The organism is Saccharothrix obliqua (genome assembly GCF_019375475.1).
In the GTDB taxonomy this organism is placed as follows: Bacteria; Actinomycetota; Actinomycetes; order Mycobacteriales; family Pseudonocardiaceae; genus Actinosynnema; species Actinosynnema obliqua.
In genome coordinates this window covers 1-57,671 of the sequence record NZ_JAHXGQ010000015.1, presented here as the reverse complement: position 1 = coordinate 57,671, position 57,671 = coordinate 1, and the positions used below count along the sequence as shown (strand labels likewise).

Genomic DNA, 57,671 nt, shown 5'->3' with positions numbered 1-57,671 from the left:
TGCGCGTCGTGCGGCACCCCGTCAACCTCGGGCTCGGCCAGGCGGTGCAGACCGGGCTGCGCTCGGTGCTCGCCGAGGCCGAGGAGGACGACCTGGTCGTGGTCATGGACGCCGACGACACGCACGACCCGGCGTTGATCACCGCGCTCCGCGGCGAGATCGCGGCGGGCGCGGACGTGGTGATCTGCTCGCGCTTCGTGGCGGGCGGCGACGACGCCACCGCGCCCGCGTTCCGCCGGCTGCTGTCGCGGGGCGCGGCGGTGCTGTTCCGCCGGATGCTCAAGCTCGACGGCGTGCGTGACTTCACCAGCGGTTTCCGCGCCTACCGGGTGAGCCTGCTGGACCGCGCCGCGGGTCACTGGGGCGAACGGCTGGTCGAGGAACGCGGCTTCGCCTGCATGGTCGAGCTGCTGCTCAAGCTGCGCCACTGCCACCCGGTGATCACCGAGGTCCCGCTGCACCTGCGCTACGACCGCAAGCGCGGGCCGAGCAAGCTCAAGCTGCGGCGCACCATCGCGCAGTACCTCAAGCTGCTGGTGCGCGACCGCCTCGCGCCCGCGCCGTACCGGCCGCTGTGACGGGGGCCGGTATGCGCGTGGTGGTGCTGGGCGGCGGGATCTGCGGGTTGGCGGCGGCGCACCGGCTGGCCCGCGCCGGCGCGGACGTGGTGCTGGTGGAGGGCAGTGACCAGCTCGGCGGGCTGGGCACGTTCTTCCCGTGGCGGGAGCGGTGGGTGGAGCGGTTCTACCACTGCGTGATGCCCACCGACGACGACCTGCTGGCGTTGCTGGGCGAACTGGGGATGCGGGAGTCCGTGCGGTGGCGGCGCACCCGCATGGGCATGGTCGTGGACGGGCGGCACCACCCGTTCAACAGCGCGCTGGACCTGCTGCGGTTCACCCCGCTGCGCCCGCACGAACGGGTGCGCTTCGGTGCGGCCTCGGTGCTGCTGCGCCGGCTCGGCCGCGGCCTGGACCTGGACCACACGCGCACCGAGGACTGGCTGCGCCGCGTCTACGGCGACCGGGTGTGGGAGCTGCTGCTCGCGCCCGTGTTCGGGGCGAAGTTCGGCGCGGCGTTCGGGGACGTGCCCGCGCTGTACCTGTGGCAGCGCCTGGGCCGCGAGAGCAACGTCTCCGTGCGCGGCTACCCCGAGGGCGGCTACCGGACCGTGGTCGACGCGCTCCGGGCGTCGATCGAGGGCGCGGGCGGCGAGGTGCGGGTGTCCACGCCGGTGACCGGCGTCGGCGACGGCTCCGTCGCGCTGGCGGGCGGCGAGGTGCTGTCGGCGGACCACGTGCTGTCCACGCTGCCGCTGCCCGTGCTGCGCGGCCTGGCGGACCCGGCGGTGGCCGCCGCGCTGCCCGACGTGCGGCTGCCGTACCAGGGCGTGGTGAACGCGTTGTTCTTCCTGGAACGCCCGCTGTCCGGGCACTACTGGGCGCCGGTCATCCGGTCCGGCACGGAGTTCGACGGCCTGGTCGAGATGTCCGCGCTCACCGGACCGGTCGACGGGCGGCACCTGGTGTACGCGATGCGCTACACGGACCGCGAATCCGCGTTGTACCAGGACGACGAGGACGCGATCGCGACGCGGTGGACCAAGCAGCTCGCCGGTCTCCACCCCGACCTCACGTCGGCGGAGGTGCACGACGTGCGCGTGTTCAAGGCCCCGTTCGTGGAACCGGTGTACCCGTTGGGCTACCTGGCGCGGCGACCGCCGGTGGAGGTCGCCGGCACGCGGCTGCTGCTCGCCACCACCGCGCACGTCTACCCGGCGGTGACGAGCTGGAACTCCAGCGTGGGCCTGGCGAACCGCGTCGTCGACCGGCTCGGCGACGCGGTACCGGGCTCAGCCGACCAGGGCGGGCACGGCCACCAGTCGCTCCAGGGCGGCGGCGATCCGCGCCGAGGGTGAGCCCGTGCCGTACGGCGAGGGGATCGCGGCGAGGCGGGCCCGGTGGCCCGCCACGTCGTCCAGCCAGCGGCACACCTCGACGCCCACCCGCGGTCCCGGTCGCACCAGCGTGCCGAACGTGCCCTCGATCTCGGGCCGCTCGGTGCTGCGCCGCACCACCACGACCGGTCGCTTCAGCACGCTCACCTCCTCCTGGATGCCGCCCGAGTCCGACACGACGACCGCCGCACCGCTGACCAGCGCGAGGAAAGCCGGGTAGCCCTGGGGTTCCAGCACGTGCAGGCGGCGCAGCAGCGCGCCCAGGCCGAAGCGCGCCACGCGGTCGGCCGTGCGCGGGTGCAGCGGCAGCACGACGGGCAGCGGCAGGCCCGCCAGCTCGCCCAGCACGGTCTCCAGGGTCGCCGGGTCGTCCACGTTCTCCGGGCGGTGCACCGTGGCCACGGCGTAGCCGTCGCGGTGCAGGCCGTGCGCCGACAGCACGGCGGATTCCGCCGCCGCGGTCGGCATCGCCGCCACCAACGCCTCCACCACGGTGTTGCCGGTGACCTCCACGCGGTGCTCCGATACCCGTTCGGCCAACAGGTTCGCCCGGTTGAGCGGCGTCGGGGCGCAGCAGAGATCGGCGAGGTGGTCGATCGTCACCCGGTTGTGCTCCTCCGGCATGGCCCGGTCGAAGCTGCGCAACCCGGCCTCCACGTGCACCAGCGGCACCTCGTTCGCGTTGGCCGCCAACGCGCCCGCGAGCGCGGAGGTCGTGTCGCCCTGCACGACGACGGCGGACGTGGGGTGCGCGGCGAGCACGTCGTCCACCGCCCGCACCGCGCGGCCGAGCTGCGTGCCGCGCCGCCCGCCGCCGAGCGCGAACTCGTGGAAGCCGCCCGGTTCCGCGACGTCCCGCCGGATCAGGTCGTACATCGTGCGGTCGTAGTGCTGTCCGGTGTAGACGACGATCGCGCGTGGTCCGAACAGCCGGACCAGCGGGGCGAGCTTGATCAGCTCCGGGCGCGTGCCGCACACCAGCGTGACGGTGTCCACCGTGGGGAATCTCCTCGTCTGCCCGTGGTGACCGGTTCCAGGTCGCGCGACACACTAGGTGTGCGGGTCGGGATTTCCGTTGCACCTCAGTCGATCGAGTGAACGGCTGTGTCGATCACGGTGCGGGGCCGATAGCGTTTTTCCCGTGCACAGGACATTCAAGGCGGCGGCGGCCACCGCCCTGGTCGCGGCGGCGCTCGGCGCGCCGACCGGCGGACCGCCGCTGCTCCCGGACCTCAGACAGGCCCCGGTCGGCTGCGCGGGCGGCACGACCGGGGATCCCGCGCGGTGCACCGACTGGGACGTGTGCCTCGTCGCCGACGCCAACCAGCCCAACGGGTCCTGTTCGGACGGCGGACCGGCCGCGGCGGTGCGGTTCCGGTTCACCACGTCCGTGGACAACGTGGGCGACGGCCCGCTGCTCATCTACGCCAAGCGCGACTCGGGGAACGTGCCGACGATGGCCGCGCGGCAGGCGTTCCAGTCGGCGGGCGACAACGCCGTGCCCGCCTCGTTCGACCAGGCCCAGCGGCCCATCCCGGCGACGGTGTACTACGAACCCGCGCCCGCCCACGTGCACTGGCACCTGCTGGACTTCGAGCGCTTCCAGCTCCGCTCGGCCGACGGCGACGTCCTGGTGCGGGACCGGAAGAACGGCTTCTGCCTGGGTGACCGCTACGTGGCGCGGGACGGTCAGTCCCTGGCCAACCGCCCGACCAACGTGAGCAGCCCCGAGGGCAGGCTGGCGGCGTTCCTGCGGGACAACCGCTGCCGCCACCACGAGCCGGACGCGCTCGACGTGGTGGAGGGCATCTCCGTCGGTTCGGGCGACGACTACCGCTTCCAGGTCGACTACCAGTGGCTCGACATCACCGGCGTGCAGTCGGGTGTGTACGACGTGGTGAACCTGGTGAACGCGGACCGCAGCTTCATCGAGAAGAGCTACGCCAACAACGCCTCCTCGATCGCGATCTCGGTGCGGTGGCCCGGCGGTGGTGGCCGGCCGGCGGTGATCGACCAACCGCCGGAGGTCAAGCTGCTGCGCAGCTGTCCCGGTCAGGAGCGGTGCGCCCGCGGCTGATGTGGGCGGCGCACGGCGGGGGTGCGCGGCGGGGGTGCGCGGCGCGCGGCGGGGGTGCGCGGCGGCGGGGAGGCGGCCCGATGGTGGCGGCGGCGCGGTCCGCCGGGGGGTAGCGGCGGCACTGGGCGGTTCGGCGATGGGGGGCGGCGGTGGGGGCAGCGCGGGTGCGGGGCGGCCCGGTCGCGGCGGCTGAGCGGCGTTGGCAGTGGCGCAGGGGCGGGGAGGCAGGGGCGGCCCGGCGCAGCGGACCTGATGGTGGCGGGCGCGGCGGGAGCAGCGATCCGGCGGCCGAACGGTGGCGGTCTGGTGGTTGGTCGGGGGCCGCGGAGGGCGTGGCATGATCGGGCCGTGAAAGCCCGTCTCCTCGCGCTCCTGCTCGTGCTCACGGCGTGTGGCGGCACTCCGGAGCCGCCCCCGCCGTCGCCGTCGCCGAGCGCTCCGCCGTGCCCCGAGGGCGGCGTGGAGTTCGGGACGGTCGGTGGCGAGGCGGCGATGGGGCTGCGCGTCCTCACGCTGGAGATGCGCAACTGCGGCACCGGCGAGTACCGGGTGAGCGGCTACCCCGACCTCCGCCTGCTGGACGAGGACGGCACGCCGCTGGACGTGGTGGTGGAGCACGGGTCGACGGGCGTGTCCCGCATCGAGTCGTTCGAGCAGCCGCCCACGGAACTGGTCCTGGCGCCGGGCGACCACGCCACCGCGGGCATCGTCTGGCGCAACACCTACCACGACACCACCAACCCGCCGCAGGTCGGCGCGCGGATCGACATCGCGCCGCTGGAGGGCCGCCCCCGCCAGACGTTCACGCCCCGGCTGGGCACCGACGGCGGACCGCCGCAGTCCTCGTCCCCGGCCACCACCATCGACCTCGGCAGCACCGGCCGGATCGGTGTCAGCCCGTGGCAGCCGCCACGGAACTAGTACCGGCCGCGGGGCTCGTAGTCGTCCTCGTCGTCGTACTCCGGCCGTGCGTGTTTCGACGGCCGGTTCGACCACGAGTCGAACAACACCACCAGGCCGGCCAGGACGATCAGGCCGATGCCGACCGGGGCGAGGTTGCCCCAGAACATCAGGCCCGCGAGCAGCAGCATCGGCACCACGGCGAACAGGCAGAACAAGTCGACCCGCCCGAGAAACGGCCGGCGCTGCCCCGAAGATCCGTACTGCCCCGCCATCTGCCCGCCTGTCCTTCGTCCGCCATGTCCGACACGCCCGGTCCACCAACCGGCAACCCGAACAGCATAATTCCCGGCCGACGCCGGCCACGGCGGGTCACGGACAAGCGGCCACCCGGCGCGCGGGTTCCGGCAACCCGGCGACGCGGTCCTCCGGCAGCTCGGCCGAGCGGACCGCGCGGCACACGGCTTCGCGGAGCAACCCCCGGTCACGGGGCACGACGGCGGGCGCGGGCACCACCCGGTAGACCAGGTCGGCCGCCGGCTCACGGGTCACGTCCGAGCCGAACAGGCCACCCCGGGACCACGTGACGAGGCTCGCACCCGGCGTGCGGCCGTAGTCCACGCCGTTGTCCGCGGGCAGGGTGTCGGGCACGTCCACGTCCCCCGACGTGCGCACGAGCACCCGGTCACCACCCGATGTGATCTTGATCTCGGCAGCGGGCTCGGTCAGCGGCAGGGTGTCGACCAGACCGCGCTCCGCCACGTCCCACAGCTCCACGCGGTCGGACAGCGCGAGCGCCAGCAGGCCGTCCCCGTAGGCGGCGGCCGACGCGTCCCGCGTGAGGTCGTGCGGCACGTCGAACCGCGACCCGGGCTCGTCGCGGCCGTCGTCCAGCCGCACCCGGCGCACCCCGCCGTCCGACTCGACCACCAGCACGTGGTCGCCGTCCGGGAACAGGTGCTCGACACCGACGGGCTCGTCGCCCTCCATGCGGACCGGCAGCCGCACCGGCGCGGGCTGCTCGCGCATCGACGTGAGGTCCCAGCGGGTCAGGTGCGGGTCGCCGTCCCGCCACAGCAACGTGAGCAGGCGGTCGTCGCCGTCCAGCGCCATGTGCACTTCGCCGAGGCCGTTGCCCAACGTCAGCTCGCCGAGCTTGCGCAGCGTCGGCGTCTCCAGCACCACGACCACGTTGCGGTGCTCGTCCGCGTTGTCCCGCCGGTCGGACACCAGCAGCCGCCGCCCGCTGTCGGACAGCAGCAGCTCCTTCGGGGAGAAGGCGTCCAGCGGGTGCCGCGGCGCGGGTGCCGCCAGCCCGCCCAGCCGCTGCCCCGTGCGGGTGTCCCACGCCGTGACGCCGCCGTCGGTCGCCTGCACGTACAGCGCCGCGCCGTCCGGGGACAGGACCGCGTTCTCGGCGGCGGCCACGGCGGAGCCCTCGCTGTCGGTCGGCGGCAGCGCCAGGCCGAGCAGCGTGCCGTTCAGCTTCAACACCACGTGCCCCGAACCGTCATCGGCGAACGACCCCGCCCTGACCGTCCACTTCCCACCGCCGAACGCCGCCGGCACGGCGAACCGCCGGTCCGGCGCGCTGCCGTCCACCCGCCACGCCGCGAGCACGTCGGGCCGGTCCGACCCGGTGCGGAACACACCCAGCAGGTGCCGCCCGGAGGTGTCCAGGCCCATCGCCACCGGCTCGCACACCGAACCGTGCACGACCCGCTCCGCCAGCACCCGCCCCGCGGCCAACGCCACCGCCACCTGGCGGGTCTCCGCGCCCTCCGTCACGCAGCCGCCCAGCACCACGTCACCGGTCGAGTTCTCCACCGGGGCGCCGTCGCGCAGCGTGGGCAGGTCGACGCGGCCCCGCGGCGTCAGCTCGAACACCGGGAACAGCCCATCCGCGGACTTCGCGCCCAACGCGAGCACCGAGTCCGCGCCACGCACGACCGCCAGCCGCGAACCGCTCTCGTCCCCGCGGAACGGCTGGTCGGCGGTCAGCTCCACCCGCGTGGCGGGGTCGTCCAGGGACAGCACGGACACCCGGGTCGAGCCGTGCCCGGCGAACGCCAGGAACCGGCCACCCGGGTCGACGTCGAACGCGCCGGGGTTCTCCTGCGACAGCTCACCGGGGTTCGGGGCGAACTGCCGGGCGATCGCGCCGCGCTCCAGGTCGAAGACGGTCACCACGTCCTCGCCGCCCAGTCCCCGCTTGGCGGAGACCACCACCCGGTGGTCGTCCACGAAGCGCACGAGGTTCGCGAGCACCAACCCCTCGCCCAGGTCGAAGGTGCGGTCGGTGTGGTCGAGCCCCAGCGAGTGCACGGTGAAGCGGTTCGTGATGCCGTCGGTGCGCACGACGAGCGTGCCGTTCGCGGACACGTCCCAGCTGTCGACCGGGCTGTCGCCCAGCTCCAGCAGGCGGGTCGCGTGCTGGAAACCCAGGTGGTCGTCGAGCAGCCGGCGGTCCACGGCGGGCGCTTCGGACACCGCCGCCGCACGCAGGTCCACCAGCACCCGCTCCTCCAGCGAACGGGCCTGCTCGTCCCCGTGCTCCAGGGTCTCCGCCGCCGCGGTGCGCAGCTCGCCCGCCTCCCGCTCCCGCCGGTCGTCCACCTGCCTGCGCCACACCACCGCGCTGCCCGCCACCACCACCAGCACCAGCGCGGACGCGCCGACCCGCAGCAACGTCGCGGTGCGCCGGTGCCGACGACCCGCCGCGACGTACTCGGCCTCGCCGGGCAGCACCAGGTCCGGGTGCTCCGCGGTGCGCCGCAGGGCTTCGGCCAGCGCGCTGCCGCGGGGCAGCAACGCCTTCTCCCGGCCGGAGTCACGCCACCGGGCGGCGTGCCGGTGGACGTCGTCCTGCCACGCCCGGAACTCGCGCTCCGCGTCGGCCCACGCACGCAGCCGCGCCCAGCCGTGCACGAGCTGCTCGTGCGCCAGCTCGACCGTCCGCCCGCCGCGCCCGTCACCGCTCACGGTGATCAGGCGCGTGGTGGCGAGCGCGTCGACCACGGCGTTCAGGCCCGGGTCCAGCTCGGCGGAGGACAGCGGGCGGCGGACGTAACCGGCCGCGCCCGCCGGACTGACGAGCTGGCCCAGCAGGCGGCGGGCGGCGTCCTGGTCGGGCAGGCCCTGCCAGACGCTCTCCGCGTAGTCGGCGATCGCGCCCGTGACGCCGCCGACCTCGTCGTACGCGGCGTGGTCGAGCACACCGCCGCGACGGCGCTCCCACAGCACGGTGAGGACGAACTGGAGCAAAGCCAGCGAACCCGCCGGTGTCTCGGCCGCGATCCGCTCCGCCAGGCCCGGCGCGTAGGACGGCATGGCGGGCGCGCGCAGCGGCGCCTCGATGATCTCGCGCAGGCCCGCCGCGTCGGGCGGGCCGAGCAGGGCGATGCGGTCGTTGAGCAGGTCGGCCACGCCGGGCCGGGCGGTCAGCTCGCCGAGCACGTCGCTGCGGACGGTGATCAGGACCACGACCCCGTCGTCGGCCAACGCGCGCAGGTCCCGCAGCACGTCCTCCGGCCGGTCGTCACGCAGTTCGTCGAACTGGTCGACCACCAGCAGCAGCCGCCCGTCCCGGTGCTCCGCGCCCACGGCCTCGGCGACGTCCTCCCGCGACGTCGGCCGCACCACCACCACGCGGTGCCCGTCCGCGCGCAGCACCGGCACGACGCCCGCGAGCGCCAGCGACGACTTGCCGCTGCCGGACGGTCCCGCGAGCACCGCGAACCCGTCCCGCCGCACCGCGGCGACCAGTTCCGCGACCCGCGCCGACCGGCCGTGGAAGACGTCCGCGTCCTCCTCCCGGAACGGCTCCAGGCCGCGGAACGGCGGGCGCACCAGGGCGAGCCGGCGCAGCTCCGGCCACGCGCCGTCGAGGGCCGACGCCGGGATCAGGTAGCCGGTGCGGCGGGCCGCGCGCTGCTCGGCCTGCGCCACGATGCCGACCACGCCGTCCGCCGCGTCGTCCCACACCGGCGCACCGCTGAACCCGGGCGACACGGCGAAGCCGCTGGTGCGCTCGTCGTCGATCTGCACCAGCCCGGACGCCGAGCCGCCACGCAGCACGCCGGTCGCCCACACGCCGGCGTCGTGCCCGTGCGGCACGCCGAACGAGCGGACCTCGTGACCCCACAAGGCATCCGGCGACACCAGCCGCACCGGGGCCGCGCCGTCCGGCACGTCCTCCAGCACCAGGCCGGCCACGTCCTGCTCCGGCTGCCAGGACACCACCGCGGCCCGCACCGGCCGGCCGGCCGCCAGCAGCGGGAAGTCCAGCACGAGCGGCCGGTTCGGCGCGACCGGTCCGAGCGGCACGTCCAGCGCCCGCGCGACCACGTGCGCGCAGGTCACCACTTGTCGCGGTCCGACCAGGCAGCCCATGCCCACGGGTTCGTCACCGCGTAACAGGCGCACCACCGACGTCGTGAGCGGGTCCACCCGCACCTCCCCACCGTGTCGACCTACGTCCCACCCTGGCACGGACCGGGTCGACCGGATCGGGTTTTCGACGACTAGGATGGCCGCGCACGACTGGCGTCGGGTGGGCAACCACCGGGGAGTGCAGCGGAGTCGGCATCGCACGCCTGGGTGCCCCTCGTTCGTCCACCGAGTGAGGAGCACCGCCATGTCGGCACGCGTTCTCGACGGCACCGCCGTCGCCCGTTCCCTGCTGGCGCGGACCGCCGAGCGGGCCGGCGCGTTCACCGCCGCCGCCGGTCGCACGCCCACCCTGGCCACCGTCCTGGTCGGCGACGACCCCGCGTCGCGGACGTACGTGAAGATGAAGCGCAACCGCTGCGCGGCGGTGGGCATCGGCTCGCGGGCCGTGGAGCTGCCCGCCGAGACCACCACCGAGCGGCTGGTCGCGGAGATCACCGCGTTGTCCACCGACCCGGACGTGGACGGCATCCTGTTGCAGCACCCCGTTCCGGCGCACATCGACGAGCGCGCGGCGTTCGAGGCGATCGCGCCCGGCAAGGACGTCGACGGCGTCACCATGCACAGCTTCGCGGCCATGGCGTTCGGCGAGCCCGGTTTCCACTCGTGCACGCCGGGCGGCATCCTGCGCCTGCTGGACGCCTACGACATCCCGCTGGCCGGCCGCCGGGCCGTGGTGGTGGGCCGCAGCCCGATCCTCGGCAAGCCGGTCGGGATGCTGCTGCTGGCCCGCGACGCGACGGTGACCTACTGCCACTCGCGCACCGCGGACCTGGCGGCGGTGGTGCGGGAGGCGGACGTCGTCGTGGCGGCGGTCGGCAAGCCGGAACTCGTGCGCGGCGAGTGGATCAAGCCGGGCGCGGTGGTGGTCGACGCCGGGTACAACCCGGGGAACGTGGGCGACGTCGAGTACGCGGCGGCGGCCGAGCGGGCGGGTTTCATCACCCCCGTGCCGGGCGGCGTGGGTCCGATGACCGTCGCGCTGCTGCTGGCGCAGACGGTGTCGGCCGCCGAGGCGACCCGCTGAGGACGGAACCCGCGGGGATCCCGTCCTCGGCGGCGGGTCAGGGCGCGGGCGCGCCCCGCTCCAGGGTCAGCACCGAGCCCTCGAAGCGGGCCCTGGTGCGGCGGTCGTGGGTCACCACCACGAGGGCTCCCGGGTAGTCGACCAACGCCGCCTCCAGGTCCTCCACCAGGGCCGGGGACAGGTGGTTGGTCGGCTCGTCCAGCAGCAGCAGGTCGACCGGCTCGGTGACCAGCCGCGCCAGCTCGGTGCGCCGCCGCTGGCCGTAGGACAGCTCGCCCAGCCGCAGACCCAGGTCGCGTGGCGCGAACAGGCCCAGCGACAGCAGCTCGTCCACGTGGTCGTCCGGGTGGCCCCGGCCCTGCGCGAACGCCTCCAGCACGGTCAGCTCGGGCCGCCACGGCGACTCCTCCTGCCGGAGGTGGCCGACCCGCGCCGGGACCGCCACGCGGCCCTCGTCCGGTGGCAGCTCACCGGCCAGGACGCGGACCAGGGTGGTCTTGCCCGCGCCGTTGGGGCCGGTGACCAGCAGCCGCCCGCCGGGGCGGATGACCAGTTCCGGCACGCGCAGGCGGTCGCCCACGCGCACGTCCCGCAGTTCCGCCGCCCAGTCGTGGTCGGCGGAGGTGATGCGGGCCGTGAAGCGGAGCGGGTCGGGTGGCGGCGCCACCGGGTGCGCGGTCAGCCGCGCGACCCGCTCCTTGGCGTTGCGGATGCGGCCCATGGCGCCGTGGCCCCGGCCGCGGGCCCGGAACGGCCCGGCCGCGAACACCGCGAGCGGCAGCTTGCGGGGTATCGCGTCGAGCCGCGCCACGTTGGACTCGGCGAGCCGGCGGTGCCGCGCCAGGTCGGCACGCCACTCCTCGTGCTCCCGCAGCCTGCGGGCGCGTTCGGCGGCCTTGGCGGCCAGGTAGCCGTCGTAGCCGTCGCCGTACCTGGTGACGCGGCCCTCGTCCACCTCCAGGACGGTCGAGGTGACGCGCTCCAGGAACACGCGGTCGTGGGTGATCGCCACGACCGTGCCCCGGTGCCGCACCAGGTGCTGCTCCAGCCACGCCACGGCCTGGTCGTCCAGGTCGTTGGTGGGCTCGTCGAGCAGCAGCAGCTCCGGTTCGGCGGCCAGGGTCGCCGCCAGCGCGAGCCGGGACAGCTCGCCGCCGGACAGCGTGCCCAGCGGGCGGGCGCGGTCCAGGCCGGGCAGGCCGAGGCCGTGCAGGGCGATGTCCACCCTGGTGTCGGCCTCGTAGCCGCCACGCGCCTCGAACCGTTCGACCAGGTCGGCGTAGCGGGCGAGGTCGGTCAGCTCCAGTTCCTCGGCGCGGATGCGGGCCTCCAGTTCCCGCAGGTCGGCCAGCGCGAGGTCGACGGCGTCGGCCACGGTCGCGTGCGGCGGCAGGGCCGTCGTTTGCGGCAGGTAGCCGGTGCCGCCGGGCGCGACCACCGTGATCTCGCCGTGGTCCGGGGCGAGCCGACCGGCGATCAACGCGAGCAGGGTGGACTTGCCCGAGCCGTTGTCGCCGATGACACCGACCTTCTCCCCCGGTTTGACGGTGAGCGTGACGCGGTCGAGGACCACGTGGTCGTCATAGCGCTTGGTGACGTCGTGCAAAGACAGTTGCGCGGTGCGCAAGGCAGGCTCCTGTTCCCGGCCGACAACGGGCCGAGTGGATCGGAAGAGGGGGTGCGGTGAGTGCGCGCCGCGGAGCAGTGCTCAACGCGAACGCGCGTCCGATCACAGGAAGATCAAAGTACCCATACCGCCGACCAGCTTAGGTCGACGGGGCGGTGATCCACAATGTGGTTTCACCCACCTGGGTTACTACTCCAGGTGGAGTAACGAGCACTCCCTCGGGCCGTTGCAACAGCGAGTAGCGCTGCTGTCAACAAACGTGACTAGGGTCACCACTGATGGGCCAACGCTTGCCCCTGTCAGTCACCAGCGGTTACGTTCCCGGCCGCAGATAACGGTTCGATCACCGAGCGAACACGGGTCCGTTTTCCCCCGGACGGCCCCGGACCCGGATCCCCCGCCGGGTCGCGCGGTGGTCGGGCTCCCCGACGCAGGAGGCCCCTCCCTTGGCTCGCCACAGGAAGCCCCGCGGGCAGCAACCGACCGTCTACACGGTCAGCGCGCAGGCCCCGGGATACGTGGGCGCGCACCGCGCCGAACCGGACCGGGCACTGCCCAGGAGGATCTCCGCGGTCGCCGTCGCCGTCGGCGTCGTGACCGGCGCGGGCGGTGCCGCCCACGCGATGACCTCCGGGACGTTCAGCCCCGTCGCGGGCGGCGCGGAACTCGGCGGTCTGCCCGACCCGAACGTCCGGACCGGCAAGGTCGACACCGTGCACGCGATCGACCTCGGCTCGGAGACCGCGCGCATGATCCGCCAGGAGCAGCTGACCGCGCTGCACGCGTTCACCCAGGCCAGCGGCGTCGCGCAGGACGGCTACACGGCTCGCAAGGCGGCCGAGGAGAAGGCCGCCAAGGAGGCCGAGGAGGCCCGCAAGCCGCCGAAGCAGCGGCAGGTCGAGGGCTGGATCCGCGAGGCCATCGCCGTCCTGGCGGCCAACGGCACGCCGATCGACGAGAGCAGCGTCGACGAGATCTGGACGATCATCGACAAGGAGTCCAACGGCAACCCGAACGCCGTGAACAACTGGGACTCCAACGCCGCGCGCGGCACCCCGTCCAAGGGTCTGATGCAGGTCATCGACCCGACCTTCCAGGCGTACCGGCTGGCGGGCCACAGCGACATCTTCAACCCGGTCGACAACATCATCGCGGGCGTCCGCTACACCTACGCCCGGTACGGCGGCTTCGGCAACCACCCGGGCCTGGTGTCCATCAACAACGGCAACGGCTACCGGGGCTACTGAGCCCCGGCACCGGCCCGGTCAGGCGACGGCGGAGCCGACCGGGCCGGCAGTCAGGTGGCGTGCGCAGTTCGGGCAGATCGGCCACTCGCCCCAGAGGTGGTGGCCGCGCTCCGGCGCGGGCAGGCACAGCGCCCGGCACACCGCGCGGTACCGGTCGCCCAGGTGTGCGGAGTGGTGCGCGGGTTCTCCGGCCGGTACCAGGTGACGCTCCTCGGCGAACACGCCGGGCAGCAGACGAGCTGTGGACACGAGTCCTCCCGGTTGGTCCTCGGGGAGGCCGCGGGGGCGCGCGGGACAGGTGTCCCGCGCGATCGCGAACGTTGTGAGAGGCGGCCCTCCCCCCTGGCCCCCCTGGCTGTCGGGCCGCCTCTGGGACCAAGTCTGCTCGACGGACCCTGTGAAACGCTTGAACGAACCTGCAATCCGCAGGTCACGGGGCGTTCGGGGGGTTGGGCGGCGGTGCGGCCCGGTCGTGGCCGCGGGAGGAGCACCTGGCTGGACATTGTGCACGGCCCCGCCGGCGATGTCGCCGCATCGCGCGAGGAATTCCGGGAACCGCCCCGAGCCGCACGCGGATCCACCCGTTCGCCGACCACCGCCGGCGGCGCTCGTCCCACCCGGGCTGCTCCGCTCCGCGACCGGTCCGCCGCGCGGCCGGCCGAGCCGGGCACCACCGCGCCCCGGGCCGGTCCGCGAGCCCAGCAGCCTGTGCGCAGCCCGCTCCCCTCCCCGGTCCGCGAGCCCAGCCGCCCGTGCGCAGCCCGCTCCCCTCCCCGGTGCGCGATTCCCGTCGAGCGGTCGGAATGCGGCTCCCGCGAGCGATCCGCTCGTCAGGCGGTCGAGCGCGTCACGCGCCCGGCTCGTTCGTCGAACCGCCGAGGGCGGTCCGGGCCTGGGCCTCCCGCACGCGGTCCCCGGTGTCGCGGGCGATGTCCAGCGCCTCCGCGTAGTGGGTCGCGGCCTCCGCCCGGTCGCCCAGTGCGGCGTGGGCCCGGCCCAGCGCGAGCAGGGCCGCGGTCTCGCCCGCGCGGTGCCCGTCGTGCCGCGCCTCGGTCAGCGCGCGGGTCAGGTGGTCGAGCGCGGCGGGGTGGTCGCCGAGGGTCAGGTGCACCTCCCCGATGCCGACCAGGGCACGCAGCTCGCCCGCCCGGTCGCCGTTGCGCCGGGCCAGGGCGCACGCGCGGCGGTAGTCGTCCAGCGCGTCCTCGGCCCGGCCGAGCCGGTGCGCCACGTGCGCGAGTTCGCACCGGGCACCCGCCTCGCCGACCCGGTCGCCCGTCGAGCGCGCCAGGTCCAACGCCCGACCCAGGAGTTCCAGCGCCCGCGCGTCCTCGCCCGCCCGCCGGTGCGCCGCGCCGAGGTTGGTCAACGCCGCCACCTCACCCGCCCGGTCACCCAGCTCGCGGGCGATGGCCAGCGCCTCCCCGTTCGCCGCCGCCGCGGCGGCGGTCCGCCCGGCGAGGCCGTGCAGCAGGCCCAGCTCGCGCAAGGCCGCCGCGACCCGTGCGCGCTCGCCGAGGTCGGTAAAGATCTCCCGGGCCCGCTCGTACCCGCGCAGCGCCTGGTCGTGGTGCCCGAGGCGCAGGTGGTCCGCGCCCAGGCGCTGCCACGTCGCGCCCTCCTCGGCCCGGTCGCCGGCCGCGGACAGGGCCCACGTGTCGACGGTCAACGCGTCCGCCACGTGGTTGCGCAGGTGCAGGTAGTGGTGCAGGACCGGGGCGACGTCCCGCGGCTGGGTGCTGAGCAGCACGTTGACGCGCTCGGCGTCCAACCACGCCAGGGCACGGGCGTGGGCGGCCGGGTCCGCTTCGTGCGGGGCGAGCCCGCGCACGGCCGCGCGGGCGGCGGTCAGGTAGTGGTGGGCGAGCCTGCGCGCGGCGCGGAACCGGTCGGCCTCCGCCTCGTTGCGGTGCGCGGCGTCGCGGGCGAACTCGCGCACCAGGTCGTGGAACCGGTAGCGGCCCGCGCGGGGCTGGCCGACCAGGTGCACGTCCACCAGGTTCTCCAGCAGGCGTTCGGCGGTGGCCGGGTCGCGGTCGGCCAGCGCGGCGGCGGCCGGCGCGTCGAAATCGGGACCGGGGTGCAGGCCGAGCAACCGGAACAGCCGCCGCTGCTCGACGGTGAGGTTCTCGTAGGACAGGGCGAACGCGGCGGCCACCCCGTCCAGCCGGTCGCGGCGCAGCCGGTCGGTCAGGTGGGCGACCGTCCACGCCGGACGCGTGCCGAGGCGGGCGGCGGCGAGGCGGATCGCGAGCGGCAGCCGGCCGCACAGCTCGACCGCCTCGGCGACCGGGCCGGGTTCGTCGGCGGCCCGCCCGTCGGCCACGATCCGGCCGAACAGCTCGACCGCGTGCTCCTCGGGCAGCACGTCCACCGACAGCGTCCGCGCCGCCGCCAGCTCCACCAGCCGCCGCCTGCTGGTGACCAGCGTGAGGCTGCGGCCGGAACCGGGCAGCAGGGGTCGGACCTGCTCGGCGTCGGCGGCGTCGTCCAGCACGACCAGCGCCGTCCGCTCGGCGAGTTCGGCACGCCACAGCCCGGCCCGCGCGTCCGGGTCCGCCGGTATCCGCTCGGCGGGCACGCCCAGCGCGCGCAGCAGCACGTCCAGGGCTGCGGCCGGGTCGACCGGCGCGTGACCGGCGGCGTGCCCGCGCAGGTCCACGTAGAGCTGGGCGTCGGGGTAACGCCCGGCGAGCCGGTGGGCGGCGTGCACGGCCAACGCGGACTTGCCGACACCGGGCGGCCCGTCGACCACCCACACGGCGGCCTCACCGCGACCACGCCACGCCGACCGGGCGGGTGCGGGCACGACGCGTGCCCACGCCTCGCGCGCCGGTACGACGCTCGACGCCGCCCGGTCCGCCGCGGGCGCGTGGCCGACCAGCCCGACCGCCGCCGCGACCGCCACGGCCGGTTCGCGTGCCTGCTCGGCGGTGCGCGGCGCCGGGGCGTCGCCGAGCAGCAGCGCCAGCTCCGGTTCCCGGCCGGTGAAGTCCGCCACGTCCCGGGGCAGCGTGTTGCGCGACCTCGGCCGGGCCGGTCGGGCGGCCAGGTCGGCGTCACCACGCAGGATGCGCTCGTACAGGGCCTGGATCTCGTCGCCCGGGTCGACGCCCAGTTCGTCGGCCAGCCGGCGGCGGGTGGCGTGGTAGACGTCCAGCGCCGCGGCCCGGCTGCCCGAGCGGTGCAGGGCGAGCATGAGCAGCGCGGCCACGCGCTCGTGCAGCGGGTGGGCGGCGGCCAGGCGGGTGAGCTGCGCCAGCGACTCCGCGCCGCGACCCTGGTCCAGGCCGGTCCGGGCGTGCAGCACCTGCGCGCTGAGGTGGCGCTCGCGCAGCCGCCGCCGCTCGGCTTCGAGCAGGGGCCCGCCCAGGCCGCTGAACGGCTCGCCGCGCCACAGCGCCAGCGCGGCCTCGACGTGCTCGGCGCTGCCCGGCACGTCGTGGTCGCGGTAGCGGGCGTGCGCCTCGTCCAGGTGCCGGTCGAACACCACCACGTCCAGGCCGGCCGGGTCGCCCTGGAGCAGGTAACCGCCGTCGGTGAGCACCAGCGGCTCCGGGTGCTGCGGCACCCGCAGGACCCGGCGCAACCGGCTGACGTAGGTCTGCACGGCGTTGCGCGCGTCCCGGGGTCCGCGCTCGCCCCACACGCCGTCCACGATGCGGCTCAGCGGGACCGGCCGGTTCAGCTCCAGCAGCAGGACGCCCAGCACGGCCTGCTGCTTCGCCCAGCCGAGTTCGATCCGGCGGTCGTCCCGCCACGCCGTGAGCGGACCCAGGGCGGCGTAGCGGATACCTGACAACAAGCGGAGCCTCCCCGCAGCCGAGCCGCCCGGTCCAGGCCGAACAGCGTAGTCGTCCTTGCTGCGGCAGGTCCAGCACAACTCGGCCCTGACCAGGTACTAAGGCGTCGTGACAGTGCGGCTTGGGCCGTCCGGCGCACACTTGGCGTTGTTCGTCGGCGCGCCGCGCGCGGTCCGACCGGAGGTCGGCCGACGCCCGAGGGGGGAGCCCTCGGCCGGTGCCCGGTCGACGACCGCCGTCGCCTCGGCGGTCGTGCCGACCGCGCCGCTCGCCGCGGACCCGGAGGCGGTCGCCGTGGCTGTGCCGGCGCTGGCCACGGCCGACCCTCCGGTCATCTTCCTAAGCGCGCCAGACGGTTCCCCGCCGCTCGTACTCCAGCACGGTCTCCACGCGCTGGGTGAACTTCGCGCCGAGGAACCGCTCCAACACCCACAACGAGGCGTCCAACCCGGATGTGATGCCGCCCGCCGTGACGAGCGTGCCGTCGTCCACCACGCGGGCGTCGACCACGTCCGCGCCCTGCGCCTTCAGGTCGGCCTTGGCGCCGTGGTGGGTGGTGGCCGGCCGTCCCCGCGTCAGGCCCGCCGCCGACAACACCATCACGCCGGTGCAGATGCCGACCGGCAACGCGCGTGAATCGGCCAGGCGGCGCAGGAAGGCGCGGTCCGCGATCAACCGGTGCACGCCCGGCCCGGCCCGGTCGGTGTAACCGCCGCCCGGCACCACCAGCACGTCCGCCGCGCGTGGCGACCAGCCCTCCGCGACCTCGACGCGCGTGCCGTACGCACAGGTCACCGTGCCGGGGCCGGTGGCGTTGACCAGGGTGGTGCGCACCGCGCCGCCCATCTTCCCGGCCAGGCCGAACACGTCCACGGGAGCCGCGAAGTCCTGCTCCTCCACCCCGTCGAACAGCAGGACGTGCACCCGCAGCGGACGGTCCGCGGTCGGCGCGGCCTCCGCGTGACCCGCGGCGAGCAACGCCCCCGCACCGCCGGCCGACAACGCCGAGGCACGCAGGAAAGTGCGTCGTTCCATCGGTTCCTCCCAGTTCCGCGCCCCGCGGACAACGGGCCGCCGCCGATCCAGTCGGCCCACGCGGGACCGCGGTTCCCGACCACGAACGGGCGAGTTGCCGGACTGCCGGGAACCAGCCGAGTGCCGAGGCCGACCACTGGACGCGGTGCTCACGCCGGGCCGGTCCCACCTCACGAGGCCCACCGGCCCGGCGTCCCACCCGCTCCGCGCTCACGTGTCCCGCACCGGACTCCGCCGCTCCGGCAGCGCACCGCCCGGCCCGGCGAGCGGTATCCCCGCGGGGCCGGCGGCACGGCTCGGTCAGGCTCGGAACAGGTAGCCGCGGCCCGGGTGGGTGAGCAGGTGGCGTGGGCGGGAGGGGTCGGGTTCGAGTTTCCGGCGCAGCTGCACCAGGTACACGCGCGGGTAGTGGGTGGCCGACTCGTGGCCCGCGCCCCACACGCGGGTCAGCAGTTCGCGTGCGCCCACCGGCTCGCCGCCCGCCCGGATCAGCACCTCCAGCAGGCTCCACTCGGTGGGCGTGAGGTGGACGTCCGCACCGTCGCGCCGCACCCGCTTCGCGAGCAGGTCCACCGTGAACGACGCGGTCCGCACCGGCGGCTCGCCGTTCGGCCCGCGCCGGGTGCGCCGCACCGCCGCCCGCAGCCGCGCCAGGAACTCGTCCATCCCGAACGGCTTGGTCACGTAGTCGTCGGCGCCCGCGTCCAGCGCCGCCACCTTGTCCACCGACCCGGTCCGCCCCGACAACACCACGATCGGCGTCGTCGCGCGGGCCCGCAGGCCGGCGATCACCGCCACCCCGTCCATGTCCGGCAGCCCCAGGTCGAGCACGATCACGTCCGGCTCCCCGGCGACCCGCAACGCCGTCGCCCCGTCCCCCGCCGTGAGGACGTCATAGCCGTGCGCGGACAGGTTGATCCGTAACGCCCGCACGATCTGCGGGTCGTCATCCACGACCAACACGGTGGTCACGCGACCGCCACCTCCGCCACGGGCAGCGACACGACGATCGTCAGCCCACCACCGGGGGTGTCCTCGGCAGCGATCGCGCCACCCATCGCGTCCACGAACCCCTTCGCCACGCTCAACCCCAGGCCGACCCCCGGTGTCGCGTCACGATCACCCAGCCGCTGGAACGGCGCGAACACCGCTTCCGCCGTGTTCTTCGGCAGTCCCTTCCCGTGGTCGACCACGCGCAGCTCCACGCGATCCCCGTGCGCGCTCGCCCGAACCGCCACCTCCGGTTCGTCGGCGGTGATCGCGCCATCGCCGTCCACATCCACCCGACGGCGCGGCGACAACCTGCCGTGCCGCAACGCGTTGTCGACCAGGTTGGCCACCACCCGCTCCATCAACCCCACATCGGCCAGCACGGCGGGCAACTGCTCGCCCACGTCCACCGCCACCAGCCGGCGGTCGTCGACACCCGCCAGCGCCCGCGCCACCACCTCGTCGAACGTGACGGCACGCAGCAGCGGCCGGACCGCGCCGGTCGCCAGGCGGGACGAGTCGAGCAGGTTGTCCACCAACCCGGTCAGCCGGTCGGCGGACACCTCGACCGTCTCCAGCAGCTCGTCGGTGTCCATCGGGGACAACCGCAGCTCGGGATCGCGCAGGCTGCCGATCGCCGCCTTGATCGACGTGAGCGGCGTGCGCAGGTCGTGCCCCACCGCGGACAGCAGGGCGGTGCGCAGCTCGGTCGCCTCCGCGCGGCGTTGCGCCTCGGCGGTCTCGGCGGCCATCCGCTGCTGCCGCAACGCCATCAGCGCCTGCCCGGCGGCGGCCTCCAGGGCGCGCTGGTCGCCGGCGGGCAGCGCCCGGCCGCGCAACGCCAGGTGCACGTCCGAGGTGACCGGCACGTCCACGTCCGCCTCGTCCGGCTCGTCGCACGGGCGCGGGCCGACGCACGCCACCCGCTCCCACTCCCCCGCGCGCCGCTCCAGCAACGCCACCGACTCCAGCCCGAAGTTCTCCCGCACCTTCTCCAGCAACCGGTCCAGCGGGTACGGGCTGGTCAGCACGGTGCGCGCGTAGGAGGCGAGCAACGCGGCCTCGGTGCGGGCCCGCGCGCCCTGCTCCGCCAGCCGCGCCGCGCGGTCCACCACCAACGCCACCAGCGCCGCCACGGTGAGCATCGCGACCAGCGTCACGAGGTTCTCCGGCGTCGCCACGGCGAGGCTGTAGTACGGCGGCGTGAAGAAGTAGTTGAGCAGGCCCGCGCCGATCAACGCCGCGCCGACCGCGGGCCCGAGCCCGCCGATCAACGCCACCACCACCGTCACCAGGAAGAACCCGAGCAGGTCGGTGGAGAACGTCAGCTCGTCGCGGGACAACGCGCCCAGCCAGGTGACGGCGGCCGGCAGCACCACCGCCAACACCCAGCCGAGCACCACGCGACCGCCGTCGAGCGGGCTGCGCGCCACCTTCCACCGCACGCCGCGCCGCGCCTCGTCGTGGGTGACCATGTGCACGTCGATCGGCCCGGACGACTGGATCACCGACGCGCCGATGCCCTCGTCGAACACCCGCGCCAGGCGGGATCGGCGGGACGTGCCCAGCACCAGCTGGGTGGCGTTGACGCCACGCGCGAACTCCAGCAACGCGGTCGGCACGTCGTCGCCCACCACGGTGTGGAACGTCGCGCCGACGTCCTCGGTCACCTTGCGCAGCTTGGCCACGACCCCGGGCGACGCGCCGGTCAGCCCGTCACCCCGCATGACGTGCACGACCAGCAGGTCCGCGCCCGCGCGCACCGCGATCCGCCGGGCGCGGCGGATCAGCGTCTCGCTCTCCGGGCCGCCGGTGATGGCGGCGACCACCCGTTCACGCGTCTCCCACGTGTCGGTGATCCGCTGCTCGGTGCGGTAGCGCTGCAAGGCCACGTCGACCTGGTCGGCCACCCACAGCAGCGCCAGCTCGCGCAACGCGGTCAGGTTGCCGAGCCGGAAGTAGTTGCCCAGCGCCGCGTCGATCTTGTGCGCGGCGTACACGTTGCCGTGCGCGAGCCTGCGCCGCAGCGCCTCGGGCGTGATGTCGACCAGCTCGACCTGCTCGGCGCGACGCACCACCTCGTCCGGCACGGTCTCCCGCTGCGGCACGCCGGTGATCCGCCGGACCACGTCGTTGAGCGATTCGAGGTGCTGGACGTTGACCGTCGAGAGCACGTCGATGCCCGCGTCCAGCAGCCGCTCCACGTCCTCCCACCGCTTGGCGTTGCGGGAGCCGGGCACGTTGGTGTGCGCCAGCTCGTCGACCACGGCGACCTCCGGCGCACGGGCGATCAACGCGTCGACATCCATCTCCGTGAACTCCACCCCGCGGTGCACGAGGCGCCGCCGGGGCACCTCCTCCAGGCCCGCCAGCAACTGCGCGGTCTTCTCCCGGCCGTGGGTCTCCACCAGCCCGACGACCACGTCCGTGCCCCGCTCCCGCCGGCGGTGCGCCTCGCCGAGCATCGCGAACGTCTTGCCCACACCGGGTGCGGCACCGAGGTAGATCCGCAATTCGCCCCGTTTTCGCTCACCTTCCACCCGACCAGTGTGCGCGCCACCCCGAACCTCGCCGCCGTGACCATCAAGACCCGTCAGGAACGCGTAAACAGCGGTATCCGAGGCTTGCCCGGGACGCTCTTCGGGATCGGGACCACCACTTCGAGCGATGGTTGCGGCACGCCCACCGCGCTAGCCTCGAATCCGCAGGTGGGGGCAGTCCTCGGGGGGCGCGGTGGGTGTGGAGTTCGCCCTGCTCGGCGACGTCCGCGTCCGGGTCGACGGACGTGACCTGGACATCGGGCACGCCCGCCAGCGAGCCGTGCTCGCCGTCCTGCTGATCGAGGCCGATCGGACCGTGACCGCCGACCAGCTCGTGGACCGGGTGTGGGGTGAGCGGGCACCCGGGCGGGCCCGGCACGTGCTCTACAGCTACGTCAGCCGGCTCCGGGCCGCCCTGCGGGACGTCGCGGGTTTCGACATCGCGCGCCGGGGCGGCGGGTACGAACTGCGCGTCGACCACGACACCGTCGACCTGCACCGGTTCCGCGGCCTGCTCGACCGGGCACGCGCGGCGGACGGGCGGCACGCGTTGGACCTGTACGACCGAGCGCTGCGGCTGTGGCGCGGCACGCCCTTCGAGCAGCAGGACAGCCCGTGGCTGGCATCGGTGCGCGACCGGCTCGTGGCGGAGCGGTTCACCGCCGAGGTCCAGCGGCACGAGGTCGCGCTGGACCTCGGTATGCACGCCGAGCTGCTGGCCGAGCTGTCCACCGCGACCGAGGCGAACCCGTTCGACGAACGGCTCGCCGCACAACACGTGCTCACCCTGTACCGGTGCGGGCGGCGGGCGGAGGCGTTGACGCGGTACCGCGCGTTCCGCGACCGGCTCGTGGCGGAGGTCGGCGTCGAGCCGGGCGAGCGACTGCGACTCCTGCACCAGCAGGTGCTCGCTTCCGAGGTGCCCCAACCCCCTGCCGCGCGGCGGGAGGGGCCTCGGCAGCTGCCGGCGACGTCACCGTGGTTCGTCTCCCGCACCCGGGAACTGGCACTGCTGGACGACGCGCGCGACGCCGCCGCGGGCATCGTCGTGGTGACGGGCACCGGCGGGTCGGGCAAGACCTCGCTGGCACTGCACTGGGCGCACCGCGAAGCGGGGTCCTTCCCGGACGGGCAGCTGTACGCGGACCTGCGCGGGTTCGACCGGGTGGGCCGGCCGGCGTGCCCGGTGGAGGTCCTCCAGGATTTCCTGGAGGCGTTGGGCGTGCCGGCGGAGCAGGTCCCGTCCGGGGTGGACGCGCGTGCCGCGCGGTACCGCGGCCTGCTGGCGGACCGGCGGGTGCTGGTGGTGCTGGACAACGCCTACGACGCCGAGCAGGTCAGGCCGCTCCTGCCGGGCGGCGCGAACTGCCTCGCGGTGATCACCAGTCGGGACCGGCTCTCCTGCCTGGTCACCCGGGAGGGCGCGGTGCCCGTCCCGCTGTCCGTGCTCGACGAGCCGGGAGCGGTGGCCCTGCTCGCCAGGCGGCTGGGCCCGGACCGGGTCGCCGCCGAACCGGAGGCGGTGGCACGGCTGGTCGCGCACTCCGCCCGGCTGCCGCTGGCCCTGGCGGTGATGGCGGGTCGCGCGGTGGGCAACCCGGCGTTCCCGCTCGCCGCGCTGGCCGGTGAACTGCGTGACGAACGAGCACGGCTGGACGTGCTGGAGGCGGACGGCTCGACCTCCGGCGTGCGCGCGGTGTTCTCGTGGTCGTACCGCACGCTGAGCCCCGACGCGGCCCGCCTGTTCCGCTTGCTGGGCCTGCACCCCGGCCCCGACGCGGACCTGTTCGCCGCGGCCTCGCTGGCCGGCGTCGAGGTGTCGCGCGGCCGGGTCCTGCTGGGCGAGCTGACGCGGGCGCACCTCGTGGACGAACACCGCCCCGGCCGCTTCCGCTCGCACGACCTGCTCCGCGCGTACGCGGCCGAGCTGGCCGAGGCCGAGGACGACGCGGAGGACCGGCGGACCGCGTTGCTCCGGTGCCTCGACTTCTACCTGCACACCGGGTTCGCCGCGGAACGGCACCTGGCACCGCACTGGCCGCCGATCACACTCGCGGCGGCGCAGGACCACGTCGCCCACGTGCCCATCGCCGACTACGACCGGGCCGTGGAGTGGTTCACCGCGGAGCACGACACGCTCCTGGCCGCGACGGCGGCCGCCACCCGCGCGCGGCTGGACGTGCACGCGTGGCAGCTGCCATGGGTGCTCAGCACGTACCTGAGCAGGCGGGGGCACTGGGTGCACCGGGCCGAGACCCAGCGCACGGCGCTCCAGGCCGCCGACCGCCTCGACGACGACGCGGCCCGCGCCTCCTGCCACCACCTGCTCGGCCGGGCCGAGATCCTGCTGGGCCACCAGGACGAAGCCCTGGACCACCTGCACCACGCACTCGACCTCTACGTGCGCATCGGCGACACCACAGGTACGGCCGTCACCCACTTCTCCCTCAGCTCGGCCTACGACTTGCGTCAACGCCACCCGATCGCGCTCCGGCACGCCCGCACGGCGTTGCGGCTGTGCCGTGAGGCGGGCGACCACGTGTGGGAGGCGTTCACCCTCACCGCCATCGGCTGGTACCACGGCAAAGCGGGGCGGTACGCGGAAGCCCTCGCCCACTGCTCCGAGGCGGAACCGCTGCTGGACCGGATCGGGGACCGGGACGGCAGGGCGCACAACCTCCACTGCCTCGGGGGCGCGCACCAGGGCCTCGGTCAGCACGCCGAGGCCGCGCGGTGTTACCGGGACGCGGTGGTCCTGTTCCGCGAACTGGGCAACCCCTACCTGGAGGCCAAGAGCCTCGACCACCTCGGCGACGCGTTGCGGGCGGCGGGCGACCGGCCCGCGGCGTGCCGGGCGTGGACCCGGGCGCTCGACGTCCTGCGACCGCTCGACCACCCCGACGCCGGCGGGATCGAGTCGAAGCTCCTCGACACCGGCGTGACCGCCGATTGACCGGAACCGGGCACGTCGAACGGCCCGCCGCCATAGCATCTGCCGGTGAACGCAAGATCGCGCTTGGTCTGGGTGGCGATGGCCGCGGTGTTGTCCGCGTGCGCCACGACAACGGGAACACCGGTCGGCAGCACGACCTCCGCCACCGAGCCGGTCGGCGGTCTGCTCGGCGCGTTGGCGAAGGTGCGCGCCACGGAGCAGACGGCGGCCTTGGTGGAGTACGGCGACGTGGCCGCCGTGCGCGACCTGATGGCATCCGACGAGCGCTTCCGCACCCTGGCCGGTTTCGGCTACTCCGACATCGCCACCGCCGCGACGCAACTCGCCGAGCAGGTGGGGATCGACCCGCGTGCGGCGGGTGAGGCGGTGCGCGTCGGCCGGCCGCCGACGTGGGCCGGTGTGCTGCGGGTGGAGGTCGACGTCGCCGCGGTCAACGGGAGGTTCGACGGCTTCGGCGCGAAGCGCGCCGACGAGGCGGGCGCGACCACGTGGATCACGGCCGGGGACGACGAGGTCGAGTCGACCGGTCCGTTCGCGCGGATGGGCGTGGTGTCGGGCTTCAACAAGGTGCGGGTGGCGGCGGACTCGGTCGCGTACGCGCCGTCCGGTCGCGCGTTGACGTGGGTGGTGGACGCGGGCGGGTCGACGCTCGCCGGGCACGAGGTGGTCGGGGCACTGGCCGCGTGCCTGGGTGACGTGGTGGCGGCCGTGCTGACCACCACCCCGACGCCGCTCGCGGCGGGTGTGCGGCGGTCCGGCGAGGAGGTGGCGTGCGCGACCACCGACGACCCGGCCGCGGCCAGGGGTCGGGTGGGCGCGAAGGTGTCGTCACCGACCGCGCCCCGCGGCGGCCGGCCGTGGACCGCGGTCCTGCCCGACGCGCGGGTGGAGGTGCCGACCGACCGGGCGGGTGTGGTGCGGGTCGTCGCGCCGACCGCGCCCGGCGTGCCGGTGGGCCGGGTGGTGCAGGCGCTCCAGCGCAACGAGTTGGCCGCGTTGTTCTCCTGACGGGGCGGGCGTCACCCGGGCACGGGCACCGCGCCGACCACCGCGTCCAGCAGGCCGGGGAACCGGGCGTCCAGGTCGTCGCGGCGCAGGGTGTTGAGCCGGCGGACGCCCTCGTCGCGCTGGCGCACCACACCCGCCTCGCGCAACACCTTGAAGTGGCCGCTGCGCGTCGACTTGCCGACCGGCAGGTCGAAGGCGCCGCAGGCGATCTCCTCACCGGGTCCCAGTTCGGCCAGGCGCAGCACGATCGCCAGCCGGACCGGGTCGCCGAGCGCGGCCAGCACGGTGTCCAACCGCAGGTCGGCACGCGCGGGGTGGACTAGCTCGGTGGCGGTGCGGCTGGCCATGTGCCCATGGTATCCGCGGCTATGTTCGGCGTTCACGAACATATGTTATGTTCGCCCTCGCCGAACATACCGGGGGGTTCTCGTGCAGCTCGGAAATCGAGCGCGGACATGGCGGTTCCGCGGCGTGGCCTACGCGTTGCTCGTCCTGCTGACCGGGACCAACCTGGCGACCCCGCTCTACCGCGGCTACCAGGAGCGGTTCGGGATCTCGCCGCTCGTCGTGACGCTGGTGTTCGCCGCGTACGTCGCCGTTCTCATCCCGTGCCTGCTCACGGCCGGGCCGTTGGCGGACGCGGTCGGCCGCCGCGCCGTGCTGACGGCCGCCGCGGTCCTGGCCGCGCTGGGCGCGTTGTCCTTCGCGCTCGCCACCGGCACGGCGTGGCTGGTCGCGGGGCGGGTCGCGCAGGGCGTCGCGCTCGGCGCGGCCACCGGCCCGCTGACCGCGGCCCTGGTCGAACTCGAACCGACCGGCAGCCGCCGGCGCGCCGCGCTCGTGTCCACCACCGCCTCCGTCGGCGGGCTCGGCCTGGGACCGCTGCTCGGCGGCCTGCTCGCCGAACACGGTCCCGCGCCCCGCGTGCTGCCGTTCGCGGTGGAGATCGCGCTGCTGGCGCCCGTCGCCGCGGCGGTCCTCGCGCTGCCCGCCACCCGCGCGCCCGCCCGCCGACGCGCGAGCCGCCCCGGGGTGCCGGCCGAGGTGCGGTCGGTGTTCGCCACCAGCGGCGCGGTCGCGTTCCTCGCGTTCGCCGTGATGGGGTTGTTCCTCACGCTGGTGCCCGGCTACGTGGCGACGCTGACCGGCAGCGGTGACCTCCTGCTCGCCGGCGCGGCGACCGCCCTGCTCCCCGCGTCCTCGGCGGTCGCGCAGCTCGTCGGGTACGGCCGGGCCGCGCGGTCGCTGGAGGTGCTGGGCCTGCCGCTGCTGGCCGGCGGCCTCGGCCTGCTGGCACTCGCCGGCGCGTTGTCGTCGTTGGTCGTCCTGCTGCTCGCCACGGCCATCGCGGGCGTCGGCCAGGGCCTCGCGTTCCTCGGCGCGCAGACCGCCGTCAACCAGGCCGCGCCCGCCGACCGCCGCGCGGCGGTGCAGTCCGCGTTCTACGTGATCGTCTACCTCGGCGTGGGCGTGCCGGTGGTGGGCGTCGGCTTCCTGGCGACCGCCATCGGTCCGGTGACGTCCGTGCAGTGGTTCGCGGCGGTTGTCGCGCTGCTGTCCCTCGCCGTGCTCGCGGTGCGGGCGGTCAGGACGCCGACCGCGAGTTGACCGCCATCACCACGGACCACCGGGTGGTCCACCCCAGCGCCGTGTAGAGGCGTTCGCCGTCCGGGCTCGCCAGCAGCACCCCGGTGCGCGCGCCGCGCTCGACCGCCGCCGCCGCCAGCGCGCCCATCACCGCCGCGCCCAGCCCGCGCCGCCGGTGGGCGCCGGCGGTCTCGATCCGGTCCGGCACGGCGTCCGCGCCGGCCAGACCGGCGAGGCCGCTCGCCGCGAGGTCACCCGACCCGTCCCACACCTCGACCCGCACCACGTCGTCGTCCACCACCGAGGTGACCCGGTACGGCGCGGGCGCCGGGCGGACCGGGTGGTCGGCCAGCGGCCGGGTCATCAGGAACTCCCGGACCGGCCGCACGACCAGCCCCTCCGCCGCCAGCACCCCGGCCACCTCGTCCGGGCGGTTGGTCGGCGCGGTCAGCCACGTCGACTCGCCGTGCCCGGCGACCTCGCGCGCCAACGCGCGCACCGACGCCGGGTCGTCGTCGGCCGCCAGCGCGAACACCTCCCGCTCCCGACCGGGCAGGCCGAGCCGGAAGTGCAGGCCGCCACGCGCGTCCTCGGGCGCGGCCCAGCCCCGACACGCGCTCCAGCCGCGCTGCCAGCGCCGCACCAGGTCGTCCGAGCCCATCACGGTCCTCTCCTCGGGAGGCCGCAATTGTACGGTTACTCGCCGATCACGGGTTTCGCCGCGCGACCGGCGACGCCGAAGATCTCGCCGTCCGACTCGGCACGTGCCGGTGCCGCCTTGCGCGCGCCGAAGGGGTGCTGCGTCAGCCGCCGCAGGTTGACCTCCACCAGACCGGTGTCCAGCCGGCGGTCGCGCGGCAGGTCCGCCGCCGCGCGGTAGTGCTGGAGCGCCGCCGCGGTGTACCCGGCCTCCTCGTAGGCGCGCCCCAGGTTGTTGTGGAACGGGACCAGCACCGCCGACCCGCCGTGTGCCACGCGGGCCAGGTTGAGGGTCCGCTCGAACCGCTCCACCGCCCTCGGCACGTCACCCGACGCCAGCACCACGCGCGCCACGTCGTCCTCCGACGTCAGCGTGGGCAACGCGGTGGGCCCGAACCGGTGGCGGCGCGCTTCCAGCGTCACCTCGTACAGCCGCGCGGCCTCCGCCAGGTCGCCCGCCGTCTCGTGGGCCAGCGCCAGGTCGTCGCGCAGCTCGTCCACCGCGGGCGGCGGACCGGGGTCGGCCTCGCGGCACGCCAGGTTGTGCCGGGCCAGCCCGACCGCCTCGGTCGCCCGACCCACCCGGAGGTAGGCGCGGACCAGGTCGGCCCGCATCCGGACCACGTCCTCGCCACCCGTGTGCGTCCACAACGCGGGTTCGCGTTCCAGCGCGCCGATCAACGCCCGGGTCTGCGCGCTCACCCAGCCCTCGTTGGCCAGCCTCAGGGACGCGCCGAGCAGGCGTGGCGGGCGCGTGGCGGGCAGCCGCGCGGGACCGGCCGGCTCGGCGGGCTCCGGCGGCCGGTAGCCGCGGGCGTGGCGGACCAGGATCGCGACCGGGTGACTGGGCTCCAGGTTCTCCTCCGCGACCCGCAGCGCGAGGTCGTGCCAGTGCCGTGCCTCCTCCGGCCGCTGCGCGTAGTCGCACGCCGTCGCCAGCTCGTTCAGGTAGCCGGCGTGGGTGGCGGGCGGCAGGCGGTCGGGTTCGGCGACCACCCGCTCGTAGAGCGACACGGCGCGGGCGGGCATCCCGGCGTGCACGTAGGCCCACGCGAGGTCCCGCTCGAACCGCAGCACCTCGGGCGCGCGCCCGCCGAGCAGTTCCCGCGCCTGCCGCAGGGTGTCCTCGTACAACGACACGCCCAGCCCGGTGCGGCCCGCGTAGATGTGGATGCTCGCCAGGTCGTTCCACGCGCCCAGGCGACGCGGGTCGGGCGCGGGCAGCACGCGCTCCGCGTCGGCGGCGACCTCGTGCGCGGCGAGCGCGGCGCGGTGCAGGTCGGCGGTCTGGATGAGCTGGCGCACCGACCACGTCCGCAGCTCCACCAACGCGCCGAACAGCTCGGCCGAGTCCACCCGGTCCGGCGGGCAGTGCTCCCACAGGGCGGCGACCTGGCGGATCAGGGCGTCCGACTCGCGTCGCCGCGACTGCGCCTCCGATTCGGACAGCAGCAGGAACGACAGCCGCTCCACGGCCGTCTCCACGATCGCGGCCAGCGTGCCGTCGCGGGCGCAGCGGTCGCGGATCACGCGTTGCACCAAGCGGTGCATGATGACGTTCTCGTCGTCCACGCTGAACGTCACGATCGACGCCGCGCTCAACCGCGCCAGCTCGGCGTCCACGGTCGCGGCGGGCACGCCGACGTGCAGCATCCGGCGCGGCACGCCGTCCGCCGAGAGCACCGCGAACAACCGCAGCAACCGCGCCGCCAGGCCGTCGCGGGTGAAGCCGACCTCGTCCAGCGACAGCAGGATCGCCTCGGCGGTGCCCCTCGGGTACGACTCGCCGGGCCGCCGCACCAGCAGCTCCTCCACCGGCGTGGCACGCAGCCGGGCCAGGTAGGTGCGGTAGTCGAGGCGCTCGGCGCGGATCACGGCGGCGGCCTGCGCGAGCGCCAGCGGCAGCCGGCCCAGCTCGGTGGCCACGTCGTCCGCGCCCGCCGGGTCGTCGTGGCGGGCCGCCGCGGCCAGGAAGTCCAGCGCCTCCTGCCGGTCGAACACGTCCAGCACCAGCAGCTCGCCCAGGTTGCCCATGGCCTGCCAGGTGCTGGTGATCACCACCTCGGTGCTGCCCGACGCCGGGATGTACGGGCCGATCGCGTCCGGGTCGGTGGCGTTGTCGAACACCAGCAACGCGGGCTCGGGCCGGTTCTCCAGCCACGACCGCACCCGCATCGCCGCGCTGCGCACGTCATCCTGCGGCGCGCGCACGCCCAGCCGCACCGACAGCTCCGCCAGGCCGGCCAGCACCAGGTCCGGTGTCTCCGCGCCGATCCACGCCACCACCGGCCACCCGGACCGGATGCGGTCACGGGCGTGGGCGGCGGCGAGCTGCGACTTGCCGACACCGCGCTGACCGGTCATCGCGCACACCACGACCACACCCGCACCACCCGCGAGGCGGCCCAGCTCGTGCCGGACGCCGTGCCGCGTCTGGTAGTCCGGCGGTTCACGGGGTATCTCGCCCACGACCACCTGCGGCCGGGGCCCGGCCGGCGCGCCGCCCGCGATCACGACGGACCCGATGCTCGCCGCCTGGAGGACCGGTCCGGCCGCGCCGCCGGTGACGCGGTTCGCGGTGGCCCGGCGGGCGAGCACGACCAGCACCACGACGAGGGCGACACCGACCGCGGTGAGCGCCACGAGTAATCCGGCCGTCACACCCACCACCTGTCGCAGAACCCGAAGTGGCGACGATGATAGCCACCCGGGCGACCATTTCCCGGGTGGCTCGCGAACCGGTGGTGAATCGTGCTCACCAATCCGCAGAAATCGGTTTTCGGCGGACTCCGCTCGGCACGCGACCGACCGGGAATCCGAAAGCAGCGCGGCACCGGCTCGGCCTCCGGCCCGCGGGCGGCAACGCCAACCCGATGTCCGCACACGGAATGCACCTCGGCACCCGGCCGACCGGGAACCCCGGAGCCGCGTGCGGCCGGGGACCGGTCACCTGCCCGGCCAACGCGTGGCCGGGCAGGCCGGTTGTCCCGCCCTGGTCGCGGTCCGGCCGCGGCGGGGGCGAGGGGGAAGTGGTTCGTGGCGCGCCGGTTCACCGCTGGGCGGCACCCGGCGCGGCGAGATCACCGCGGAGAACCGGCGCGGACCGGGATTTCCCGGTGCTGCCGGGAAAAGCGGCGCATGTCGCTCATCCCCGTTCCTCCGCTCGCTCGACCCGCACATCGTGGCCGGCCGGCCGATGCGCCGTCAACGCGTTTTCCCACCTACAGCACCGCGATCACCGCACCGGCCACACCGGACACCAACAACGCCGTCACCACACCACGCCGCAACACGAGCAACCACACCAAAGCCGCCGCCAGCAACGCGAACTGCCACGGCACGTGCAGCGACCACGCCAACGGCACCGCCGACCCGGCGATCGCGCCAACGGCCGCCGCGCCGGCACCGGTCAGGAAAGCCTGCGCGGTTTTGTTGCGCCGCAGCAGTTCCAGCCGCGACCCGCCGAAGATGACGAACGCGAAGGACGGTGCGAACGCGACCGCGGCGGCGAGCAGCCCGCCACCGAGACCGGCCGCCGCGTAACCGACGACGGCCACGGTCTGCACCACTGGTCCGGGCGTGATCTGCCCGAGCGCCACGGCGTTCAGGAACTGCGTGTCCGTCATCCACCCGTAGGTAAGCACGGCGTCCTCACGCATCATCGGGATGATCACGAACCCGCCGCCGTACGACAACGCCCCCACCTTGGCCGCCACCCACGCCACGGCGAGCAGGCCACCGCTCGCCGCGGGCAGCGCGAGCACGACGGGCCACGCCGTGCGCCGCCCGCTCGGCGCACGCAGGCCGACCTCCACCAACCCGGCCACGACGAGCACCAGCACCAGCCACGGCCCGGTCAACGCCGCCGCGACCGCGCCCGCCGCGAGGTAGGCGCACCACCGGACACGTGCCGCACCCGCCACCCGCCGCCAACTTCCTGGTATCAGGTCACGCGCCGCGTGCAACGCCACGGCCGGCACCGCCGCACCCGCACCCGCCGCCGCGCCGAGCACCCACGCGGGCGGGTCGTCGGCCAGGAACAACGCCGCCAGCAGCAGGATGAGCACCAGGCCCGGCACGATGAAGCAGAACCCGCCGACCACCGCGCCCGGCGCGCCGCGCAGCCGCCACGCGCACAGGATGGCGAGCTGGGTGGACGCCGGGCCGGGCAGCAGGTTGCACGCCGCGACGCCGTCCTCGAACTCCGCCTCGTCGAGCCACTTCCGCCGCGTCACGCACAGGTCGCGCAGCAACGCGATGTGCGTGGGCGGCCCGCCGAAGCCGACGCACCCGATCCGTCCCCACTCGCGGGCGATGACGCCCAGGCCGACCCGGTTCACGACGCGATCGCCGCCAGCCGGTCGACGCGTTCCGCCAGCAACGCCACCACGTCGTCGAACCCCTCCTCGGTACCGACCGGGTCGGGCACGGACCAGTGCAGCCCGGTCGGCCCCAGTTCCTCGTACGCCCGGTCGCACACGACCACCACCAGGTCGTCGGCCGCCACGACGTCGCGGACATGGGCGGTGCGGTCCCGGTCCAGCCGCAACCCGTGCCGTCGCGCGGCGTGGACGGCGTGCGGGCTCACGCGTGGTCCCGGGTGGGTGCCCGCGGAGGTCGCCGGGATCGCGCTGCGCCCGCGCCACAGGGCGGCGGCCAGCGGCGAGCGCGCGGCGTTGCGGGTGCAGACGAACACCACGCGTGGCGCGGTGACGGCCGCGGCGGGGCTCAGGTCGGTCAACGCGTCGGGCCGCAGGCGCACGTAGGCGCGACGGCGGTCGCCGTGCGACCGGGCGCGGGTGACCAGGCCGGCGGCACGCAGGACCTTCAGGTGGTGCGCGAGCAGGTTCGTGGTGAGGCCGAGCGCGGCGGACAGCTCGCCGGGCGACCGGTCGCCGAGCGCGAGCAGGTCCACGACCGCCAGCCGCGCCGGGTCGGCCAGCGCCTGGTGCCGCACCGCCCGCCGCCGCAGACTTGCCTCAACATCCATTGAGGTGATGGTGGCCGCCGGCCGGGTCCCGGTCAACCCGCGACCACCCGGCGGGACGGCGCGCACCCGAACAGCGGGTCATGGGACACCTGACCGAACGCCGCTCCGCCGACGATTTCCGATTCCGGACATCTTCCTTTTACGCGACAGTAGCGTGATTCACCTCACACACCGGATTGGTGCATTGTGGTGATTCCACACCGCCGTGCGTTCCGTACGTTCTCCCGGTCGAGTCCGGCCGCGCACAGGAGAACGGAGAGCCCGTGATCAAGCGGAAAGCGCGGGCCACCGCCGCATTCGTGCGCGCGGCGTGGTCCGCGGCCCCGGTCGCGAAGCGGTTGCACTGGCTGTTGCGCCTGGGTGTGGCGACCGAATTCATCGGCCACGGCTGGGCGGGGTGGCAGGGGCAGCGCGATTGGCTGCCGTACTACGCGTTGTTCGGCATCTCCCCGCACACGGCGACCGAACTGGTGATGTACGTCGTGGGCGCGTTGGACATCATCGTGGGCCTGTTCGCGCTCATACGCCCGATTCGCGCCGTACTGCTGTACGCGACGTTATGGGCGGTGTTCACCGCACTGCTCCGCCCGTTGGCCGGCGAGAGCTGGTGGGAGGTCGTGGAACGCGCCGGGAACTACGCCGCCCCGCTGGCCCTGCTGTTCCTGGTCGGGTTCGGCGGGCGCTCGGCACGTGCCTGGTTCACCACCGGCCGCCTGCCCACCCACCCGTCCGACCCGGGGTACTTCGGCGTCCACTGGGTGGCCCGGTTCGGCCTGGCGCTGCTGCTGATCGGTCACGGCGGGCTCGCCGCATTCGAGCAGGAGCCGTACTGGTACCGGTTCTTCGCATTCTTCGGCGCGGACAGCAACGCCGTCTACAGCGGGCACCTGATGTACGTCGTGGGCGGGTTCGAGGCGCTGCTCGGCCTGGCCGTGCTGATTCGCCCGGCCCGGCCGCTGCTGTGGTTCGCGCTCGCCTGGAAACTCGCCACCGAATCGCTCCGACCGCTGGTCGGCCAGGAATTCTCGGCGTTCGTCGGCCGCGGCGCCGACTTCGCGCTGCCCCTGGTCCTGCTGGTCGGCGCGGCGGCCTACGCCGCCGCGCGCGACTGGCGACCGGAGCGCTAGGCCCCGGTCTTCGCCTCGGGCCGGGCCGGCTCGGCGAGGTCCAGGCTGGAGCGCAGCGTCACCGGCTTGAGCAGCACCGCCGCGATCACGCCGACCACCGCGATGCACGCCGAGATCATGAAGATGTGCCCGGTCGAGTCGCCGTACGCGGCACGCACGACGTTCTGCACGACTTCCGGCAGCGCGTTGATGTTGAGGCTGCCGCTGCCGCCGCCGGTGGCCGGCACGCCCGCCGCGGCGAGCCCGCCGGCGATCCGCTCCTGGACGTCCCGCGCCAGCACCGCGCCGAGCACCGACACGCCGATGGTGCCGCCGAGCGAGCGGAAGAACGCGATGGTGGCGCTGGCCGCGCCGATGTCCTTGAGCGGCACCGTGTTCTGCACCGCCAGCACCAGGTTCTGCATGGTCATGCCGACGCCCGTGCCCACCAGCAGCATCGCGCCGCCGACCAGGACCAGCGAGGTCTCGTGGTCGATCAGGCCCAGCGCCGCGAAGCCCAGCACGAGGATGATCGTGCCCGCCACGATGTACGGCTTGACCCGCCCGCTGCGGGTGATCATCCGGCCGCTGATGATCGAGGCGCCCAGCACGCCCGCCATCATCGGGATGGTGAGCAGGCCCGCCTCGGTCGGCGTGTAGCCCCGTCCGATCTGGAAATACTGGCCGAGGAACACCGCGCCGCCGAACATCGCCATGCCGACCGCGACGCTCGCCAGGATCGCCAGCGCCGTGGTGTGCCGACGCACGATGTGCAGCGGCACGACGGGCTCGGCGGCCCGCGACTCGACCAGCACGGCCAGCGCGAGCAGCAGCACCGAGCCACCCACCATGGCGCCGCTCTGCCACGAGATCCACGCGAACGAGCCGTCCACGAAGGAGATCCAGACCAGCAGCAGCGACACGCCCGCCGCGATCAGGCCCGCGCCCAGGTAGTCGATCTTCACGTCGGTCCGCCGCGTGGACGGCACCCGCAGCGTCACCTGGAGCACGAACAACGCCACCAGCGCGACCGGGACGCCGATGAAGAAGCACCAGCGCCAGCCCAGCCAGGACGTGTCCACGATCAGGCCGCCCAGCAGCGGCCCGCCGACCGTCGCGACGGCCATCACCGCGCCCAGGTAGCCGTTGTAGCGCCCGCGCTCCCGTGGCGGGATCATCGCGGCGATCACCACCTGCACCAGCGCCTGGAGCCCGCCGACGCCGATGCCCTGGAACGCGCGGGCCGCGATGAGCTGGCCCGCGCTCTGCGCGAACCCGCTGATCACCGAACCGATCGCGAAGATCACGATGGCCACCTGGACCATCGTCTTCTTGTCGAACAGGTCGGCCAGCTTGCCCCAGATCGGCGTGCTGGCGGTGGCGGTCAGCAGGGTCGCCGTGACGACCCAGGTGTACTGGGTCTGCGACCCGTCGAGCGCGCCGATGATCTGCGGCAGCGCGGTGGACACCACGGTGCCGCTCAGCATCGCCACGAAGAGCACCAGCAGCAACCCGCTGAGTGCTTCGAGGATCTGCCGGTGGCTCATCGGCTCGGTGCCCGCGACCGGCGTGGCACTCATCGAACGGCCTCCAAGGTGGAGCCGAGGGCTCCTTCGACATCGGTGTTGAGCCGCAGCAGGAGCGAGGTGAGCACCTCGACGTCCCGCGGCTCCCAGTCCGCGAGCACCCGGTCCAGCAGGTCGTCGTACCACCGGCGGGCCTCGTCGAGCGCGGCGTGCCCGGCGGCGGTGACCGCCAGCACGCTGGCCCGCCCGTCCGCCGGGTCCGCCCGCCGCTCCACGAGGCCGTGGGCGACCAGCGCGGCGACCGCTCGGCTGACCGTCGAGGGGTCGAGCCCGGTGCGCCGCGCCAACTCCTTGGCGTGGCACCCGGACGTCCGCTCGATCAACGTCAGCGTCCCCACCAGGCCGGTCGGGACGGACGGGTAGCGGTCGGTGCGCAGTTGACGCACCAACCGGACGTTCTTCAGCAGGTCGCGCAGCCGCTCGATCAGCTCGTCGTGGCGCGGGCCGGTGTCCACGGTGACCCCTCCCCCGAATGCTTGCTTACTACAAGCATCTATCAAACTTTCCCATCGTGCAAGTTTGCCCAGTGGGCAAAGGTGTAATCTGGGTCTCGATGGACACCGGGCTGCGCGAGCGGAAGAAGACGGCCACCCGCATGGCCCTGCACGAGGCGGCGGTGCGACTGGCGCTGGAGCACGGGCCGGACCGGGTCACCGTGGAGTCCATCGCCGACGCGGCCGAGGTCTCCCGCCGCACGTTCTCGAACTACTTCGCGGGCAAGGAAGAAGCGATCTTCTACGGCGACCTGGTGCGCCTGCGCCGCCTGCTGGAGCTGGTGCGCGAGCAGCCGGGCGACGAGCCGCCACGCGCGGTCCTGACCACCGCGGCCGAGCGGTTGCTCGCCGAGAGCGACCGCCTGGACCCGGCGTGGGTGGCGCAACGCCGCCTGCTGCGCGGCCACCCCAGCCTGGCCGCCCACCAGGTCGCCGCCTACGCGGCGATGGAACGCGACCTGACCGCCGAACTGGCCGACCGGGGCCTGAGCGGGTTGCGGGCCCGCGTGCTGGCGGCGACGTTCCTCGCCGCCCTCCGCGCCGCCACCCAGCACTGGCTGGAGCACCCGGACCGCGGTTTGGCCGAATGGGTGGCCGAAGCCCTGGCTTGACCACGCACGCGTGGTGGAACGGCCCACCCGGTCGCGGTATTGGCACCCCGCCGGGGTGGAAACCGGTTCCCCGCGGTGCGCGATCGGCCCGCGCCGGCGACCATCGGCCGCATGTCTCGAACTCGACTGGCCGGTCTCGCGGTCGGCGCGGTGCTGCTGGCGGCGTTCGCCGCGCCGGGTGCCGGTGTCGCCCAACCGACGTCCGCGGACCGGTTGCCGTGCTCCACGCCGCCGTGCGCGGAGAGGTCGCCCACCGGGGCCGCCGCCACGTCCTCCCCCGAGATCCCCACCCCACCACCGACCGAGGCCAGGGGCGGCGAACCGCCGATCACCACCACCACGGTCCCGCCGACACCGCAGGCGCCCACGCCGGGCACGACTCCCCCACCCGTCACCACCACCACCACGATCACCACCACCGCGACCACTTCCGCAGCCGCACTCACGGGATCGGCCGAGGCCACACCGCCGAAGGGCGCCGGCGGCACCATCGCGGTGACGCCCCCGCCCAAGCCCGCCCCGCTCGCGCGCACGGGCGTGGACACCGGCGTGGTCGCCGCGCTGGGCGTCCTCCTGGTGGTCGCCGGCGTGGCGCTCCTCGGCCTGCTCGCCCGCCGTCGCCGTCGCTGAACCCACGACGAACGAACGGGGTCCGGTCGCGTTGGGCGACCGGACCCCGTCCACCCCGTTCCCCCCAGCCGGGGCCGGGTTCCGCCGGCACAGCACCGCGGAACCCGCCTGAGCGCGTGCCGCCCGCGCTCGGTGTCCATCGTGGACCGCGCACCCGGGACGACGACATCCCGAGAACCAGGGGTTGACTTCGGCAACCGCCGAAAAAAGTTGCACGACGTGCATGATTTGGTACCGTAGGTCATCCATCACCCTGAGCGATGACCTGGTCACCCACCGGGTCGGGAACGGGACCGCCGATGACCAGCCCCACAGCTTCCCGGGAACGCGGACCGAGCCAGGACCGATTGGGCCTGCGCCTGCCGCCCGAGTACAACGAGCGCGTGCCGGACCGCCCCTTCGACCCCTCCGCGCGTCAGGCCGAACTCGCCGCCCGGGGCCCGGTGCACCGGCTCGTCATGGGCGACGGCGACGAGGCGTGGCTCATCACCGGTCACGCGGAGGCCCGCGCGGTGCTCGCCGACCAGCGGCTCTCCGCGGACCGCTTCCGCAGCAAGCGCGTGCTCGACAAGCTCCCGCCGGAACTGCGGGAGCTGCTCACCGACCCGGCCATCCGCGCCGGGAACCTGCTCGGCTCCGACCCGCCGGACCACACGCGTTACCGCAAGCTGCTCACCGGCCAGTTCACCGTCCGCCGGATGAAGCAGCTCGCGCCACGCGTGCACGACATCGTCACCGGCCACCTGGACGCGATGACCGCGGCCGGTGACCGCGCCGACCTGGTGACCGCGTTCGCGCTGCCCGTGCCGTCGCTGGTCATCTGCGAGTTGCTGGGCGTGCCGTACGAGGACCGCGCCGAGTTCCAGGAGCGCACGGGCACGCTCGTGCAGCTCGACGTCGACGGCGCCGAGGTCGTCGAGGTGATCGACGGGTTGCGTGCCTTCATGCGCGACCTGGTCCGGGCCAAGCGCGAGGCGCCGGCGGACGACCTGCTGTCGGGCCTGATCGAGGCCGCGCCCGAGCTGACCGACGACGAGCTGGTCAACATCGCGAACCTGCTGCTCGTCGCGGGTCACGAGACGACCGCCAACATGCTCGCGCTGGGCACCTTCGCGTTGCTGGAGCACCCCGAGCAGCTGGCGAAGCTGCGTGCCGACCCGTCGCTGGTGGAGAACGCGGTCGAGGAGCTGCTGCGGTTCCTGTCGATCATCCACCTGGGTCCGATCCGCACCACCAAGGAGGAGATCACGGTCGCCGGCGTCACGATCCCCGCCGACACGACCGTCATCGTCTCGGTGCCGACCGCCAACCGCGACCCCCGCAACCTCGCCGACCCGGACGTGCTGGAGGTGACCCGGCCGCGCCCGTCGCACCTGGCGTTCGGCCACGGCATCCACCAGTGCCTGGGCCAGCAACTCGCCCGCGTGGAGCTGGCCGTCGCGTTCACCGAGTTGCTGCGCAGGCTGCCCGACCTGAGGCTGGACCTGCCACCGGAGGAGGTGCCGCTGCGCAGCGACATGCTCATCTACGGCGTGCACAGCCTGCCGGTGGCCTGGGGCTGAAGCCTGTTGTGGTGTGGTTCGACCTGCCGTGATCTCGGGTTGCGGTGCGCGGGCACGGGTTGACCGACGGTGGCAGGCGGCGAACCGACGGCGGACGCCTTCCCGCGCCGACGGGGCTCCCGAAGGCTGCCGCCGCCCGCGGAACTATCAGGCAGGCTTCCTGAAAATTAGGGCGCTGCCCGACCGCCGTCTTCCCCGCGTCGGCGGGGGCGGTCCGGGCCGCAGCTTCGGCTTCGGCTTCGGCTTCGGCTTCGAGGACGGCGCCTAGCGGGCGAACCCGGCGTCCAGCCGGTCGACCATGATGTCGATCAGGCCGGTCGGCGGTCGCCGGTCACCCGCGTCCAGCCACCACGCGACGACGACGCGCAACGTGGCCATCACGGCGGCGGCGCACATCAGGGGGTACAGGTCGGCGTCCGGGTCGACGCCGACCCGCCGCGCGATCGCCACCGCGAGCGCCTTCTCCTGCGCGTGGAACGCGGCCATCAGGTGCGGCAGCAGCGCCGGCGTCCGCCGCAGCACGCGCAGCTGCTCCAGCTTGGTCCGGTCCACGCGGTCGGGCAGCACCTCGCCGAGCGCCCGCCGCAACGCCTCCAGCACCGGTTCCTCGGGCGGGCGCTGCGCGAAGGCGCGCACGAACGCCTCGGCGGTGGCCACGTCACCCGCGACGACCGCCTCCTCCTTGGAGGAGAAGTAGTTGAAGAACGTCCGCAGCGACACGCCCGCGGCCCGCGCCACCTGCTCGACCGTCACCCCGTCCACGCCGTGCTCCACGCACAGGCGCAGCGCGGCGTCGGCGAGCGCGGCGCGGGTCGCCAGCTTCTTGCGCTCCCGCAGTCCGACAGGTCGGGTCACAGGGACAACTTAGACAACTTCCCGCCGGAAAGCGCCCTCCGCCGCGCCGGGGAGTGACGCTGAGTCGTCAAGTGCCGACTCCGTGACCTGCGGTGGACTACGGGCGGTGAACCGCCGGGACCGGGCACGCGGCCCGGTCCCGGCGGTCGGGCTCAGTGACCGCCGGACATCTCGGCGGCCAGGCGCTCGTCACCGCTGAGCGTCTTGAGCGGCTTCTCCTTGATGAACAGCACGGCCAGCAGCGCCAGCACGGCGATCGGCGCGCCGATCAGGAACAGCTCGGCCGTGGCGTCGGCGTAGATCGCCTGGATGATCCCCCGCGCCTGCTCCGGCAGGTCCGTCAGCTTCGGCACGGCGCCCGCCTCGCCCGAGGGCAGCGGGCCGAAGCTCTCGGTCATCTTCGACGTGACGCGGTTGGCCAGCACCGCGCCGAGCACGCTCACGCCGATCGCGCCGCCGAGCGAGCGGAAGAACGTGAGGGTCGACGTGGTCGCGCCCAGGTCCTTCGCCGGCACGTCGTTCTGCGCCACCAGCACCAGGTTCTGCATCAGCATGCCGACGCCGATGCCCAGCACGGCCATGTGCACCGACACCATGAACACGCTGGTGCTCGCGCTGATCGTGGCCAGCAACGCCATGCCGCCGACCATCACCACGCCGCCGGCCACCAGGAACGCCTTCCAGCGGCCCCACTTGGTGATCAACCCGCCGGCCACGGTGGACGACACCAGCAACCCGAAGATCAGCGGCAGGCTCATCAGACCCGCCTCGGTCGGCGTCTTGCCCAGCCCGATCTGGAAATACTGGGACAGGAAGACCGTGCCGCCGAACATCGCGACACCGACCAGGGCGCTGGCCGTGGTGGTGAGCGCGACGGTGCGGTTGGCGAAGATGGACAGCGGCACGATCGGGTCGACCGCCCGCGCCTCCACCCACACCGCGAGCGCCAGCAGCACCAGGCCGCCGACGACCATCAGCGCGGACCAGCCGGACACCCACTCGAACTGGTTGCCCGCGAGCGTCGTCCACACCAGCAGCGTCGACACACCCGCCACGATCAGCGCCGCGCCCAGGTAGTCGATCTTGACGTCCTTGCGCACCACCGGCAGCCGCAGCGTGCGCTGGAGCAGCAGGATCGCGGCGAGGGTGAACGGCACGCCGATGAAGAAGCACCAGCGCCAGCCCAACCAGGACGTGTCCACCATGACGCCGCCGATCAGCGGCCCGGCCACGGTGCCGACGCCGAACACGGCGCCGAACAGGCCGGCGTACTTGCCCATGTCGCGCGGCGGGATCATGGCCGCCATCACGATGGTCGCCAGCGCGGTCATGCCGCCCGCGCCGAGACCCTGCACGACGCGGCTCGCGATGAGCACCTCGACGTTCGGGGAGAACCCGGCGATCAGGGAGCCGACCACGAACATGCCCAGCGAGAGCTGGATCAGCAGCTTGCGGCTGTACAGGTCGGCGAGCTTGCCCCACAGCGGCACGGTGGCCGTCATCGCCAGCAGCTCGGTGGTGACCACCCAGGTGTAGACGGACTGCGACCCGTGCAGGTCCGCGATGATGCGCGGCAGCGCGTTGGACACGATCGTCGAGGCCAGGATGGCCATGAACATGCCCAGCATCAAGCCGGACATCGCTTGTACGACGTCCTTCTTCGCGGGCTCCGAAGTGGATTCGGCAGGCTCGCTCGTCTCGACGGACATCGTTCCCCCCTTCAAGGATTTCTTCGGTTACGACTCGGGCGGGGCGCCCAGACCCGCGGCCAGCAGGTCCAACGCCTCCCCGATCAGGTTCTCCAGCGGACGCGGGTCGTCCGGTTCGGCCCAGAGGATGAACGCGACGCGGCAGGCAGCGCTCACGGCGGCGGCCAGGAGCAGCGGGTACACGTCGGTCGGGGTCGCGCCGATGCGCTCGGCGATGCCGGCGGCGAGCTGCCGCTCGGCTGCCTCCCCGCCCGCGAACACGCGCGCGAGGAGTTCCGGATACTGCTGCACGACCCGCATCCGGAGCAACCACAATTCACGGTCGCCCGCCAGCTCCTCCGTGATCTCGGCCAGCACCGCGGCGTGCACCGCGGCCACCGGCCCCTCCTCCGCGGGCCGGCCGACGACGCGGGCGCGCAGCCGCGCCCCGCCGTCCGGGTCCGGTGCGGCGAGCGCGTCGTCCTTGCTCGCGAAGTAGTTGAAGAAGGTGCGCGGTGACACGTCGGCGGCGTTGCTGATGTCCTCCACCGTGACCTGGTCGTAGCCGCGTTCGGCCACGAGCGTCACGGCCGCACGGCCCAACGCCGCCCGCGTCTGCCGCTTCTTCCGATCGCGGAGGCCGCGTTCGCCGTTCACCGGATCAGCGTACGGATTTTTATGCATAAACTGCAACTTTGCAGTTCGCGCACCCGAGTGATTCCCCTCTCAGCGCAAAACCGGGTGCGTGCCGACACGCGCCGTGACTACCTTCGCCCGTCGTGACGAACACCGAGTGGCTGCGCCTCAACCGCGAGAACTGGGACGACCGGACCGCCGTGCACGCGGCGAGCGACTTCTACGACCTGCCGGGCTTCCGCGCCGGCCGCTCCACGCTGCGGCCGTTCGAGCAGGCCGAGGTCGGCGACGTCACCGGGCGGCGGCTGCTGCACCTCCAGTGCCACATGGGCCAGGACACCCTGTCGTGGGCACGCCTCGGCGCACGCGTCACGGGTCTGGACTTCTCCCCCGCGGCCGTGGAGACCGCGCGCGGGCTGGCCGCCGAGACCGGGTTGGCCGCCCGGTTCGTCGTGTCCGACGTGCACGACGCGCGAGCCGCCCTCGGCGGGGAGGCGTTCGACATCGTCTACACGGGGTTCGGCGCGCTGGTGTGGCTGCCCGACGTGGCGGAGTGGGCCCGGGTCGTGGCGTCCCTGCTCGCGGACGGCGGCTCCCTGTACCTGGCGGAGTTCCACCCGCTCCTCTACGTGCTCGGCGACGACGGGCGCACGGTCGAGTACGACTACTTCCAGACCGAGGGCGAGACCTTCGACCACGACCGCACGTACACCGATGGCCCGAAGCTCACCCGGACGGTGTCCGTGCAGTGGCACCACCCCATGGGCTCGATCCTGACCGCGTTGGTGGGGGCGGGGTTGCGGCTGGAGTTCCTGCGCGAGCGCGCGTGGTCGCCGTTCCCGATCCTCCCGGCACTGGTCCGGGTCGGTCCGGAGGAGTACCGCTTCCCGCCCGGTCGCCCCGGCGTGCCGCTGACGTACTCGCTGCGCGCGACCAAGGCGTGACGCCTCACCGCCGTGCGGTCAGCACCGCCCGCACGGCCTCGTAGTCGCCGTCCTCGGTGCGGTTGTGCACCGCGCCCCAGACCGCGCAGTCCAACGGGGTCGGGCCGTCGAACGCGCGGTGGTCGAGGTCCGCGCCACGCGCCACCAGCAACCGCACCACGTCCACCCGGCCGTTCATGGCGGCCTGCGCCAACGGCGTGAACCCGCTCCACCCCGGCGTGTCCGGGGGCAGGCCGGCGTCCAGCAGCGCCGCCACCACGTCCGCCCGGCCGAGCGCGGCGAACTGGCCGAGGACCCAGCCGTAGTCGTCACCCGGCGGCACGCCCGCGACGGGCGCGACCGCGCGGGGCAGCGAGGTGGACTCGCCCCGCGCCACGGCCAGCACCGCCCGGTCCACCGGGTCGAGGTCGGCGGTCGCGCCGCGGGCCTCCAGCAGCTCGTACGCCGCCAGGTGCCCGCACCGCGCGGCCAGGGCCGACGGGCGGCGACCGACGTCCCACCGGTCCCACGGCCGGTCGACGTCCGCGCCCGCGTCCAGCAGCGCGGTGAGCACGCGGGTGCTCCGCCCGCGGGCGATGGCGTGGTGGAGGCAGTGCTCGGCGTTCACGTCGACACCGCGGTCCAGGAACCAGCGCAGTCCCGCCAGGTCCTCGAAGTCGAGCTTGTGGTTGACGCCCACCCGCTCGAAACCCGGTCGGTGCAAGGCGTCCAGGAACGCCGTGCCGGCCTGCTCGCACGCGTGGTAGAACGCGTCCTCGTCCGGCTCCACCCCGGCGGCCAGCAGCCGACGCACCTCCGTCAGGTCACCGGCTTCCACCGCCGCGAGCAAGGTCACGGGTCGATCATAGGTCGGGCGACCGACGGGTGGCCGCCGTGTACTGGCCGTGGAAGCCGAACGGGATGGCGTGCGGCACCTCGGCCCGCGCCAGCTCGGTGAACCGGGCCGCGTCCAGCACCAGCAGGCTCGACCGCTGGGCGGCGGCGTCCAGCACGACGGAGAGCACCACGCCGTCGTCCTCGCCCCGCGCGTCCGGCGCGGGGACGAACACCGGCTCACCGGGGTAGCGGCCGGGTTCGTGCCACGTCCTGGTCGTGCCGGTGCGGACGTCGAGCTTCACGAGCTGGTTGAGGAAGTCCCGCCCGGAGCCGCCCCGCGCGCCGACGCCGTAGGCCACGCCGTAGTCGCGCCCGTTGTGGTCGCGGTAGGCGATGCGGGGCAGTTCCAGCGCTTCGCCGGCGAGGCGGGTCACGCGCACCGCCGCACCGCCGAGGTCCACCTCGTACCGGGTGGGGAAGGCGAGCGGCAGGTCCCCGCCCGCGCGCACGCGGTCCAGGTACAGCGCGTCCACCACACCCGCGTCGGGGTAGGAGCAGATGTCGACGACCACGCCGTCGTCGCGGTCGTACGCGTTGATGTGGTGGAACGCGAAGAACGGCTCGGCACGGGCGTCCGCGACGACCGCGCCGTCGTCCTGGCGGAACACGACGAACCGGGTGCCGAGTTCCGGCCGCCACCGGTAGTTCTCGATGAACGGCTTGCCGCGCAACAGGAACGACAGCGGGTTGACCACGAACGGGAACACCGCGAGCACCACGTGCCGCTCGGTGACGGCGAAGCTGTGCAGGTAGCCGGGGCGGTCGGCGGGCAGCTCGGCGACCGGCTCGCGGACGCCGCCGCGTTCCCGGTAGACGCGGTAGACGCTGCGCCGGCCGAACTTCAGCACGTAGTTGACCAGGTCCCCGGTGCGTGGCGCGACGTGCGGGTGCGCGGTGGTCAGGTGGCCGGTGACGGCACGCGTCGGGTCGGCCAGGCCGACCGTGGCGAGCGTGTCCGGGTCGAACTCCACCGCGATGGGCGTCTCGGTGAGGGCGAGGTCGCGGCCGTCGCCGAACAGCACGTTCACGTTGGCGTTGCTGGTGTTGGCGGGCCGGGCGAACAGCCGGTCGAACGCGGAGCGGCACGGGTCGGTGGCGAACTCGCCGAACCCGATCCGGCCGTCGTCGCGCGCGGACCGCAGGCTCGGCGTGTCCAGGTACCGGTTGCGGTAGCCGACGCGGCCGTCCGCGAAACCGAAGCGGTGCAGCATCGCCTGGCCGTCGAACCAGTGCCGGAACGAGCGGTCGCCCGCCTCGAACCGCGCGGGCCCGTTGCGCACCAGCGCGCCGGTGAGCCAGCGGGGCAGCTCGCCCCGCACCTCCAGGTCCGCGACCACCTCGGTGTCCAACGTCGTGAACCCCGCACGCACCACCGCGACCACCTCCCGCGAAACAATGTTATAAAACATCGTTTCCGAAGGCGCGTCAAGGGGCCGGCCACCTCGAAAACCCGTCGCCCGCCGAGCACGTCCCCGTTAATCTAACAGCACTGTCAGATCAACGGAGGGAACGGTGATGTACCCGGAGATCGAGCCGTACGACCACGGGATGCTCGACGTCGGCGACGGGCACCACGTGTACTGGGAGGTCTGCGGCAACCCGGACGGGAAACCGGCCGTCGTCCTGCACGGCGGCCCCGGGTCGGGGTGCACCCCGAACGCCCGCCGTTACTTCGACCCCGCCGCCTACCGCGTGGTGTTGTTCGACCAGCGGGGGTGCGGGCGCAGCACGCCCCACGCGTCCGCGCCCACCGTCGACCTGTCCGCCAACACCACCGACCACCTGATCGCCGACATCGAGCTGCTGCGCACGACGCTGGGCATCGACCGGTGGTTGGTGTTCGGCGCGTCGTGGGGTTCGGTGCTCGGTCTCGCCTACGCCGTGCGGCACCCGGAGCGCGTGACCGAGATGGTGTACGCGGGCGTCGCCATGGGCCTGCGGGAGGAGATCGACCTCCTGGTCGACGGGCTCGGGCCGATGTTCCCCGAGGCGCACGCCCGGTTCCGGGCCGCGGCGGGCGACCCGGCGGGCGACATCGCGGCGGCCTACCTGGAACTGCTGCTCGACCCCGACCCGGCCGTGCACCACCGCGCCGCCGCCGAGTGGTGTGCGTGGGAGGACGCGATGGTGCCGCTCACCCCGCAGGGCCCGCGGTTCGACCCGCCGGACTACCGGCTCGCGTTCACCCGGCTGGTCACCCACTACTGGTCGAACGGCTGCTGGCTGCCGCCCGACCACGTGGCCGCCAACTCCGCCCGGATCGCGCACATCCCCGGCGTGGTGGTGCAGGGCGAACTGGACCTGGTGAACCTGGTCGGCACGCCCTGGCGGCTGGCCGCCGCGTGGCCGGGCGCCGAGCTGGTCACCATCCGGCACACCGCGCACGGCGGCAGCCCGGAGATGGCGGCGGCACGCACCGCCGCCACCGACCGGTTCCGCTGACGCGTCAGGCGCGGCCCGGCATCGGGTGCGCCGCCATCAGCTCCGCCACCTCGGCCGCAATCCGGTCCAGGGCCGCATCGTCGCCCGCCGCCTGCACGGCCGCGTCGATCCACGCCGCCACCTGGGGCATCTGGTCCGGACCGAGGCCGCGGGTGGTGATGGCGGCCGTGCCCAGCCGCAGGCCGGACGGGTCGAACGGCTTGCGCGGGTCGTAGGGCACGGTGTTGTAGTTGGTCTCGATGCCCGCCCGGTCCAGGGCGCGGGCCGCCGGCTTGCCGCCGACGCCCCGGCCGGTCAGGTCGACCAGCACCAGGTGGTTGTCCGTGCCGCCGGACACCAGGTCGAACCCGCGTTGCGCCAGGGCCGCCGCGAGCGCCTGCGCGTTGGCCACCACGTTGTGCGCGTAGGTCCGGAAGTCCGGCGCGGCGGCCTCGCGCAGCGCCACCGCGATCGCCGCCGTGGTGTGGTTGTGCGGACCGCCCTGGAGACCGGGGAAGACGGCCCGGTCGACGGCCTTCGCGTGCGCGGCGTCCGTCATGATCATCGCGCCACGCGGGCCGCGCAGCGTCTTGTGGGTGGTCGTGGTGATCACCTGGGCGTGCCCGACCGGCGACGGGTGCGCGCCGCCCGCGATCAGGCCGGCGATGTGCGCGATGTCCGCCACCAGCACGGCGCCCACCTCCCGCGCGATCGACGCGAACGCCGGGAAGTCGATGGTGCGCGGGATGGCCGTGCCACCGCAGAAGATCACCTTCGGGCGCTCGCGCAGCGCCAGGTCGCGCACCTCGTCCAGGTCGACCCGGCCGGTGTCCTTCCGCACGCCGTACCGCGCGCCGCGGAACCACTTGCCGGTCGCGGACACGTCCCAGCCGTGCGTGAGGTGCCCGCCCATGGGGAGGGCCATGCCCAGCACGGTGTCGCCGGGGTTGAGGAAGGCCAGGTAGACGGCCAGGTTCGCCGGGGAGCCGGAGTACGGCTGGACGTTGGCGTGGTCCACCCCGAACAGGCTCTTGGCCCGCGTCACCGCGAGCGCCTCGACCGGGTCAACGAACTGCTGGCCCTCGTAGTACCGGCGGCCCGGGTAGCCCTCCGAATACTTGTTGGTCAGCACGGTGCCGGTCGCCTCCAGGACGGCACGCGAGACGTAGTTCTCCGAGGCGATCAACCGGATCTTGGCGAACTGGCGCTCGGTCTCGCCCTCGACCAGGCGCGCGACCTCGGGGTCGGCGGCGGTCAACGACGGCAGCGGTGGAACGTGCACGACAGCCTCCACGGGCGCCGTGGCACCCAGGCGCGCGGTGCTGGTACCGGCTCGTCGCTCCCCGGTGGTCGTTCCCACCCTCGTCACGCCAGTCGCGAACACCGCCACTGTAACCGCGTGCCCCCGGCGGCCGACCGCCACCCCGCGCGATCCCGTCCAGCCGACCGCCACCCCGCGCGATCCCGCGTCCAGCCGACCGCCACCCCGCACCGCCCCGGCCACCGAACCCGCGCCCGGCCGACCGCCACCCCGCGCGATCCGGCATTCACCCGTTAGTGCCAACGCCGTATCCCCGCGACGCACCGGTCCACCATGACAAGTGACGTCGGCGGTCGGCTGCGGTAGCCGTCGGTCGTCGGCCGGTCCATCGCCGGTGAACGGGGGCGGGAATCGGATGGACTTGCTGACCGCGATCTCTCTCGGTGCGGCAGGCGGGGCTCTGGTTGAGGCGATCACGATGTTCGCGCAGGTGGAAGCATGGCAGGAAGCGCGCAGCCGGGGTCGGGTGCGCGACGGGGGGTCCACACCGCCGTCCTTCGGGCGGTTCGTGGACCTGCCCGCCCGGGTGGCGGCAGGCGTCACCCGGCTCGTGCTCGGCGCGGTGGCGGGAGCGGTCTTCCACGACCAGCTCGCCGGCATCGCGGCGGCCGTCGCGGTGGGCGCGTCCGCGCCCGCCGTGCTCCAACACCTCGGTTCGTTCCAGACGGCGCGTGCCGCCGTCGAACAGGAACCCACGAGGGCGGCCTCCGAACCGGAGGGCGTCGGATGACCACCCACTCCTTCGCGACCCGTTACTGGGCCGCGCTCGTCGACGGGCCACCGCGCCCGCTCAACCCGCCGGTGGACCAGGGGTTCCACCGGCGGTGGCTCGCCGCGCTGGCGGGGCCCGCGATCCGGGTCCCGTCGGCGCACCCCGGCGTCGCGACGGCCCTCCTCCGCGGAGGGCGGCCGCCCGCCGCGCGGATCGTGGTGCTGGTGGACGAGCGCGCCGGACCGGCGGTGCTCGCCCGCGGGCACGAGGCGGCCACCGCGGTCGCGGCGACCGAGCCGGCGGCCCGGTCCTCGATCGCGGTGGCGGCCTTCGGGCCGGCGGGCGAGCGGCCCGCCGTCGACCTCGTCAGCCCGGAGCAGGGCGTGCGGGACGCCCTGCTCCGCACCCGCGACTTCCGCACCCGCACCGGCCACGTGGACGTCGCGCGGGCCGTGCTCGCGGCGCTGCCCGCCGACGACGGCCGACCGAGGGTGGTGTACCTGCTCACCACCGGGACACCCGGCCGCGGTGCCCGGACCGTGTTCGACCGGTTGGCGGCGGAGGGCGTCCGGGTGGTCCCGATCGGGGTGCCACCCGACCTCGCCGCGCTGCCCGGTGTCGCCGCCGAGGCGGTCGGCCGCGTCCGCTGCGGCGTGCCGGTCCGCCGACCGGCCACCCCGCGACGCGAGCTGGTGGTGGCGGTGCCGGACGGCGCACGGGTCGCGACGATCGCGGTCGACGTGCACGACCCGCGTGCGACGGCGGTGTTCCTGGACCCGACCGGGGCGGAACACCACCCGCCACCCGGCACGGGGCGGGTGGCGGTGCTGCGGCGGGACGACCCGGAGCCCGGCGACTGGCGCGTCCGGCTCAGCACGCCGACCGGGCTGGCGTGGTGGTCCCACGTGGGTTGAGCGCGGACCGGGTCGCCCGCCGACGACCCGGTCCGGACCCATCAGCCCGCCGGGCGCGGGTAGTAGCCGGTCTCCACGAAGAACCGCACGTAGGTGTCGACCAGGGCGTCGGTGATCGGCGGGCACGTGATGCCGGTGCCCGTCAGCGCCTCCTCCGTCCGCGAGACGTCCACCAGCGGGTAGAACGCGGCGCTGTCCGCCGTCATCAGCTCGAAGGCGTCCAGCAGCGGGATCAGGGCGTTGTCCCGGTCGGCGAGCACGGTCCGCCGCCACTCGTCCCACGGCAGTTCGGCCAACGGGTAGCCGTGCGCGCGCAGCCGGTCCACGAGCTGCGCCCAGCTCACCCGGCCGGGGTTGTAGACGTGGAACGTGCCGCCGGACTCCGCCGACAACGCGACCACGGCCGCCGCCGCGTAGTCCACCGGCACCATCGGCACCTCGCCCGCGAGGTTCGCCGGCACCGCGCCCGCCTGCACCAGGCCCTTGGTGGCCAGCCACACGAAGTCCCTCGTCTGGCAGGCCCCGGTCACCCGGTCGCCGGACACCAGGTCCACCCGGTACACCCGCGCCGGCAGCCCGCGCTCCCGCGCCCGCTCCACCGACTGCTCCGCCACCCACTTGCTGCGCAGGTAGCCGCTGGGCAGCTCGGCGGGCGGCCCGGTCGGGTCGTCCACGGCGAGCGGCACGCCCGGTTCCCGCGCACCCGCGAACACGCCCGTCGTGGACAGGTGGTGCACCGGCACGGAGCGGTGCCGCGCGGCCAGGCGCAACACCTCCTGCGTGCCGAGCACGTTCGACGCGCGCAGGTCGCCGTACGGGCGCAGCCAGTTCACCGTCGCGCCCGCGTGGTAGACGGCGTCGACCAGGCGGGCCAGCCCGTCGAACACGTCCTCCGCCAGCCCGAGCCGCGGCTGCGCGAGGTCGCCGACGACGACCCGCAGCCGGGCCGGGTCCACGTCGTCCCACAGCCGGTACCAACGCAGGTTCGCCTCGACCTTGCGCAGGCCCTCGTCCACGTCGGCCGCGCGCACCAGGCAGTGCACGGTGGCGGCGGTCCGGGAGAGCAGTTCCCGCAGCAGGAACGCGCCGAGGAAACCGGTCGCGCCGGTCAGCAGCACGTGGTCCGGGTCGTGGACGGTGCGCACCACCTCCGCCGCCGGGCGGATGTCGGCGGGCAGCGGCACGTCGTAGTCCTCCTCCGCCGCGCCCGCCGCACCGGCCAGGAACGCGGCCAGCGCGTTCGGCGTCGGGTGGTCGAACACGGCGGTCGCGGGCAGCGCCAGCCCGGTGGCCGCGGTGACCCGGTTGCGCAGCTCCACCGACAGCAGCGAGTCGAAACCCAGGTCCGGGAACGGTTTGTCGGCCACCTCGCCGCTCAGGCCGAGCACCGCCGCCGCCTCCCGGTGCACCACGGCCAGCAACGCGGCACGGCGCTCGGCGGGCGACAGGTCGGTCAGCTCCGGGGCGGGCACGCCGGTGCGGGCCGCGGGCCGGGTGGTCGGCAGCAGGGTCCGCAGCAGCGGCGGGACCTGGTCGGGCCGGGCACGCAGCGCGGCCTGGTCGAGCGGGACGGCCACCAGCGCGGGCACGTCGGCCGCGAGCGCCGCGTCCAGCACCGCCAGGCCGTGCGCGGACCCGATGGGCCGGAAACCGGCACGGGCGATGCGGGCCCGGTCCACGTCGGACAGGTCGGCGGTGATGCCGCTCTCCGCCGCCCACAGGCCCCACGCGACCGAGGTCGTGGGCAGGCCGCGGGTGGCGCGGTGGGCGGCCAGGCCGTCGAGGTAGGCGTTCGCGGCGGCGTAGTTGCCCTGGCCCGCACCGCCGATCACGCCCGCGATGGACGAGAACAACACCAGGTGCGCGTCCGGCACGAGGTCGTGCAGGTGCCGGGCGGCGTCCGCCTTGGGGCGCAACACGTCCGACAGCCGCTCCGGCGTCAGGTCGGGCACCAGGCCGTCGTCGATCACGCCGGCGGTGTGCACGACGGCGGACAGCTCGACACCGCCGATCGCGGCGGCGAGCGCGTCCCGGTCGGCGACGTCGCACGCGACGATCCGGACGCGCGCGCCCAGGCCGGTCAGCTCGTCGTGCAGGGCGCGGGCGCCCGGTGAGTCCGGACCACGCCTGCTGGTGAGCAGCAGGTCCCGCACGCCGTGCCGGGTCACCAGGTGCCGGGCGACCAACGCGCCCAACGTGCCGGTGCCGCCGGTGATGAGCACGGTCCCGTCCCAGCGCTCCCCGCCGGTACCGCCGGTCGCTCCGACGCGCCGCAGCCGCGGCAGGTGCACGACGCCCCGCCGCACCACCGCCTGCGCCGCGCCGGACGCGACCACGGCCGGTACCGCCGCGCGGGACGCCGGGTCGTCGTCCACGTCGACCAGCACCACCCGGCCCGGCTGCTCGGACTGCGCCGACCGGGCGAGACCCCACAGGGCCGCACCCGCCACGTCCGTCACGTCCCGCACCGCGCCGGAGGTGACCGCCACGAGCGGTTCCGCGCCCTGGAGGTCCGCCAACGCCGCCGCGGCCCGCGCGTGCAGGTCCTCACCGGGTGACCACTCCACCACGCGCGGCACGGTGTCCGACGGAGGCAGTTCGACCGGCTCCCACGTGACGTGCAGCAACGAGTCGCCGGGCCGCAGCAGCGCCGCGGCGACGTCGGCGGCGGGTGTGGTCCGCAGCGACGCGGACCCGATCGTCGCGACCGGCCCGCCGTTCGAGTCGGCCAGCCACAGCCGGTCGCCCTCGACCCGCACCCGCACGACCTCCGCGCCGGTCGCGTGCAGCTCGACGTCCCGCCACGCCACCGCGTCACCCGTGCCGAGCACCCGCACCGCCGCGTCCAGCAACGACGGGTGCAGCCGGAAGCCACCCGGCTCGACGCCCGGCAGCTCGACCCACTCGCCGCCGGTCGGCCAGGGTTCGGCGCGGCCCGCGGTCAGCACGCCCGCGGCGTGCCGCGTCCAGTCGCCGTCGAGCGCGCTGTGCACGGTCAGCTCACCGGCCCGCACCCGCACCTGGAGCCGCAGCGCGCCCCGGTCCGGCACGACGACCGGCGTGGTCACGTCCAGCGCCGCCAGCCGGGGCCGCCCGACCTCGTCGCCCGCCCGGATGGCCAGCTCCACCAGCGCCGCGGCCGGCAGCACGACCGAGCCGTGCACGCGGTGGCGCTCCAGCCACGGCTGGTCGCGCAACGACAACCGGCCGGTGAACAACACCTCGTCGCCACCCGCCACCGGCACCGCCGCACCGAGCAGCGGGTGTCCCGCGTCGGCCACGCCGAGTTCCTCGGCACGCGCCGGTTCCTGGTTGGCCACCCAGTACCGCTGCCGCTGGAACGCGTAGGTCGGCAGGTCCACCCGCCGCGCGCCGGTGTCCGCGAAGAACGCCCGCCAGTCGACGGCGACCCCGTTGGCGTGCAACGCGCCCAGCGCCGCGACCAGCCCGCCGCCCGCGCGCTGCGCGGGCACCGCGACGGCGTCCACCACGTCCCGGACCATCGGCGTCAGCACCGCGTCCGGGCCGATCTCCACGAACGTCGTCACGCCCTCCTTGGCCAACGCGCGCACGCAGTCCGCGAACCGCACCGCCGACCGCACGTGCCGCACCCAGTAGTCCGGCGAGCGCAGCAGTTCGTCACCCGCCGGCGCACCGGTCACGTTGGACACGACCGGTATCCGCGGCGCGTGGTAGGTGATGCCGGCGGCCACCGCGCGGAACTCCTCCAGCACCGGGTCCATCCGGTGCGAGTGGAAGGCGTGGCTGACCGGGAGCCGCTTGGTCCGGCGACCCCGCTCGCGCAGCAGCGCGGCCACCGCGAGCACCGCGTCCTCGTCGCCGGACAACACCACGGCGGCCGGCCCGTTGACCGCCGCGACGCCGACGACGTCCGACAGCAGCGGTTCCACCTCGGCGAGCGGCGCGGCGACGGCGACCATCGCGCCGCCGGCCGGCAGCCCGCCGATCAGCCCGGCCCGCGCGGCGACCAGCGCGCAGGCGTCGGCGGCCGACAGCACGCCCGCCACGTGGGCGGCGGTGATCTCGCCCAGCGAGTGACCCGCGACGTAGTCCGGCCGCACGCCCCACGACTCCAGCAGCCGGTGCAGCGCCACCTCGAACGCGAACAACGCGGGCTGGGTGAACCGGGTGTCGTGCACCTCGGCGGAATCGCCGAACACGACGTCCCGCAGCGGTGCCGGCAGGTGCGGGTCGAGCAACGCGCACATCTGGTCGAACGCCGCCGCGAACACCGGGTGCCGCCGGTGGAGGTCCCGGCCCATGCCGAGGCGTTGCGCGCCCTGCCCGGTGAACACGAACGCCACCCGGCCGCTCTGCGGCGTCGTGGTCGGGAAGTCCGCGAGCCCGGCGAGCAGGCCCGCGCGGTCCGCCGCGACCACGACGCCCCGGTGCTCCAGCGCCGCCCGGCCGGTGGCGAGCGTGTGCGCCACGTCCAGCGGTGCGAGGTCCGGGTGGGCGACGAGGTGGGCGCGGAGCCGGTCGGCCTGCGCCCGCAACGCTTCCGCGCTGCGAGCCGACAGCAGGAACGGCAGTTCGCCCGGCGTCGCGGTGGGCGCGGGCGCGGGTTCCTCCGGCACGTGCTCCAGGATCACGTGCGCGTTCGTGCCGCTGACGCCGAACGACGACACGGCCGACCGCCGCGCCCGGTCGGTCGTCGGCCACGGCCGCTCCTCGCGCAGCAGCTCCACCGCGCCGGACCGCCAGTCCACCACCGGCGTCGGCTCGTCCACGTGCAGGGTGCGCGGCGCGACGCCGTGCCGCATCGCCTGGACCATCTTGATGACGCCGCCGACACCGGCCGCGGCCACGCTGTGCCCGATGTTGGACTTCAGCGAGCCCAGCAGCAGCGGCGTGGTGCGGTCCCGGCCGTAGGTGGCGAGCAGGGCCTGCGCCTCGATCGGGTCGCCGAGGCGGGTGCCGGTGCCGTGCGCCTCCACCACGTCGACGTCCGAGGTGGACAGCCGGGCGTCCGCCAGCGCCGCGCGGATGACCCGTTCCTGCGACGGGCCGTTCGGCGCGGTGAGCCCGTTGGACGCGCCGTCCTGGTTCACCGCCGTGCCGCGCACCAGCGCCAGCACCGGGTGGCCGTGCCGCCGCGCGTCGGACAGCTTCTCCAGCAGCAGCAGGCCGACGCCCTCGGACCAGCCGGTGCCGTCGGCCGCGCCGGCGAACGACTTGCACCGGCCGTCCGGGGAGAGCCCGCGCTGCCGGGAGAAGTCGACGTAGCCGGTGGGCGAGCCGTACACCGTGCTGCCGCCCGCGATCGCGAGCGCCGACTCGCCGGCACGCAGCGAGCGCGCGGCGAGGTGCAGTGCCACCAGGGACGACGAGCACGCCGTGTCGACGGTGATCGCGGGTCCCTCGAAGCCGAACGCGTAGGCGATCCGACCGGACGCCACGCTGCCCAGCTTCCCGGTCATCAGGAAGCCCTCCAGCTCCTCCGGCCCGGCGAGCCCGAGGTAGCTCTGCTCGCCCACGCCCGCGAACACGCCGGTCCGGCTGCCACGCAACGTGCCGGGGTCGATGCCCGCGTGCTCGAACAGCTCCCACGCGGTCTCCAGCAGGACCCGCTGCTGCGGGTCCATGCCCAGCGCCTCGCGGGGCGAGATGCCGAAGAACGCGGCGTCGAACTCCGCGGCGTGGTCCACGAAACCGCCGTGCCGGGTGTAGGACCGGCCGGGCACACCGGGTTCCGGGTCGTACAACCGGTCCACGTCCCAGCCGCGGTCGGTCGGCCACGGCGTGATGCCGTCGCCGCCCTCGGCGACCAGCCGCCACAGGTCGTCCGGCGAGCCGACCCCGCCGGGGTAGCGGCACGCCATGGCGACGATCGCGACGGGCTCGGGCTCCTCCAGCTCGGTGATCCGCTCGCGTGCCCGCTGGAGGTCGGCGGTGACCCACTTCAGGTACTCGACCAGCCGTTCTTCGTTCGACACGGCGTCCCCTCTCCGATCCTCGTGGTCAGCGCGCGGCGCGGCCGAGCTGGTTGTCGATGAAGTCGAACAGCTCGGTGGCGGACGCGGCGGCGAGGTCCGGCCGGTCACCGCCCTGCTCGAAGCGGGACAGCATGGCGCGCAGCCGGGCGGTCGCGGCGGCGCGGTCGGCGTCGTCCGCCGCCGCGAGCGCCGCCTCCAGCCGGTCCAGCTCGACCGCGGGCGGCGGCGGGCCGGCGGGCGCGAGGCGGTCCGCCAGCAGGTCGACCAGCGCGGCCGGGGTGGGGTGGTCGAACACCAGGGTCGCCGCCAGCGGGACACCGGTCGCGGCGGCCAGCCGGTTGCGCAGGTCCACCGACGTCAACGAGTCGAACCCGAGGTCGCCGAACGGCTTGGCCAGGTCCACCCGCGCCGGGTCGCGGCGGCCGAGCACCGCCGCCACCTGCTCCCGCACGACCTCCTCGGCCACGCGGGCGCGGTCCTCCCCCGCCGCGACCCGCTCGGCCGGCATCACCTTCGGCCGGCCGCGCACCGGGTCGCGCGGCACCACGCCGTCCGGCAACGCGGACAGCGGTGCGGCCACCACCACGGGTCGGTCCACCAGCACCACGTCGTCGACCACCGTCACGGCGTGTCCGCCGCGTTGCCGGGCCAGCGCTTCCATGAAGGCCACACCCGCCGCGTAGTGCGCGTACCCGAGGACGCCCATCCCCTCCACAGTGGACGCGAACACCAGGTCACCGGTGGTCTCCTCGTGCAGGCGCCAAGCCCGGTCCACGGTCTCCCGCAACGCCTCGGCGAGCAGTTCGTCGGTCAGCGCGGCGAGCACCGCGCGCTCCGGCAGGGCGGGCCGGTGCACCACCACGCCGGTCGCGGGCCGCACCTCGGCCGCGACCTTCACCAGCCGCGGCGCGTACGCCGTGCCGTCGCGGAAGACGACCTGCGGCTCGCCGGACGCGAGCACCGCCGGGAGCCGGTCCACCGGTCCGCCGACCAGCACGATCCGGTCCGGCGCCTCGGCCTGCGCCGCACGCACGAGTCCCCACACCGCGGCGATGCCCGGATCGGCCGGGTCGGGCGTCAGCACGACCACGCGGCTGTCGTCGGTGGCGCGGTCCCGCAGTTCCTCGAGCACGTCCCTCGTCGCGGTGTGCGCGGTGGCCACCGGGTCGGGACCCGCCGCCACCCGGATGACCTCCGGTTCGGGACCGTCGGCGGCCGGCAGGTCCACCGGGACCCAGTCCACCTCGTAGACCGACGTGCGGTTCAAGGCGCGGAACTCCACCGCGTCCACGCGGGCGACCGCCACACCCCGGTCGTCCAGGAAGTCCGCCCCGTCGAACCGCACGGCCGCGCCGGGCGTGAGCGCGCGCAAACCACGCCACACCGCGGGTTCGAGGTCGTCCGCCACGAGGTCCAGGTCCACCCGCGCGTCGACGGCGGGACCGGCCGTGAGCGTGCCCCGCGCCTGCTCCACCCAGCCGTCCTGCCACGCGTGCACGGTGACCGGCCGGGTGTCGCCGGTCGGCTCGCCCACCAGGACCTGGACGCGGCCCGGTGCGGGCAGCGCCGTGATCTCCAGGTCCACCACCGGGAAGCCGACCTCGCGACCCGCGTGCCACACCAGCCCGGCCAGCAGGGCGCCGGTCGCGGGTTCCGCCAGTACCCCGCCGAACAACACCTCGTCCCGGCCCGCGACCGGCACGGCCGCGCCCAGGACGGGGTGGTCGCTCCCGGTGGCACGCCGCGTGGTGAGCCAGTAGCGCTCCCGCTGGAACGGGTAGGTCGGCAGCACCACGCGGCGACCGGGGAACGCCGACCAGTCCACGGGGTGCGAGCGGGCGTGCAGGTGGGCGAAGGCCGCCACCGCCACGTCCTCCTCCGGCCGGTCGCGCCGCAGCACCGGCACGGCCGCCACGCCGTCCGGCAGCAGCGCCGCGAGCAGCCCGGTCAGCACCGCGTCCGGCCCCAGCTCCACGAACGTCGTGACACCCGCGTCGAGCAACGTCGTGGCGGCGTCGGCGAACCGCACGGTGTCCCGGACGTGCCGCACCCAGTGCTCCGGGTCCGTCCAGTCACCACCCACCACGGGGATCTCCGGTTCGCGGTAGGTCAGGTTCTCTGCCACAGCGCGGAAGTCGTCCAACATCGGGTCCATCAACGGCGAGTGGAACGCATGACTCACCACCAACCGCTTGCTCTTGAACCCTTCCGCCGCACGAAGCACGGCATCCTCAACCCCGGACAACACAACCGACCGAGGCCCGTTCACCGCCGCGATAGCCACGCCCTCCGGCAGTGCGATTTCGCCCTCCGCCGCCTGCACCGCGACCATCGCCCCACCACGCGGCAACGCCTGCATCAACCGACCACGCGCACCCACCAACTTCGCCGCATCCGCCAACGACAACACACCCGCCACATGAGCCGCGGCGATCTCGCCAACCGAGTGACCCGCGACGAAGTCCGGTT

General features: G+C 74.5%; 40 protein-coding genes, 1 pseudogene and 2 riboswitches (1 of these 43 running past the window's edge). Of the genes and pseudogenes, 17 read left to right on the top strand and 24 right to left on the bottom strand.

What is annotated here, in order from left to right; genetic code table 11:
- Together KZQ38_RS32660 and KZQ38_RS32655 are read left to right on the top strand one after the other, a co-directional pair.
- Positions 1–578, top strand: partial view of a glycosyltransferase gene (locus tag KZQ38_RS32660; RefSeq protein WP_219447867.1) — the 3' portion only. Its footprint begins 223 nt before the window's first position; only the last 578 of its 801 coding nucleotides appear in the window; its start codon lies off the left edge, out of view; it ends in the stop codon at positions 576–578.
- 11 nt (positions 579–589) lie between these two features.
- Entirely contained in the window at positions 590–1,918 is a 1,329-nt protein-coding gene (locus KZQ38_RS32655; protein ID WP_219447866.1) for an FAD-dependent oxidoreductase, read from the top strand.
- Here the strand turns inward: KZQ38_RS32655 and wecB are convergent.
- A complete protein-coding gene (gene wecB / locus KZQ38_RS32650; RefSeq protein WP_219447865.1) occupies positions 1,853–2,953 on the bottom strand; it encodes a non-hydrolyzing UDP-N-acetylglucosamine 2-epimerase in 1,101 nt (366 codons plus the stop codon). The two genes, KZQ38_RS32655 and wecB, sit on opposite strands and share 66 nt — an antisense overlap.
- 145 nt (positions 2,954–3,098) lie before the next feature.
- On the opposite strand from wecB, the gene KZQ38_RS32645 reads away from it, so the two are divergent.
- Together KZQ38_RS32645 and KZQ38_RS32640 are read left to right on the top strand one after the other, a co-directional pair.
- Complete coding sequence (locus KZQ38_RS32645) at positions 3,099–4,034, top strand: lysyl oxidase family protein (protein WP_219447864.1); 936 nt, start codon at positions 3,099–3,101, stop codon at positions 4,032–4,034.
- Positions 4,035–4,382: 348 nt separating this feature from the next.
- A complete protein-coding gene (locus KZQ38_RS32640) occupies positions 4,383–4,955 on the top strand; it encodes a DUF4232 domain-containing protein (RefSeq protein ID WP_219447863.1) in 573 nt (190 codons plus the stop codon).
- Here KZQ38_RS32640 and KZQ38_RS32635 read toward each other — a convergent pair.
- Both KZQ38_RS32635 and KZQ38_RS32630 read right to left on the bottom strand, forming a co-directional pair.
- On the bottom strand, positions 4,952–5,209 hold the full coding sequence (locus KZQ38_RS32635) for a hypothetical protein (RefSeq protein WP_219447862.1): 258 nt from the start codon (positions 5,207–5,209) through the stop codon (positions 4,952–4,954). The two genes, KZQ38_RS32640 and KZQ38_RS32635, sit on opposite strands and share 4 nt — an antisense overlap.
- Positions 5,210–5,306: 97 nt before the next feature.
- Positions 5,307–9,383 (bottom strand): serine protease, encoded by a 4,077-nt coding sequence (locus KZQ38_RS32630; protein WP_219447861.1) that lies wholly within the window; start codon positions 9,381–9,383, stop codon positions 5,307–5,309.
- 80 nt (positions 9,384–9,463) lie between these two features.
- Positions 9,464–9,542: riboswitch (ZMP/ZTP riboswitch) on the top strand.
- Between the two features lie 28 nt (positions 9,543–9,570).
- Between KZQ38_RS32630 and KZQ38_RS32625 the strand changes: the two genes are divergently transcribed.
- A complete protein-coding gene (locus tag KZQ38_RS32625; RefSeq protein WP_219447860.1) occupies positions 9,571–10,410 on the top strand; it encodes a bifunctional 5,10-methylenetetrahydrofolate dehydrogenase/5,10-methenyltetrahydrofolate cyclohydrolase in 840 nt (279 codons plus the stop codon).
- A 37-nt stretch (positions 10,411–10,447) separates the two neighbouring features.
- Here the strand turns inward: KZQ38_RS32625 and KZQ38_RS32620 are convergent, their stop codons facing one another.
- On the bottom strand, positions 10,448–12,037 hold the full coding sequence (locus KZQ38_RS32620; protein ID WP_219447859.1) for a TlrC/CarA/OleB/SrmB family ABC-F type ribosomal protection protein: 1,590 nt from the start codon (positions 12,035–12,037) through the stop codon (positions 10,448–10,450).
- A gap of 446 nt (positions 12,038–12,483) precedes the next feature.
- Here KZQ38_RS32620 and KZQ38_RS32615 point away from each other — a divergent pair, with 446 nt between their 5' ends.
- Positions 12,484–13,284 carry a transglycosylase SLT domain-containing protein gene (locus tag KZQ38_RS32615; RefSeq protein WP_219447858.1) on the top strand — a complete coding sequence of 267 codons (801 nt, stop codon included), beginning with the start codon at positions 12,484–12,486 and terminating at the stop codon, positions 13,282–13,284.
- Between the two features lie 18 nt (positions 13,285–13,302).
- Here the strand turns inward: KZQ38_RS32615 and KZQ38_RS32610 are convergent, their stop codons facing one another.
- From KZQ38_RS32610 to KZQ38_RS32590, 5 genes are all read right to left on the bottom strand, one after another.
- Entirely contained in the window at positions 13,303–13,533 is a 231-nt protein-coding gene (locus KZQ38_RS32610) for a hypothetical protein (protein ID WP_219447857.1), read from the bottom strand.
- Between the two features lie 598 nt (positions 13,534–14,131).
- Positions 14,132–17,089, bottom strand: a complete 2,958-nt coding sequence (locus KZQ38_RS32605; RefSeq protein WP_219447856.1) for an AfsR/SARP family transcriptional regulator — start codon at positions 17,087–17,089, stop codon at positions 14,132–14,134.
- 337 nt (positions 17,090–17,426) lie between these two features.
- Positions 17,427–18,122 carry a DJ-1/PfpI family protein gene (locus tag KZQ38_RS32600; RefSeq protein WP_219447855.1) on the bottom strand — a complete coding sequence of 232 codons (696 nt, stop codon included), beginning with the start codon at positions 18,120–18,122 and terminating at the stop codon, positions 17,427–17,429.
- Between the two features lie 300 nt (positions 18,123–18,422).
- Complete coding sequence (locus KZQ38_RS32595) at positions 18,423–19,094, bottom strand: response regulator (protein WP_219447854.1); 672 nt, start codon at positions 19,092–19,094, stop codon at positions 18,423–18,425.
- Positions 19,091–21,652 carry a DUF4118 domain-containing protein gene (locus KZQ38_RS32590; RefSeq protein ID WP_308258702.1) on the bottom strand — a complete coding sequence of 854 codons (2,562 nt, stop codon included), beginning with the start codon at positions 21,650–21,652 and terminating at the stop codon, positions 19,091–19,093. Before KZQ38_RS32590 ends, KZQ38_RS32595 begins: the two co-directional genes overlap by 4 nt.
- 193 nt (positions 21,653–21,845) lie before the next feature.
- On the opposite strand from KZQ38_RS32590, the gene KZQ38_RS32585 reads away from it, so the two are divergent.
- Entirely contained in the window at positions 21,846–24,605 is a 2,760-nt protein-coding gene (locus KZQ38_RS32585) for an AfsR/SARP family transcriptional regulator (protein ID WP_219447852.1), read from the top strand.
- 45 nt (positions 24,606–24,650) lie between these two features.
- Positions 24,651–25,613 carry a hypothetical protein gene (locus KZQ38_RS32580; protein WP_219447850.1) on the top strand — a complete coding sequence of 321 codons (963 nt, stop codon included), beginning with the start codon at positions 24,651–24,653 and terminating at the stop codon, positions 25,611–25,613.
- Positions 25,614–25,624: 11 nt separating this feature from the next.
- Here the strand turns inward: KZQ38_RS32580 and KZQ38_RS32575 are convergent, their stop codons facing one another.
- A complete protein-coding gene (locus KZQ38_RS32575; protein ID WP_219447848.1) occupies positions 25,625–25,960 on the bottom strand; it encodes an ArsR/SmtB family transcription factor in 336 nt (111 codons plus the stop codon).
- Positions 25,961–26,084: 124 nt separating this feature from the next.
- Between KZQ38_RS32575 and KZQ38_RS32570 the strand changes: the two genes are divergently transcribed.
- Positions 26,085–27,221 carry an MFS transporter gene (locus KZQ38_RS32570; RefSeq protein ID WP_308258701.1) on the top strand — a complete coding sequence of 379 codons (1,137 nt, stop codon included), beginning with the start codon at positions 26,085–26,087 and terminating at the stop codon, positions 27,219–27,221.
- Here KZQ38_RS32570 and KZQ38_RS32565 read toward each other — a convergent pair.
- The 4 genes from KZQ38_RS32565 to KZQ38_RS32550 all read right to left on the bottom strand — a co-directional run bounded on the left by KZQ38_RS32565 (position 27,199) and on the right by KZQ38_RS32550 (position 32,889).
- Positions 27,199–27,861: a GNAT family N-acetyltransferase gene (locus KZQ38_RS32565; protein ID WP_219447927.1), complete on the bottom strand. Its 663-nt coding sequence runs from the start codon at positions 27,859–27,861 to the stop codon at positions 27,199–27,201. The two genes, KZQ38_RS32570 and KZQ38_RS32565, sit on opposite strands and share 23 nt — an antisense overlap.
- 35 nt (positions 27,862–27,896) lie before the next feature.
- Complete coding sequence (locus KZQ38_RS37360) at positions 27,897–30,560, bottom strand: tetratricopeptide repeat protein (RefSeq protein ID WP_219447846.1); 2,664 nt, start codon at positions 30,558–30,560, stop codon at positions 27,897–27,899.
- 560 nt (positions 30,561–31,120) lie between these two features.
- Positions 31,121–32,239 carry a chromate efflux transporter gene (chrA, locus tag KZQ38_RS32555; RefSeq protein WP_219447844.1) on the bottom strand — a complete coding sequence of 373 codons (1,119 nt, stop codon included), beginning with the start codon at positions 32,237–32,239 and terminating at the stop codon, positions 31,121–31,123.
- Positions 32,236–32,889, bottom strand: coding sequence for an arsenate reductase/protein-tyrosine-phosphatase family protein (locus KZQ38_RS32550; protein ID WP_219447842.1), 654 nt, complete (start codon positions 32,887–32,889; stop codon positions 32,236–32,238). The genes chrA and KZQ38_RS32550 overlap by 4 nt, the downstream gene beginning before the upstream one ends.
- A 263-nt stretch (positions 32,890–33,152) precedes the next feature.
- Here KZQ38_RS32550 and KZQ38_RS32545 point away from each other — a divergent pair, with 263 nt between their 5' ends.
- The gene (locus tag KZQ38_RS32545; protein WP_219447840.1) at positions 33,153–34,016 is read left to right on the top strand and encodes a hypothetical protein; all 864 of its coding nucleotides are present in this window, start codon (positions 33,153–33,155) and stop codon (positions 34,014–34,016) included.
- Here the strand turns inward: KZQ38_RS32545 and KZQ38_RS32540 are convergent.
- Together KZQ38_RS32540 and KZQ38_RS32535 are read right to left on the bottom strand one after the other, a co-directional pair.
- A complete protein-coding gene (locus tag KZQ38_RS32540; protein ID WP_219447838.1) occupies positions 34,013–35,575 on the bottom strand; it encodes an MDR family MFS transporter in 1,563 nt (520 codons plus the stop codon). The two genes, KZQ38_RS32545 and KZQ38_RS32540, sit on opposite strands and share 4 nt — an antisense overlap.
- Positions 35,572–36,036, bottom strand: a complete 465-nt coding sequence (locus KZQ38_RS32535; protein ID WP_219447835.1) for a MarR family winged helix-turn-helix transcriptional regulator — start codon at positions 36,034–36,036, stop codon at positions 35,572–35,574. The genes KZQ38_RS32540 and KZQ38_RS32535 overlap by 4 nt, the downstream gene beginning before the upstream one ends.
- Positions 36,037–36,134: 98 nt before the next feature.
- Between KZQ38_RS32535 and KZQ38_RS32530 the strand changes: the two genes are divergently transcribed.
- From KZQ38_RS32530 to KZQ38_RS32520, 3 genes are all read left to right on the top strand, one after another.
- Positions 36,135–36,686 carry a TetR/AcrR family transcriptional regulator gene (locus KZQ38_RS32530; protein ID WP_257902797.1) on the top strand — a complete coding sequence of 184 codons (552 nt, stop codon included), beginning with the start codon at positions 36,135–36,137 and terminating at the stop codon, positions 36,684–36,686.
- 111 nt (positions 36,687–36,797) lie between these two features.
- Positions 36,798–37,316 carry a hypothetical protein gene (locus KZQ38_RS32525; RefSeq protein WP_219447824.1) on the top strand — a complete coding sequence of 173 codons (519 nt, stop codon included), beginning with the start codon at positions 36,798–36,800 and terminating at the stop codon, positions 37,314–37,316.
- A 299-nt stretch (positions 37,317–37,615) separates the two neighbouring features.
- Entirely contained in the window at positions 37,616–38,878 is a 1,263-nt protein-coding gene (locus KZQ38_RS32520) for a cytochrome P450 (protein WP_219447822.1), read from the top strand.
- Positions 38,879–39,142: 264 nt separating this feature from the next.
- Here KZQ38_RS32520 and KZQ38_RS32515 read toward each other — a convergent pair whose 3' ends face one another.
- The 3 genes from KZQ38_RS32515 to KZQ38_RS32505 form a co-directional block, all read right to left on the bottom strand.
- The gene (locus KZQ38_RS32515; RefSeq protein WP_219447820.1) at positions 39,143–39,733 is read right to left on the bottom strand and encodes a TetR/AcrR family transcriptional regulator; all 591 of its coding nucleotides are present in this window, start codon (positions 39,731–39,733) and stop codon (positions 39,143–39,145) included.
- Positions 39,734–39,885: 152 nt separating this feature from the next.
- Entirely contained in the window at positions 39,886–41,442 is a 1,557-nt protein-coding gene (locus KZQ38_RS32510) for an MDR family MFS transporter (RefSeq protein WP_219447818.1), read from the bottom strand.
- 27 nt (positions 41,443–41,469) lie between these two features.
- Positions 41,470–42,078 carry a TetR/AcrR family transcriptional regulator gene (locus KZQ38_RS32505; protein WP_308258700.1) on the bottom strand — a complete coding sequence of 203 codons (609 nt, stop codon included), beginning with the start codon at positions 42,076–42,078 and terminating at the stop codon, positions 41,470–41,472.
- 122 nt (positions 42,079–42,200) lie between these two features.
- Here KZQ38_RS32505 and KZQ38_RS32500 point away from each other — a divergent pair, with 122 nt between their 5' ends.
- Positions 42,201–43,001, top strand: coding sequence for a class I SAM-dependent methyltransferase (locus KZQ38_RS32500; protein ID WP_219447816.1), 801 nt, complete (start codon positions 42,201–42,203; stop codon positions 42,999–43,001).
- A gap of 4 nt (positions 43,002–43,005) precedes the next feature.
- On the opposite strand, the gene KZQ38_RS32495 is transcribed toward KZQ38_RS32500, so the two are convergent.
- On the bottom strand, positions 43,006–43,836 hold the full coding sequence (locus KZQ38_RS32495) for an ankyrin repeat domain-containing protein (protein WP_219447815.1): 831 nt from the start codon (positions 43,834–43,836) through the stop codon (positions 43,006–43,008).
- Between the two features lie 7 nt (positions 43,837–43,843).
- Complete coding sequence (locus KZQ38_RS32490; protein WP_308258699.1) at positions 43,844–45,250, bottom strand: carotenoid oxygenase family protein; 1,407 nt, start codon at positions 45,248–45,250, stop codon at positions 43,844–43,846.
- A 142-nt stretch (positions 45,251–45,392) separates the two neighbouring features.
- On the opposite strand from KZQ38_RS32490, the gene pip reads away from it, so the two are divergent.
- Positions 45,393–46,319: a prolyl aminopeptidase gene (pip, locus tag KZQ38_RS32485; RefSeq protein ID WP_219447812.1), complete on the top strand. Its 927-nt coding sequence runs from the start codon at positions 45,393–45,395 to the stop codon at positions 46,317–46,319.
- Positions 46,320–46,323: 4 nt separating this feature from the next.
- Here pip and glyA read toward each other — a convergent pair whose 3' ends face one another.
- Complete coding sequence (gene glyA, locus KZQ38_RS32480; RefSeq protein WP_219447810.1) at positions 46,324–47,580, bottom strand: serine hydroxymethyltransferase; 1,257 nt, start codon at positions 47,578–47,580, stop codon at positions 46,324–46,326.
- 17 nt (positions 47,581–47,597) lie between these two features.
- Positions 47,598–47,686, bottom strand: a riboswitch (ZMP/ZTP riboswitch).
- Positions 47,687–48,037: 351 nt separating this feature from the next.
- Between glyA and KZQ38_RS32475 the strand changes: the two genes are divergently transcribed.
- Together KZQ38_RS32475 and KZQ38_RS32470 are read left to right on the top strand one after the other, a co-directional pair.
- Positions 48,038–48,349: a hypothetical protein gene (locus tag KZQ38_RS32475; RefSeq protein ID WP_219447801.1), complete on the top strand. Its 312-nt coding sequence runs from the start codon at positions 48,038–48,040 to the stop codon at positions 48,347–48,349.
- Positions 48,346–49,245, top strand: coding sequence for a hypothetical protein (locus KZQ38_RS32470; RefSeq protein WP_219447799.1), 900 nt, complete (start codon positions 48,346–48,348; stop codon positions 49,243–49,245). Before KZQ38_RS32475 ends, KZQ38_RS32470 begins: the two co-directional genes overlap by 4 nt.
- Positions 49,246–49,286: 41 nt before the next feature.
- Here the strand turns inward: KZQ38_RS32470 and KZQ38_RS32465 are convergent.
- Both KZQ38_RS32465 and KZQ38_RS32460 read right to left on the bottom strand, forming a co-directional pair.
- A pseudogene (locus KZQ38_RS32465) lies at positions 49,287–55,202 on the bottom strand (thioester reductase domain-containing protein); the annotation flags it as partial.
- Between the two features lie 25 nt (positions 55,203–55,227).
- Positions 55,228–57,671: acyltransferase domain-containing protein (locus KZQ38_RS32460; RefSeq protein ID WP_219447796.1), on the bottom strand; the 2,444-nt coding region annotated here is incomplete at its 5' end.

What these genes read in the sequence shown, in the direction of transcription:
- KZQ38_RS32475 (WP_219447801.1), top strand. Translation starts at nt 48,038, where the DNA reads ATGTTCGCGCAGGTGGAAGCATGGCAGGAAGCGCGCAGCCGGGGTCGG.
- KZQ38_RS32530 (WP_257902797.1), top strand. Translation starts at nt 36,135, where the DNA reads ATGGACACCGGGCTGCGCGAGCGGAAGAAGACGGCCACCCGCATGGCC.
- KZQ38_RS32540 (WP_219447838.1), bottom strand. Translation starts at nt 35,575, where the DNA reads ATGAGTGCCACGCCGGTCGCGGGCACCGAGCCGATGAGCCACCGGCAG.
- KZQ38_RS32565 (WP_219447927.1), bottom strand. Translation starts at nt 27,861, where the DNA reads ATGGGCTCGGACGACCTGGTGCGGCGCTGGCAGCGCGGCTGGAGCGCG.
- KZQ38_RS32655 (WP_219447866.1), top strand. Translation starts at nt 590, where the DNA reads ATGCGCGTGGTGGTGCTGGGCGGCGGGATCTGCGGGTTGGCGGCGGCG.
- KZQ38_RS32525 (WP_219447824.1), top strand. Translation starts at nt 36,798, where the DNA reads ATGTCTCGAACTCGACTGGCCGGTCTCGCGGTCGGCGCGGTGCTGCTG.
- KZQ38_RS32635 (WP_219447862.1), bottom strand. Translation starts at nt 5,209, where the DNA reads ATGGCGGGGCAGTACGGATCTTCGGGGCAGCGCCGGCCGTTTCTCGGG.
- pip (WP_219447812.1), top strand. Translation starts at nt 45,393, where the DNA reads ATGTACCCGGAGATCGAGCCGTACGACCACGGGATGCTCGACGTCGGC.
- KZQ38_RS32600 (WP_219447855.1), bottom strand. Translation starts at nt 18,122, where the DNA reads ATGGAACGACGCACTTTCCTGCGTGCCTCGGCGTTGTCGGCCGGCGGT.
- KZQ38_RS32575 (WP_219447848.1), bottom strand. Translation starts at nt 25,960, where the DNA reads ATGGCCAGCCGCACCGCCACCGAGCTAGTCCACCCCGCGCGTGCCGAC.
- KZQ38_RS32550 (WP_219447842.1), bottom strand. Translation starts at nt 32,889, where the DNA reads ATGGATGTTGAGGCAAGTCTGCGGCGGCGGGCGGTGCGGCACCAGGCG.
- KZQ38_RS32625 (WP_219447860.1), top strand. Translation starts at nt 9,571, where the DNA reads ATGTCGGCACGCGTTCTCGACGGCACCGCCGTCGCCCGTTCCCTGCTG.
- KZQ38_RS32510 (WP_219447818.1), bottom strand. Translation starts at nt 41,442, where the DNA reads ATGTCCGTCGAGACGAGCGAGCCTGCCGAATCCACTTCGGAGCCCGCG.
- KZQ38_RS32470 (WP_219447799.1), top strand. Translation starts at nt 48,346, where the DNA reads ATGACCACCCACTCCTTCGCGACCCGTTACTGGGCCGCGCTCGTCGAC.
- KZQ38_RS32520 (WP_219447822.1), top strand. Translation starts at nt 37,616, where the DNA reads ATGACCAGCCCCACAGCTTCCCGGGAACGCGGACCGAGCCAGGACCGA.